Annotated in this window: 37 protein-coding genes; 17 read left to right on the forward strand and 20 right to left on the reverse strand. The window is 45.4% G+C overall.

The features are described 5' to 3' along the window. Positions 1 to 345 precede the first annotated feature (345 nt). The 4 genes from PseudUWO310_RS14675 (at position 346) to PseudUWO310_RS14690 (ending at position 5,299) form a co-directional block, all read left to right on the forward strand. Positions 346 to 1,410, forward strand: coding sequence for a hypothetical protein (locus tag PseudUWO310_RS14675; protein ID WP_223805679.1), 1,065 nt, complete (start codon positions 346 to 348; stop codon positions 1,408 to 1,410). 250 nt (positions 1,411 to 1,660) lie between these two features. Further along, complete coding sequence (recQ, locus tag PseudUWO310_RS14680; RefSeq protein WP_142602528.1) at positions 1,661 to 3,889, forward strand: DNA helicase RecQ; 2,229 nt, start codon at positions 1,661 to 1,663, stop codon at positions 3,887 to 3,889. Positions 3,890 to 4,021: 132 nt separating this feature from the next. After that, positions 4,022 to 4,459, forward strand: coding sequence for a DUF29 domain-containing protein (locus PseudUWO310_RS14685; RefSeq protein WP_142602530.1), 438 nt, complete (start codon positions 4,022 to 4,024; stop codon positions 4,457 to 4,459). Between the two features lie 3 nt (positions 4,460 to 4,462). After that, positions 4,463 to 5,299 (forward strand): M28 family peptidase, encoded by an 837-nt coding sequence (locus PseudUWO310_RS14690; protein WP_142602532.1) that lies wholly within the window; start codon positions 4,463 to 4,465, stop codon positions 5,297 to 5,299. A 70-nt stretch (positions 5,300 to 5,369) separates the two neighbouring features. On the opposite strand, the gene PseudUWO310_RS14695 is transcribed toward PseudUWO310_RS14690, so the two are convergent. Continuing rightward, complete coding sequence (locus PseudUWO310_RS14695; protein WP_190316040.1) at positions 5,370 to 5,915, reverse strand: hypothetical protein; 546 nt, start codon at positions 5,913 to 5,915, stop codon at positions 5,370 to 5,372. Between the two features lie 377 nt (positions 5,916 to 6,292). On the opposite strand from PseudUWO310_RS14695, the gene PseudUWO310_RS14700 reads away from it, so the two are divergent. The 3 genes from PseudUWO310_RS14700 to PseudUWO310_RS14710 all read left to right on the forward strand — a co-directional run bounded on the left by PseudUWO310_RS14700 (position 6,293) and on the right by PseudUWO310_RS14710 (position 11,082). Beyond that, complete coding sequence (locus PseudUWO310_RS14700) at positions 6,293 to 8,377, forward strand: M3 family metallopeptidase (RefSeq protein WP_142602536.1); 2,085 nt, start codon at positions 6,293 to 6,295, stop codon at positions 8,375 to 8,377. Positions 8,378 to 8,628: 251 nt separating this feature from the next. Beyond that, positions 8,629 to 9,096 carry a tetratricopeptide repeat protein gene (locus tag PseudUWO310_RS14705; RefSeq protein ID WP_142602538.1) on the forward strand — a complete coding sequence of 156 codons (468 nt, stop codon included), beginning with the start codon at positions 8,629 to 8,631 and terminating at the stop codon, positions 9,094 to 9,096. 246 nt (positions 9,097 to 9,342) lie between these two features. Further along, positions 9,343 to 11,082, forward strand: a complete 1,740-nt coding sequence (locus tag PseudUWO310_RS14710; RefSeq protein ID WP_142602540.1) for a hypothetical protein — start codon at positions 9,343 to 9,345, stop codon at positions 11,080 to 11,082. Between the two features lie 145 nt (positions 11,083 to 11,227). Here PseudUWO310_RS14710 and PseudUWO310_RS14715 read toward each other — a convergent pair whose 3' ends face one another. Next, positions 11,228 to 11,803 (reverse strand): Npun_F5749 family FMN-dependent PPOX-type flavoprotein, encoded by a 576-nt coding sequence (locus PseudUWO310_RS14715; RefSeq protein ID WP_142602542.1) that lies wholly within the window; start codon positions 11,801 to 11,803, stop codon positions 11,228 to 11,230. Between the two features lie 167 nt (positions 11,804 to 11,970). Here PseudUWO310_RS14715 and PseudUWO310_RS14720 point away from each other — a divergent pair, with 167 nt between their 5' ends. Next, positions 11,971 to 13,998 (forward strand): hypothetical protein, encoded by a 2,028-nt coding sequence (locus tag PseudUWO310_RS14720; RefSeq protein ID WP_142602544.1) that lies wholly within the window; start codon positions 11,971 to 11,973, stop codon positions 13,996 to 13,998. Here the strand turns inward: PseudUWO310_RS14720 and PseudUWO310_RS14725 are convergent. Then, positions 13,995 to 14,954 carry an asparaginase gene (locus tag PseudUWO310_RS14725; RefSeq protein ID WP_009626560.1) on the reverse strand — a complete coding sequence of 320 codons (960 nt, stop codon included), beginning with the start codon at positions 14,952 to 14,954 and terminating at the stop codon, positions 13,995 to 13,997. The two genes, PseudUWO310_RS14720 and PseudUWO310_RS14725, sit on opposite strands and share 4 nt — an antisense overlap. A 101-nt stretch (positions 14,955 to 15,055) precedes the next feature. Between PseudUWO310_RS14725 and PseudUWO310_RS14730 the strand changes: the two genes are divergently transcribed. Then, positions 15,056 to 15,955 carry an alpha/beta fold hydrolase gene (locus PseudUWO310_RS14730; protein WP_142602545.1) on the forward strand — a complete coding sequence of 300 codons (900 nt, stop codon included), beginning with the start codon at positions 15,056 to 15,058 and terminating at the stop codon, positions 15,953 to 15,955. Positions 15,956 to 16,408: 453 nt separating this feature from the next. Here the strand turns inward: PseudUWO310_RS14730 and sixA are convergent, their stop codons facing one another. The 6 genes from sixA to rpoB form a co-directional block, all read right to left on the reverse strand. Then, the gene (gene sixA, locus PseudUWO310_RS14735; RefSeq protein ID WP_142602547.1) at positions 16,409 to 16,918 is read right to left on the reverse strand and encodes a phosphohistidine phosphatase SixA; all 510 of its coding nucleotides are present in this window, start codon (positions 16,916 to 16,918) and stop codon (positions 16,409 to 16,411) included. Then, on the reverse strand, positions 16,911 to 17,618 hold the full coding sequence (purQ, locus tag PseudUWO310_RS14740) for a phosphoribosylformylglycinamidine synthase subunit PurQ (protein ID WP_142602549.1): 708 nt from the start codon (positions 17,616 to 17,618) through the stop codon (positions 16,911 to 16,913). Before purQ ends, sixA begins: the two co-directional genes overlap by 8 nt. Positions 17,619 to 17,620: 2 nt before the next feature. Next, positions 17,621 to 17,881: a phosphoribosylformylglycinamidine synthase subunit PurS gene (gene purS / locus PseudUWO310_RS14745; protein ID WP_055076126.1), complete on the reverse strand. Its 261-nt coding sequence runs from the start codon at positions 17,879 to 17,881 to the stop codon at positions 17,621 to 17,623. Positions 17,882 to 18,437: 556 nt separating this feature from the next. Then, positions 18,438 to 22,415, reverse strand: coding sequence for a DNA-directed RNA polymerase subunit beta' (locus PseudUWO310_RS14750; RefSeq protein WP_142602551.1), 3,978 nt, complete (start codon positions 22,413 to 22,415; stop codon positions 18,438 to 18,440). A 95-nt stretch (positions 22,416 to 22,510) separates the two neighbouring features. Beyond that, positions 22,511 to 24,547 (reverse strand): DNA-directed RNA polymerase subunit gamma, encoded by a 2,037-nt coding sequence (gene rpoC1 / locus PseudUWO310_RS14755; protein WP_009626554.1) that lies wholly within the window; start codon positions 24,545 to 24,547, stop codon positions 22,511 to 22,513. 229 nt (positions 24,548 to 24,776) lie between these two features. Further along, positions 24,777 to 28,079, reverse strand: a complete 3,303-nt coding sequence (rpoB, locus tag PseudUWO310_RS14760) for a DNA-directed RNA polymerase subunit beta (RefSeq protein WP_009626553.1) — start codon at positions 28,077 to 28,079, stop codon at positions 24,777 to 24,779. A gap of 586 nt (positions 28,080 to 28,665) precedes the next feature. On the opposite strand from rpoB, the gene PseudUWO310_RS14765 reads away from it, so the two are divergent. Genes PseudUWO310_RS14765 through PseudUWO310_RS14775 form a run of 4 tightly spaced genes read left to right on the forward strand, consistent with a single transcriptional unit; the run spans position 28,666 to position 31,152 of the window. Further along, positions 28,666 to 29,310 carry a MotA/TolQ/ExbB proton channel family protein gene (locus tag PseudUWO310_RS14765; protein ID WP_142602553.1) on the forward strand — a complete coding sequence of 215 codons (645 nt, stop codon included), beginning with the start codon at positions 28,666 to 28,668 and terminating at the stop codon, positions 29,308 to 29,310. Next, positions 29,303 to 29,731: an ExbD/TolR family protein gene (locus tag PseudUWO310_RS14770; RefSeq protein WP_142602555.1), complete on the forward strand. Its 429-nt coding sequence runs from the start codon at positions 29,303 to 29,305 to the stop codon at positions 29,729 to 29,731. Before PseudUWO310_RS14765 ends, PseudUWO310_RS14770 begins: the two co-directional genes overlap by 8 nt. Positions 29,732 to 29,773: 42 nt before the next feature. Further along, the gene (locus tag PseudUWO310_RS22985) at positions 29,774 to 29,941 is read left to right on the forward strand and encodes a hypothetical protein (RefSeq protein ID WP_190316041.1); all 168 of its coding nucleotides are present in this window, start codon (positions 29,774 to 29,776) and stop codon (positions 29,939 to 29,941) included. After that, on the forward strand, positions 29,938 to 31,152 hold the full coding sequence (locus PseudUWO310_RS14775; protein ID WP_142602557.1) for an energy transducer TonB: 1,215 nt from the start codon (positions 29,938 to 29,940) through the stop codon (positions 31,150 to 31,152). Before PseudUWO310_RS22985 ends, PseudUWO310_RS14775 begins: the two co-directional genes overlap by 4 nt. A gap of 265 nt (positions 31,153 to 31,417) precedes the next feature. Here the strand turns inward: PseudUWO310_RS14775 and PseudUWO310_RS14780 are convergent, their stop codons facing one another. Further along, the gene (locus PseudUWO310_RS14780; RefSeq protein WP_142602559.1) at positions 31,418 to 32,509 is read right to left on the reverse strand and encodes a Gfo/Idh/MocA family protein; all 1,092 of its coding nucleotides are present in this window, start codon (positions 32,507 to 32,509) and stop codon (positions 31,418 to 31,420) included. 225 nt (positions 32,510 to 32,734) lie between these two features. After that, positions 32,735 to 33,343: a cob(I)yrinic acid a,c-diamide adenosyltransferase gene (gene cobO, locus PseudUWO310_RS14785; RefSeq protein ID WP_055076334.1), complete on the reverse strand. Its 609-nt coding sequence runs from the start codon at positions 33,341 to 33,343 to the stop codon at positions 32,735 to 32,737. A gap of 128 nt (positions 33,344 to 33,471) precedes the next feature. Between cobO and cax the strand changes: the two genes are divergently transcribed. Beyond that, entirely contained in the window at positions 33,472 to 34,554 is a 1,083-nt protein-coding gene (cax, locus tag PseudUWO310_RS14790; protein ID WP_009627898.1) for a calcium/proton exchanger, read from the forward strand. A 257-nt stretch (positions 34,555 to 34,811) separates the two neighbouring features. Here the strand turns inward: cax and PseudUWO310_RS14795 are convergent, their stop codons facing one another. The 6 genes from PseudUWO310_RS14795 to PseudUWO310_RS14820 form a co-directional block, all read right to left on the reverse strand. Beyond that, complete coding sequence (locus tag PseudUWO310_RS14795) at positions 34,812 to 37,346, reverse strand: EAL domain-containing protein (RefSeq protein ID WP_142602561.1); 2,535 nt, start codon at positions 37,344 to 37,346, stop codon at positions 34,812 to 34,814. After that, positions 37,327 to 38,220 carry a FecR domain-containing protein gene (locus PseudUWO310_RS14800; protein WP_142602563.1) on the reverse strand — a complete coding sequence of 298 codons (894 nt, stop codon included), beginning with the start codon at positions 38,218 to 38,220 and terminating at the stop codon, positions 37,327 to 37,329. The genes PseudUWO310_RS14795 and PseudUWO310_RS14800 overlap by 20 nt, the downstream gene beginning before the upstream one ends. A 159-nt stretch (positions 38,221 to 38,379) precedes the next feature. Continuing rightward, entirely contained in the window at positions 38,380 to 39,453 is a 1,074-nt protein-coding gene (locus PseudUWO310_RS14805; protein ID WP_142602566.1) for a hypothetical protein, read from the reverse strand. Between the two features lie 65 nt (positions 39,454 to 39,518). Beyond that, positions 39,519 to 39,770, reverse strand: a complete 252-nt coding sequence (locus tag PseudUWO310_RS14810; RefSeq protein WP_009627902.1) for an HNH endonuclease — start codon at positions 39,768 to 39,770, stop codon at positions 39,519 to 39,521. Positions 39,771 to 39,806: 36 nt separating this feature from the next. Then, a complete protein-coding gene (locus tag PseudUWO310_RS14815; RefSeq protein WP_142602568.1) occupies positions 39,807 to 40,163 on the reverse strand; it encodes a KGK domain-containing protein in 357 nt (118 codons plus the stop codon). A 297-nt stretch (positions 40,164 to 40,460) separates the two neighbouring features. Beyond that, entirely contained in the window at positions 40,461 to 42,947 is a 2,487-nt protein-coding gene (locus PseudUWO310_RS14820; protein ID WP_190316042.1) for a dynamin family protein, read from the reverse strand. Positions 42,948 to 43,316: 369 nt separating this feature from the next. Between PseudUWO310_RS14820 and PseudUWO310_RS14825 the strand changes: the two genes are divergently transcribed. Together PseudUWO310_RS14825 and PseudUWO310_RS14830 are read left to right on the forward strand one after the other, a co-directional pair. Continuing rightward, on the forward strand, positions 43,317 to 43,829 hold the full coding sequence (locus PseudUWO310_RS14825; protein WP_223805680.1) for a hypothetical protein: 513 nt from the start codon (positions 43,317 to 43,319) through the stop codon (positions 43,827 to 43,829). 368 nt (positions 43,830 to 44,197) lie between these two features. Continuing rightward, positions 44,198 to 44,647, forward strand: coding sequence for an NAD(P)H-quinone oxidoreductase subunit N (locus tag PseudUWO310_RS14830; RefSeq protein WP_055075758.1), 450 nt, complete (start codon positions 44,198 to 44,200; stop codon positions 44,645 to 44,647). Between the two features lie 38 nt (positions 44,648 to 44,685). Here the strand turns inward: PseudUWO310_RS14830 and PseudUWO310_RS14835 are convergent, their stop codons facing one another. Continuing rightward, positions 44,686 to 46,029 carry an efflux RND transporter periplasmic adaptor subunit gene (locus PseudUWO310_RS14835; RefSeq protein ID WP_142602571.1) on the reverse strand — a complete coding sequence of 448 codons (1,344 nt, stop codon included), beginning with the start codon at positions 46,027 to 46,029 and terminating at the stop codon, positions 44,686 to 44,688. A gap of 221 nt (positions 46,030 to 46,250) precedes the next feature. Between PseudUWO310_RS14835 and PseudUWO310_RS14840 the strand changes: the two genes are divergently transcribed. Beyond that, positions 46,251 to 47,267: an adenylate/guanylate cyclase domain-containing protein gene (locus PseudUWO310_RS14840; RefSeq protein ID WP_142602573.1), complete on the forward strand. Its 1,017-nt coding sequence runs from the start codon at positions 46,251 to 46,253 to the stop codon at positions 47,265 to 47,267. 238 nt (positions 47,268 to 47,505) lie between these two features. On the opposite strand, the gene PseudUWO310_RS14845 is transcribed toward PseudUWO310_RS14840, so the two are convergent. Continuing rightward, positions 47,506 to 48,114, reverse strand: coding sequence for a hypothetical protein (locus PseudUWO310_RS14845; protein WP_142602576.1), 609 nt, complete (start codon positions 48,112 to 48,114; stop codon positions 47,506 to 47,508). 194 nt (positions 48,115 to 48,308) lie between these two features. Beyond that, positions 48,309 to 49,160, reverse strand: coding sequence for a 3'(2'),5'-bisphosphate nucleotidase CysQ (locus tag PseudUWO310_RS14850; protein WP_142602578.1), 852 nt, complete (start codon positions 49,158 to 49,160; stop codon positions 48,309 to 48,311). Positions 49,161 to 49,466 lie beyond the last annotated feature (306 nt).

Raw genomic sequence — 49,466 nt, forward strand, 5'->3', positions numbered from 1 at the left:
AGTAAGCTCCCTATAAATTCATTTTTTGTGATCACAGAAAATGAATTTTTTATGTCTATTTTTTGTGATCACAGAAAATGAGTTTTTTTAGTTTAATATCGTTTTTACTTTTTCTAGGGATTCATACCAAGTTAATAAATGGCTACGCCATTCCTTAACTTGGTATGAAAACTCAAAGATGAGTGGCGGCGCGAAGCGCCGCCACTCATCTTTGGGGCGGCAGCTATATATCAGGAGAAGTGGGGATGGAGGATCGTTTTCGGGTATCAGCTAATATGTAAGATGGGCAATCCTAATTGCCTGCATTACCAAGTTACGAAATCATTATTAAATCAAAGGTTGTCTGTGTCCGTGAGTGAATCTGTACTCGAATCTATTTCCGCTGCATCTATCTCCAGTGAAGCTTTAGCAAATCTTGACTTAGCTGATTTTTCGCTAGACTTGCCCGATCCCAATGATGAAGGCTTAGCGGAAGGGCAATTTTTAGCAGAGGTCGATCTAGCTTGGCAAGTATGCGATCGCTTTGACCTACAGACAGATATCTGGCGAGGGCGGATTTTACGGACGGTACGCGATCGCGAAAAAGCCAATGGTGAAGGACGTGGTACGGGTTTCCTCAAATGGCTCCAAGAGCGAGAAATCAGTAAATCTCAGGCCTACTCTTGGATGCAGCTTGCTAATAGTGCCGATACCTTGATGGCTGATGGTCAGTTAGATGCCGATGATATCCGACAATTTAGTAAGAGAGCATTTTTAGAAACCGCGCAAGCCGATCCTGAAGTACAACAGCTAATTGTCGATGCCGCCAGAAATGGCGAAAAGATTACCCGTCGCGAAGTGCGGCAACTTTCCGATGAATGGACTGCCATGAGTTCTGAGCATTTGCCTGACGAGCTGAAAGAGAAGGTCGCCGCCCATACCATTCCTACGCGCTACGTCGCCCCCCTAGTCCGCGAAATTGATAAGTTGCCTGAAGCCTATCAAACCCCGATCAAACAAGCGATCGCCGATGGTTCCGATCTCGATAACATTAGGCTTGTTACTGCTGACGCGCAGAGGTTAACTAAGTATTTATCCAATACCAATCAAGTACAAGCGATCGCCAACCGTTCTGTCAATATCGATCTTGCCCTTGAAGAAGCCCTAAGATTGGGATGCCTCAAACTTGCCTCCGATCTGGTCAGCCAAGCCTCACAACTCGAACAGTCGATCGCCAAACTCTACGGCACATGGAAACGAGTTGCGACTGCGGCCGATCAGTTGTATGTTGAAGCTGGAGCAAGCACTCCCAACCTGATCGATTTACTTAATTCTCTCGATTCCCTCGCCAGTCAAAATATCACCGTACAGATTGGCAACGATCGTTCGGGGCGCACGATTCGCTTGCAAATTACGGAAGAAGATCAATAGATTTGATGCAAGATTTTATGCGCATAAGTAACTGGGTGCAATTAAATATAAAATCCTGAAACCTTTAGCATACGCGCAGCCTATGCTAAAGGTTTTGGCTCTGTTTTTTAATTTTGCTCAGCTATTTACTAACTATTTACTAAAAGTAAAGATTATCAGCATTAAACATTGCTAATACTTACTTCTAGCAATATTTCCCTCAACCCAATTCACCTCTCTCCCCAAAAAAGAGGAACAAGAAAAAACAGTTATGTCAAACAGTGATTCTTTACAACAAGCGCTGAAGCAGTATTTTGGTTATGAGTCATTTCGGGCTGGTCAGCGCGAGATTATCGAAGCCCATCTTGCGGGACGTGACACTTTGGCGATTATGCCTACAGGCGGAGGGAAATCCATTTGCTTTCAATTGCCCGCCTTGCTCAAAACTGGCGTAACCATTGTGGTATCGCCTTTGATCGCTTTAATGCAGGATCAAGTTACGGCGCTTAAAGAGAATGGTATCGGGGCAACTTTTTTAAATAGCACTTTATCAGGGCGAGAAACCAATCAGCGATCACAAGCAATTTTAAATGGAACGATAAAATTAATCTATGTTGCGCCCGAACGCCTATTTGCCGAGCAGTTTATCGAATTTCTGAATATTGTTAAAAACAAAATTGGCATTGCAGGATTTGCGATCGATGAAGCCCATTGCGTATCGGAATGGGGACATGATTTTCGTCCTGAATATCGCCAACTTAGTCGTCTGCGTCAATTCTATCCCGATGTACCCGTTATTGGCTTGACCGCTACGGCGACCGAGCGAGTTAGGGAAGATATCATTCAACAATTGGATTTACAAAAGCCCTACGTCCATGTTGCCAGTTTCAATCGCAATAATCTCTATTATGAAGTCGTTCCCAAGCAAGGAACTGAACAATCCTACATTAATCTCTTGCAGCAAATTAAAAAAACGCAAGGCTCAGGAATTGTCTATTGCCTAAGCCGCAAGCGTGTCAATGAAATTGCGGAACGATTGCGGGAGGATGGCATCGAAGCTATTCCCTACCATGCGGGTTTGAGTGCAAAGGATCGGGAAGAAAATCAGACGCGATGGATTCGTGATGATGTGCAGGTGATGGTTGCCACGATCGCTTTCGGCATGGGTATCAACAAGCCCGATGTACGGTTTGTGATTCATTACGATCTACCCAAAAATATTGAGGGCTATTATCAAGAATCGGGTAGAGCGGGACGGGATGGAGAAGACTCGCACTGCACTTTATTTTTGGGCTATCAGGATTTAGAAACGATTAAATATCTCATTGCTCAAAAAGTCGATCCGCATACCAATGAGCCATTGGAAGCAGAACAAAGAATTGCCCAGCAGCAATTGCGCCAAGTCGTTGACTATGCCGAAGGTTTAGCCTGTCGTCGTACAATTCTTTTACGCTATTTTGGCGAACATTTTCAAGGCGATTGCGCCAATTGTGATAACTGCCTTACTCCAAAACCCATGGAAGATTGGACGGTAGAGGCACAAAAATTCTTATCCTGTGTGGCAAGGGTAAAAGAGCGATTTGGGGCAGGGCAGATCATTGATATTTTACGAGGTTCTCTTAACAAAAAGATTTTGCAGCATGGGCATGAAAATCTCTCTACTCATGGCATTGGTAAAGATCGCAGTCTGGATGAATGGCGACAACTTTCGCGATCGCTAATTCATCAAGGCTACCTAACTCAAACTACCGATGGCTATGCCATTCTCAAGCTCAATGATCGCAGTTGGGAAGTAATGCGCGGTCAGCGTCATGTACTATTACCCATAGAACGCGATACGGAACCTGCAAGGGTTGCGGAACGCGAAGGTGCGAGCGAAAGACCTGTTGATGTGGAAATTCTCTTTGAGAGATTGCGTCTACTCCGCAAAAATCTAGCGGATGAGCAGGAAGTGCCTCCCTATGTGATTTTTAGCAATGCCACGCTCAACCAAATGGCAGAGCAGCAACCGACATCACGTAAGGATTTTGCCAAGCTATCGGGCGTGGGCGCAAAAAAATTAGAGCAATATGCCGATAATTTTATCGCGATTATTCTCGAACATCATCTCCAATATCCACCTCCAGAACCTGAAGAATCAACAAATTCTAGGGTGAAGCAAGAAGCCGTTACGCCTAAATCGAAACTATCGAAGGCAAGCACGCAGCGCGAAACCCTAGCCATGTATGAGAATGGTCTAGATATCGATGAGATTGCTCGCGATCGCGGATTAAAACCTGCGACAGTCTGGACACATCTGGTGCAACTAATTGAGGCGGGCTATGCAATTAATTGCGATCGCCTTGTCACTCCCGAACGCCAAAATGTTATTTACGAAGCACTCGAAGCGATCGGTGGGGATTCTCTCCGCAATCTCTTCGATCATCTGCGGGAAGAATATACCTACGATGAAATCAAGATCGTTCGCGCCCTCTGGCAAAACGAAAAAGAACCTTTATAATTAAATTAAGTAGCTAGGCGTAAGTAAACTTAAAACCTAGAAAAGCATACCGCCCGCTGCGCGGGCGGTATGCTCTCTGGTTTTGGTTTTTAATTATAAGGATAAACTAATTTGGAACACATTACAAAAGCTATGATTGTTAATGTTCAAACTGATAAATTATACGATCGCGATTTTTCACTATGGGCAGAAATTACTGCTAAGTTGCTTGAAGAAAAGCGATTTGATGAAGTCGATTTAGAAAACTTGGTGGAAGAGGTTCAGGCTTTTAGTCGAAGTGATAAACGAGAAATTCGTAGTCGATTAATTAAATTACTCTCTCATTTACTAAAGTATGACTATCAGCCACAGAAGCGAACTGATAGCTGGATATCTACTATTTCAGAGCAACGCCGTCAAATTTTGCTCATTTTTGAAGATAGCCCTAGTTTGCAAAATTACTATAATGAGGTTTTTGATTCCTGTTACGATAAAGCGAGAATAGAAGCATCTCAAGAAACAAAATTAGATGTCGATACTTTTCCTGTAATTTGTCCCTTTGAAAAGCGTAGTATTCTGAATGCAAAATAAGTAATGGAAAACTTACAAGAGCGATTAGTTCAGTATTTAGAAAAAATTGTCATCGAGCGCAATCCCTACTATGCGTCGGCTGGACATTTATTTGTCCGTGAATATATCCGATCGCATTTGGCTAAGTTCGGCGAAGTGATTACCCATGAGTTTGAGGTAAATGGGAATAAACATCAAAACTTGATTTTAGAAATTGCGGCTAAGGATGGCAAACAGCGATCGCCAATAATTATTGGCGCACATTATGACTCCGTTGCGGGTTGTGTGGGTGCAGATGATAACGGTTCAGGCGTGGCGGTACTTTTAGAATTTGCCGAACACTTATCCACTCATCCTGTCAAATATCCGATTCGACTAGTTGCTTTTGATATGGAAGAGTACGGCTTGTTGGGAAGTGATGCCTATGCCAAAAAGCTCAAGGATGAGAAGCAAAAGCTACGTTTAATGATTTCCTTGGAAATGTTGGGCTATTGCGATCGCGACTCCCAGCAATATCCCGCAGGTTTAGGGAAGCTATATCCCAATACAGGGGACTTTATTGGATTGATTGGGAATATCTCCACGATTCCCGATCTCATTCATTTTCAACACCATCTTAAGCCGATCGTGCCCTGTGAATGGCTACCTGCTGGCTGGCGAGGTTTGGCAATCCCCTCAACGCGCCTTAGCGATCATGCTCCCTTTTGGGATGCTGGCTATAATGCTCTGATGGTCACGGATACAGCGTTTATGCGAAATCCTCACTATCACCAAAGTAGCGATCGCATCGAGACTCTCGATTTAGAATTCCTCACTAATGTTTGCCAAGGGCTAATCACGGGTATTACGAATCTGTCTTGATATTGAAATGTCTTGATGAGGCAATTCAATATCAAGACGGATTCTGCATTTTGACAACTTCCACAAGTCATCAAATTCTCATCACAATTTTATCGCCTACAATTTCCACAAGCGTAATTTTTTGAGCAACCTGCTCTATTTCCTTACTATTACCATTACATAGAATCGCAAAAGGTCTAAATCCATCCATGTGGGAAACACTTGGGAAACTACCTTCACTTGACAATGACTCGATGCAACAAAGATTCCCCGCAAACTCGATAATGCTTATGCTAATGTGATCTGGGTACCATAACGTTCTCTCAATCAGCCTTTGATCATCAATTTCGTAATAGATAGGACTTGGACGATTTCCTCCGCCTACCTTGACTTGGGTAATTCCACGGCGAATAATACAGTTGATTTGTTCGACCGTTAAGATTAGCTCGCTCCTTCCGTTTTCTAACCCATCTTGAAGAAATTCGTCAAACTTTTGTTTTAAAGAATCAAATTCTTCTGGAGTAGTCTCATAAATTGGAAAATCTACGACCGCTTGAGGCATCTTACCGTTAATGATAAACCGTCGCCTGATATAGGAAAAGGAAAAATCAATAGAAATATATAGAATTAGGATCACACTATAGTTAAACCACGGATTGGGAAACGTGGTTTGGAGCTGAACTAGAAATTCATCCATGTAAAATGAATTTTATGTAAATTATGTAAATATTGTTAGTTTGGGAACATAGTTATTCTAGCCTTTATTATTCATGGGAATCGATAACGATCCTCAAATAATGCGCTTTAATCATGCTACTGCGGTTACAACTGCAACCTGCAAGCGCAAATTCTTCCTTGATAAGTAGCTAGGCATAAGTAAACTTAAAACCTAGAAGAGCATACCGCCCGCGTAGTGGGCGGTATGCTCTTTGGTTTTGGGTTTTAATTCTGCCTAGCTACTTATATAATTAATATAGTCATTTACAAATCTTAAAGATTACTTGAAAAAAATTTATGAGTGAAGTTTCTAACCCTCTTTTAATTGGCAAAGGACTGCCGCCATTTCCAGATATCAAGCCCGAACATGTCATTCCTGCCATTACCCAATTACTCGAAGAAACTAGCAAGGGATTGACCGATCTTGAAGCCAATGTCCAGCCCACATGGTCGGGCTTAGTCGAACCATTGGAACGCCTCACGGAGCGGATCGGCTGGGCTTGGGGTGCGATCGAGCACTTGCTCAGCGTCAAAAATAATGCAGATTTACGCGAAGCTCACAAAGTTGTCCAGCCCAAGGTAATCGAATTCTTCAATCGGTTTAGCCAAAGTCAACCAGTTTATAAAGCCTATAAAGCAATATATGGTTCTTCGGATTGGGATAGCCTCGAACCAGCCCAGAAACGTATCGTGGACGCAGCCATCCGTGATGCCGAACTGTCGGGTGTGGGTTTAGAAGGGGAAGCAAAGGAGAAGTTCAATAAAATCCAAATGGAACTTGCCGAACTCTCTACTAACTTCTCCAATCACGTGCTGGATGCCACCAAAGCATTTAGCATGACCTTGACCTTGCCTGAAGAGATTGAAGGCTTGCCCCCCAGCCTGCTAGCCCAAGCAGCACAAGCTGCACGTTTGGATGGGGATGATAAAGCTACACCTGAGCATGGTTCTTGGTGCATTACCCTTGACTATCCCAGCTACGTTCCCTTTATGCAGCATAGCCGCCGTCGCGATCTGCGGGAAAAGCTCTATCGCGCTTTCGTCAGTCGTGCTGCTAGTGGTGAATTTGATAACTCTCCATTAATCGATCGCATTCTCGAATTGCGCCAACAAAAGGCAAATTTGCTCGGCTATGCCACCTATGCCGAATTGAGCCTTGCGCGGAAGATGGCTCCTAATGTCGAGGCTGTAGAGAAGTTGCTCGAAGAATTGCGCCAATCTAGCTACAATGCCGCAGTTGCGGAATTTGCAGAACTCAAGGCATTTGCAAAAGCTCAAGGTGAAACGGAAGAACTCAAGCATTGGGATACAGCCTATTGGGCAGAACGCCAGCGCGAAACCAAGTTTAACTTTACCGTTGAGGAATTGCGCCCTTACTTCCCATTACCCCAAGTTTTAGAAGGACTCTTTGCCCTTGTAAAGCGTTTGTTCGGTGTAACTGTAGTTCCTGCGGATGGTAAAGCTCCCATTTGGCATGAAAGCGTTCGCTTTTTTGAAATTCAAAACGAGAGCCATGAAGCGATCGCCTATTTCTATCTCGACCCCTACAGCCGTCCCGCCGAAAAGCGTGGTGGCGCATGGATGAATGACTGCATCGGACGCGCCAAAGTGATTGAAGATGGTACGCCGATTACCCGATTACCCGTTGCCTATCTCATCTGCAATCAGTCGCCCCCCGTCGATGATAAGCCTAGCCTGATGACCTTTGGCGAAGTGGAAACCCTCTTCCATGAGTTTGGACATGGCTTGCAGCATATGTTAACTAAGGTGGACTATGCGGGCGCTTCGGGTATTAATAATGTGGAATGGGATGCGGTGGAATTGCCCAGCCAGTTCATGGAAAACTGGTGCTACGATCGCGCCACCTTGTTTGGTATGGCAAAACACTACGAAACAGGCGAAACCCTACCAGAAAGCTATTTCCAAAAGCTCGTTGATTCCAAAAACTACATGAGTGGTTCGGGAATGTTGCGTCAGTTGCACTTTAGCCTTGTTGATATCGAACTCCATCATCGCTATCAAATCGGCGGCTCTGAAACTCCGCTCCAATTGCGATCGCGCCTTGCGGAAAAGACGATGGTCATCCCACCTTTGCCTGAAGATAATTTCCTTTGTTCCTTTGGTCATATCTTTGCTGGAGGCTATGCCGCAGGTTATTACAGCTACAAGTGGGCGGAAGTCCTCAGTGCCGATGCCTTTGCCGCCTTTGAGGAAGCGGGGCTGGAAAATGAAGAAGCGATCGCTTCAACTGGCAGACTCTATCGCGATACAGTGCTTGCCCTTGGCGGTAGTAAGCATCCAATGGAAGTCTTCAAGACCTTCCGAGGACGCGAGCCTAGCACTGCACCATTACTTCGTCATAGTGGCTTAGCGAAGGTTTAGCACATGTAGCGGGCAATGCATAAATTGCTCCTAAGTAGCTAGGCGCAATTTATAAAAACCCAAGACCTGTAGCGCACGCTGCGCGTGCGCTACAGATCTTGATTATGGGGTTTAATTATGCTCAGCTAATTACATCTCACATTCCGCTCGTAATGGAAGGGTAAAATAGGAGGCAGGTATTAATACAGAGACGAAAGTATCGAACCTAGACCATATTTACTTGTGACAATTATTATTCAGTGGAGAATTTAATGTCTAACCTTCAGAACGGACTTGCATTATTTCAATCAGGAGAATATTCTCAATCTTTTGATATGTTATTACCTTTGGCAGAGGAAGGAAATGCTGAAGCGCAGAGTGTAATTGGGTGTATATACGAGCTGGGACTTGGAAAAGATATAGATATGAACAAGGCAATATATTGGTATGAAAAATCTGCCGCGCAAGACCATATTATCGCTCTTAACAATCTAGCTAATATTTTTATGTATCTCTATCGAGAAGGTTTAATTGATACAAATAAAGCAGTAAACCTATACAGGAAAGCTGCTGAGCTTGGAATGGCTCCTTCACAATATATGATAGGCAAAATATATTTAGAGGGAATAGGATTAGATGTTAATGAAACTGAAGCTGTTAAATGGTTGAAACTTGCCTCTGCAAATGATTTTGAGCCAGCAAAAACTATGCTGTCTAGTATTTTAAGTAGTTCAGCATAATTAAAAACCAAAACCCAAGAGCATACCGCCCGCGTAGCGGGCGGTATGCTCTTCTGGTTTTTAAGTTTACTTATACCTAGCTACTTATCTTTTTCGCTCCAACCAAAAATCAATAATCGCTATTGTCGCAATCTGATTGCCAGATAGGTATAGCGCCCATGGCTAGCGACAAACCAATATTTCTCGCCGAAGATCAGTTTCAAAAAGAAAGATCCGATCGCACCTTTCTTTTTTATGATAGTAGCTATGCCTAGATTTCAAAGCCGACTTTTTAATTGGATCGATCGCTCGTGGCCAGTTCAGGCTGGACGAGGCGTTAGGCGATCGCTCGATCAAAAACTCAAACAGATGACGGGATTGCCTTTACAGGAATTGCCGCGACTGTTGGCTTATCAAGTTGCCAAGGCAGCCCTATATCCAGTGTATTTAGTCGCCTCGGCAGCCAAGAAAACATTCCCATTACTCGATCGTAGCCAAGTCGAAGCTAGGGAAAATTTGCGATCGCAACCCCATGCTACGGGACTTTTAGCGGAACCCTTGCCGATTAAGGAAGATTTAGATAATGCCATTCGCCAAACCGATGATTTGCCCTCTGATTTACAAACCAATGCCCCTGACGAAGCGCTAAAGTCCGAGATACCATTACTTTGGCGACCCTTGGTGAAGTTTTTTAACTGGATCGATCGCACTACAGTACGCATAGATCGAAACATTGCGACGTTGGTCAAGCGGGAGCCTGATGGGCTGGCAGATCGTTCTGAATTAGAGTCAAAATTGCTTGCCAATCGGATTTTTGCGGAAATCTGGCAACAGGTCGAGCAGGGACAGACCGACCCGAACAACTTGAAAACCAGTAGCGGATTGACTGAAAACGTGGCATTGGGAAGAAACCGACTCGAACAGTTGCGGCGGTTGATTGAGGCAGCGATCGCTTATTTCTTTGGAACTCAATCCCAATCTCCATCACAGATTCAAGACGAAAACATTATTGGGGATGGGGAGCGTCCAGAAATCGATAGTTCGGAGACATCGGACGAGCAGATATTGTCGGGGGAAGCACCATTAAAACAGCGGAGCGTTAACCCCTCGCAAGGAAGCGCTCGCCTGTTCGCCGCCAGAAAAGCAGCAGCCAAAAATTCGTTGCAAACCAATTCATCGCCAGCAGCCAACCCAACCGATGCAGGCGATCTCACAGCAAATGCAACGTTAGCGGAAAGTAACAACCTCGATCGCTTGCGCGATCTGATCGTGGCGGCGATCGATTATTTCATTGGCAAGCGATCGCTTGATGGTGATGGAAGCACAGCTTTTAGCAATGCGAATGATGATACAAATGGCTCTCCATCGGAATTGCTATCGGCAGAATTTATTGACAAATTGCAAACTATGGGAAGTTCGGTAAAAGGGAACCAACCCAGCCACAATTCTGGCTCCGCTCTTAAACCTGACAATCAACTCGAACGCTTACAAAAGCTGATCGAGCAAGCGATCGCCTATTTCTTTGGCAAGCAGAAACCAACTCTAGATGAAACCTCAGATATAAGTCCTAGGGAAGAAGCTTGGTTAACGATGGAAGAAGTGTTTGGAGATGATAATGGTCCTTGGCCGCTTCCTTTAGAATATGAATCGATCGCTTTTAGTAAATCGCCAGATCGACAGGCAATTCATTCATCGGGAGAGTTACAGAATTCAGAAACGACGACCACGCAGATTTCCCAAGATCGTTTAGGGGGAAATTTGGTCTTTGAAGAAGAACTTTTAGATCTCCAGCAATCGAACTCCGACCCAGAAAGCGATCGCCCTCTTAAGGCTTGGATTGAGGCAAATGCTAGCCTTTTAGGCTATGTCTATAATCCCGTTATGACGGTAATTTTCTGGGTCGATGCGATCGTTCTCAAAATTGAAAATCTGATTATTGGATTTTGGCGAGGATTGCTCAATTTTCCCAAGCGATTAATTCGTTTTATTCGTTATGGAAAAAGGTAGCCCATCCTGATCTATAGCTGCCGCCAGTCTTGTATTGTTGCCGCGCTCCGCGCGGCAACAATATTTTGGGGTTTATGCCCTGATACAGTTGACGGCAGCTATATTTATCTTCAAGAATGGCGGCGCGAAGCGCCGCTATTCTTCTTTATGGATTGACTTCCTGTTCAGCCCAATTCCCTTGTTCGTCAAGAAGGTAGAGCCAACGGTTTTGAGGATTACCGCGTAATTCTAGGCGATCGACTTCTATCGGTTCGATTAATAGCAGACAAAAGGAAGGAAGTGGCTGTTCGGGATCGGGAGGGGCGATATGGGCAAAATCAATCCTTGGCATCCGTGGATGTCCCCAAGCAAACTGCATTCTGGCTGGATCTGAGAGCGCTTTCCACGCATCCGATCGCGCTTTTTGAAATTGTAAGTCCGAGCATTCACTGTTAATCAAGATCGATTTGCCGAGAATCCGAAACTGCGATCGCGTTTTGGTGAAATACCAATTGATCTCTGCCCAAGGATTAGCATCAATTTGCGCAATTTTTTGACTGCGCTCATCCGTAACAATTTTGAGACAATCTTTAAGGCGATCGCAATTTTCCAAAAAACCACGAAATACAACTGTCCGATTGCGCGGACGCTGATCGCAACCCATCGTTGCTAGCTGTAAGAATCTTGATTCGGGTTGATTGCGATGTTGATGTAAACTTCGAGCTAGATGCGATCGCCACATAAAAACATTTAGAATAGGTCTGTGCTAAGTAGTTCGGCATAATTAAAAACCAAAACCAGAGAGCATACCGCCCGCTGCGCGGGCGGTATGCTCTTCTAGGTTTTAAGTTTACTTATGCCTAGCTACTTACTTCCTTTAACAAGCACAATTCTATTCTAAATGGTATTATGGCGAATTTGTGGATTGAAGGTGGTAGTCGCAGCGGCAAAACTGAGCTTTTGTGCCAGCAGTTTTGCCACTGGGTCGATCGAGATTTTGCCAACCAGTCCAACCCTCAAGCAGCTTCCCAAAAGGTTTTAGTTTTTACCGTTGATGCCCAACGCAGGGGCAAGCTTAACGAAGAACTGATGCTGGCAACCCACGGACAATACCCCGTCACTGTGGTCACACCTCTGAGCTTTTTTCGTGATGAAGTTCGCCTATTTTGGACATTGCTCGTCAAGCAATTGGGGATAAAAGCCCAGTTTCCGCTCCTATTAAGGGTTGAGAACGAGCAAGAATTAGCCCATACACTCTGGAAAGATCGCCTTGAAACAGGAACTCTCCAGATGGAGGGCATTGGGCGCGATCGCCTCGTGCGAAGACTGTTAGATCTCTTTCTCCTAGCTGCCTATGGCGGGCGCGATATCCGCGAAATCCCCAAGGTTTTAAATGCTGGGATCGAGACAATTCTCCCAGAAAATCATGAAGAGCTAGGGGAAAATATTGCCGAGCAATGGCAAGAGATCGGGGAGGCTTTACAGGAATGGCGGGGATATTGTTGGCAACGCGGTTTGCTGACCTATGGCATTATTACCGATCTATTCGGTCATTATTTATTGTCGAATTCGCAATATCAGCGCAAACTCCAACAGAGATTTCAATATGTCATTGTCGATCGCGCTGATGAGATGCCTGCGATCGCCTGCGATTTATGCAGATTGATCCTCGTTCAAGGCGCACAGGGCCTCTTTACCTTTAATCCCGATGGCTTAGTCAGATTAGGACTGGGAGCCGATCCTCAATATTGGCAAGAACTCAAAGCTGAATGTGAAAACATCCATTTACCGCATTCTCAAACCACCTTGGGGGCTGACATCGCCGCCTCGGCGATCCAGCTTGTGAGCGAACCAATTTTGCAGTTTATGGAACCCTACGCCACCCTACGTTCCATTGAATCGGTTTCTCGTGCCAAACTATTCCGTAACGTTGCCGAAACCATTGCCTCAGCGATCGCTTCTGGCGAAGTTAAGGCAAACGAGATCGCCATCATTGCCCCCGGTTTAGACAATATTGCCAACTATGCCTTGGTGGAAATCCTGCGTAAAAAAGAGATTAATGTCAATCCCCTAGACGATCAGCGCCCACTATCCTACTCGGCACAGGTGCGATCGCTTTTAACCTTGCTTACACTGGTCTATCCCAACCTTGGCAACCTTAGCAGCCGCGATCGCATTGCCGAAATGCTGGTGGTACTTACCGAAGCGATCGACCCCGTTCGGGCGGGAATGCTTGCCGACTATTGCTATGCGCCCCATCCCGAACATCCGCAACTCCTAGCCGCCGAAACCTATAACCAGTGGAACCGTCTCGGCTATGAAGCCACTCAAACCTATGAAAAATTGCGACAATGGATCGAGCAGCAATCACCTAAAGATACGCCACTTTTATTTATCGATCGCGCTATTCAGGCTTTCTTTAAACCTCGCAAACTGAATTACGAACATACCGCCACCCTACAGGAATTGATCGAAACCGCTCAATACTATTGGCAATTAGGCTATCGGCTCGATCTCGAAGATGCGGTCATTCTCGAAAAGTTTATTCAACTGATTCGGCAGGGTACGGTGACGGCAAATCCCTATGCTCCCGATCTGCCCCAAAATAGCATCGTGCTAGCGACGATTTTTCAATATCGGATGGCTCGGCTTTCCCATCGTTGGCAATTTTGGCTGGATGCTAGTTCCGACCTGTGGTTGCAGGGAGGAGCCGCCTCTCTCTATGGTGCGCCTCTTTTTCTTAAGAATTGGACTGGAGAGGTATGGACGATCGAACATCAGCGCAGTGCCGATCAGCAGCGGTTACAGCGGTTGATTAGGGATTTACTCGATCGCACTAGCGATCGCCTCTACCTCTGTCATAGCGAACTAAGTACCAACGGTCAGATCCAAAACGGAGTATTAAGTCCCTTAATCGAAATCAGCCAAGCGGTTTAGGCTAGGGATAGTTCGCCTACGGCTTCAAGGCGGCTATATTTACCGATCGAGAGAAAAGATTCTTCTAAACTCTGGGCGACGGTCGGACTAATCCAGCCCAACTGTTTGAGCAGGTGGATAGAAACCGCATTCTTGGCTCGTTTCGAGCCATCCATCACCTTAATCGCCAGCCCCAATCCTTCGCCAATGCGACCGATGCATTGCACGCCTTCCGCTCCCGATTTACTAACAATTTCGCCCCCAGTCAGCCGCATTAATTCCGTATCAAATTGACCATCCCCAGAAACCATATCAGGATGTCGGGTCATCGCGCGGGCAATGCGTTCTAAATGTAATTGATCGTGAGCTGATAGCTGGGCATACAGCCTTGCCAATTGACCGATTTCTAAGAGGTAGGTGGGCACACCACAGTCGTCATGGGCGCAAATAAATTCCGCAGCAGGCATATGCAGCAAATCTGCCATAGTATTCAAGGCAAGTTTCTGCACGGGATGATGTCGATCCATATAGGACGAAATTTGCCAACCCTGTTGCTTGCAGATCGCGATCATGCCTGCGTGCTTACCAGAGCAGTTATGTTGTAGGGGGCTTTTTTGACATTCTGGTACTGGGCATTGCAAAGCGCTCGGCTCGACATCGCAGCGCCACAGAATACTAAAAACCTGTCGGGCTTGGGCGATCGTCCCTTGGTGCGAACCACAAATTATGGCAAGGTCGGTTTCCGATAGGTTGAACTGCTCCTGTGCGCCACTAATCGAGACAGGCAGAGCTTGAATGGGCTTCAGACAAGAACGAGCAAAGGTTGTCGTCTGGGGATCGCCTGCTGCCGAGAGCACGCGACCTCTCGTATCAACGACAGCAGCTTGACAAGAGTGGCTTGATTCGACAATGCCCTCACGTAGCAATTGGACGGTAATTTTGTTAGCGGAGAAACGATTGCGCTTGCCAAGATTCATAATTTACTGCTTGAGGATCGCCATCATAATCCTACGGCAAGGTTAAGATATATATGAAGATATGTAACAATTGTAGATATTAATACATAAATAATTTCTCAATGATTTCTACAGGGACTGAACCGATCGCAGGTGAATATTGGCAGTGGCGCGACCAAAGGGTTTACTTTGTGAAGGCGGGGGCTAATCTTCAGCGTCCGCCCTTGCTCTTGGTGCATGGCTTTGGGGCTTCCACCGATCACTGGCGCAAAAATATTGCCGATCTCAGTCAAGAATTTGAGGTATATGCGATCGATCTGCTCGGTTTTGGGCGATCGCAGAAACCAGCTTGGGAATATAGCGGCGATCTCTGGCGCGATCAACTTGATGACTTTATTTCCACCCAGATCCAACGTCCCACGGTGATCGCGGGGAATTCCCTCGGTGGCTATGCTGCTCTATGTGTTGCAGCCGATCGCCCGCAATCCGTGGCAGGAGTTATCTTACTTAACAGTGCTGGTCCTTTTACCGATACCAATCCCCTCGGCTCACAAAAAGTAAATCCACTCCAAAAGGCAATCTCTAAAACCTTGCAGGGGGTTTTGCGGCAACCTTGGGCGAATCAATTGCTATTTGCCTTTGTCCGTCAAAAATCCCGCATTCGCAGTACCTTAAATAAAGTATATCTAGATCGCTCCGCCGTTACCGATCAACTGGTCGAAGAGATTTATCGTCCATCCTGCGATGAAGGAGCCGCACAGGTTTTTGCCTCAGTATTTAGCAGCCCTCAAGGTAAAAAGGTGGATGAATTATTAAAGGCGATCGCAGTTCCCCTATTAACAATCTGGGGCGAAGGCGATCCTTGGATGAATTCTCGGTCTAGGGGAGCTAAGTTTCGCGAGTTTTACCCAGCCTTGACCGAACATTACATTCATGCGGGACATTGTCCCCATGACGAGAGTCCTGCGATCGTCAACCAATTAATTCGCGATTGGTATGCGACTGCTTTATCCCAAAGCTAAAAATGGCTATGCCATTTTTAGCTTTGGGATTAGGACATATAGCTGCCGCCAACTGTATCAGGACATAAGGGACTTGCGATTTAATGAAGTACCAAATATAAAACCAGAATCGGTGGCGCGGCTCCGCCGCGCCACCGATTCTGGTAAATCTGGATTGGTATCTTATTTTCTCGCAAGTCCCTAATACCAATTTCCAAAATGGCGTTGCCATTTTGGAAATCTCAAAACCTTACTGGGTTTGGTGTTTAATTCCCAAAAGTGTTGTCACACTTTCGTGAATTGGTATAAAACCCCAAAGAGAGTTGCCGCTCGGAGCGCGGCAACTCTCTTTGGGGTTTTGATTTTGTCCTAACAAAACTGGCGGCAGCTATAAACCCCAAGAATTGAGTGGCGGCGCGAAGCGCCGCCACTCAATTCTTGGGGTTTGATTTGTCCTGAGTCAAGTGACTGTAGCTATATTAATAACTTAGGAGGAATCGACAAAAACAACACGCCATTCCCCAGCCAAGGTTGAGTTTCTGGTAAAGATAAACCAATCAGCCCAGCCTTTTTGAGAACCAATACCCCTCTAGACTCCCCCCAGATCAGCATCTCAGCCCAAGTCGTCAGGTCTGGCTCATGTCCGATCATGCCTAGCGAAGCTTTGGATGGTTGTGGATGTTGGGTGAGCCATGCCGAGATTCCCTGTAACCATCTATCAATATTCCCTTCGGGCGCGAGTTCTGTCTCTTGTGCCAAGGGGCAGTTACCAAAAACATCCGTAAAGATATCTGCGGTTTGTTGGGCGCGAACCAATGGACTGGTTTGCAAAAGGTCAAAGCGCAAACCCAGATCGTAGAGCCGCTTGGCGACCTGTTTAGTTTTTTTGCGCCCCTCATCGGTAAGAGGACGCTTGGTATCATCCTCAAGGTAGTTTTCCCGCTCCTCCGCAATGCCATGACGAATGAGATAGAGACTAGGCATTGACTAAAGAACCTCCTAATCCTTCCAGCAGACCTGCAAAAAGGGCTTTGCCATCGGTGCCACCGAGAATTCCTTCTACAGCTCGTTCGGGGTGGGGCATCATTCCGAGGACGTTACCTTGTTTATTGCAAATACCTGCAATGTTTGCCAAGGAGCCATTCGGATTACTCTCATCGGTAATGTTGCCGATCGCATCGCAATAGCGGAAAACGATTTGATTCTGGTCTTCTAGCTCCTTAAGGGTATCCGCATTAGCAAAGTAGCAACCTTCGCCATGGGCGATCGGCAAAGCAATGATTTGCTGTTGTTGATATTTTTCGGTAAATATTAAGTCATTGCGCTCAACCCTTAGCGGGACGCGATCGCAAATAAAATGTAAGTCGCGATTGCGAACTAATGCTCCTGGTAGTAGCCCCGACTCGGTCAAAATTTGAAATCCGTTACAAATGCCGATGATGTATTTACCCTTTGCCGCATGTTCCTGTAACGAACGCATTACTGGTGCAAATCTTGCGATCGCACCGCAGCGGAGGTAATCACCATAACTAAATCCCCCAGGCACGACGATCGTATCGCAATCGCTAATATCAGTTTCGGTATGCCAGATCAGCCTTGTGGGTTGCCGCAAAATACCACTAGTAACCGTAGCAACATCGCGATCGCAATTAGATCCAGGAAATACCAGAATGCCAAATTTCATCTCTATGACTCCTGAGCGATCGGGGTTAACTCAAAACGATAATTCTCAATGACAGGATTTGCCAGTAATTTATCGCAGGTTTCATCTAACTTTTGCGAAGCCTCCGCTTCATCGGCAGCATCAAGGATAATTTCGACATACTTGCCAATGCGAACAGAATCAACGTGATAATCCATTTGCTTAAGTGCCGACTGTACGGCAGTCCCTGCGGGATCGAGAACCGATGGACGTAAGGTAACAAATATACGGGCTTGATACTTCATGCGGGGTGTCAAATATTTAGATGCGATCGGTAGATACAGTATTTTTCAACAGTTAGATAGATAAATAGATCTACAGGATCTTGAATCACGATCATATAGCAAATTGAAAGCCTCTAATACCAATTCTCAAAATGGCGTTGCCATTTTGAGAATCTCAAAACCTTACTGGGTTTGGTGTTGAATTCACAAAAGTGTTGTCACACTTTCGTGAATTGGTATAAGTAGCTAGGTGCAATTAAATATAAAAGCCCAAAAGCTGTAGCGCACGCTGCAAGTGCGCTACAGCTTTTGGTTCTGGGTTTTGATTATGCCCAGCTACCTATAGCAACCTAAGGTTTACTTAGGACAAGTCAAAACCCAAGAATTAATTGGCGGCGCTTCGCGCCGCCAATTAATTCTTGGGTTTTATGTCCTAGTACAGCGATAGCTATACCAATAAGAGAATAGCGGCGCTTTGTGCCGCTATTCTCTTATTGGGTTGTGTTTCTTAGTAAGCGGCGCTTGTAAAAAGGCTTGAGTTTGATTGGTAATTACGACGAATTATCTAAGCTTAGGCTTAATCTTCATCGTCAAAATCATCATCTTCCTCTTCATCATCGTCTTCAAATTCCACATCATCATCCACTAGCTCATCGTCAAAATTACGACGAGTACGAGGCTTATCGACGACACGGATTGGCTCGATCCGAGGTTCAATGATTTGGTAATTTCGCGCCGTATTGTCATCAATAATGACATCATCCGCTTCTTCGTCGTAGCCAAGATCTGGCTCGTAGCCATTATCAACATCGACAATAGGCGTATCGTAAGCATTAAAGCCCGTACCCGCAGGAATCAAACGACCGATAATGACGTTTTCCTTCAAGCCGCGTAACCAGTCAGATTTACCCTCGATCGCTGCTTCCGTGAGAACGCGAGTGGTCTCTTGGAAACTAGCTGCCGAGATAAAGCTGTCGGTATTTAAACTTGCCTTGGTAATACCCATCAATACAGGCGTGTAGTCCGCAGGTGCGCCACCCGTAATGTCCATAGCCTCATTGATCTGCTCAACTTGGTGGAGTTCGACCAATTCCCCAGGAAGACGGGTAGTGTCGCCACCATCCTCGATCCTGACCTTGGAAGTCATCTGTTTGACGATTACCTCAATATGCTTGTCGGAAATATCCACACCTTGAGATTGGTATACGGACTGCACTTCGTTCATTAAGAACTCCTGTACTTTCTGTAGCCCGATCAGGGCAGCCTGTCTCACGCCAAGGGATTCTTTGTAAGTATGGAAGTAAATGTCAAGAATGTCATGGGGGTTGGCGGGACCGTCGGTGAGTGCTTCACCAGCCAAGATCTTCTGACCATCAGAAATAATTACACTCTGACCCGCGTTAAAGGAGTAGTCATCATCAAGAACTCCATCATCTCCGAGGATCTTCACTTCGGGATTGTCGTCAGAGTCATAGGTAACCTGAGCAGTACCCGATGTCCGCGCGAGCACGCACATTTCCTTGGGTTTACGAGCTTCAAGCAGTTCTTCAATCCGAGGTAGACCTTGGATAATGTCTCCTGTTTTTGCACGCTCGAACACCAATAAAGCAATGTTGTCGCCACGCTGAACGAGGTCAGCATCATGGATTTGCAACAAGGCTCCTGGAGATACTAGGTAAGGGCGACCGATCCGAAATACGACATTCCCGTCTTCTACCTTAAGAACCTGTCCCGATTCCTCGGTGATTACACCAGCACCGATCTCATCGCCCGATCGCAATAGATCTCCTGGAACCACGGTGGGGTTAGGGCAAGCTGTGGTAATGCAATCGGCATCGGTAACAACCAGTAGGCGGCGTACCACTTCCGAGCCCTTACGAATTCCGCGAATTTGTCCAGCTTTTTTGCAGAGAATTTCGGTACGAGCAACCACAGCCCCTGGATCAATGCGATCGCCATCATTTACCAATAGACGTGTCCGCGAATTGGTGTGGGTAGGATCGCCTGAATTGTCTTGGCGAATTACCAAGGATTCAAGAATTACCAACTGTAGGCGCAAGCTACCTGGATCGCTATCGTTGGGAATGAATTCAATGTCCGCAGCTAATTGAGGCGCATCGGTATCGACCTCTAATAGCAACTGGGTTTTGAGTAACTCCACACTATCGATCGCCTTTACGCGATCGCCATCCTTGTAAGGAATCCGCTGTACCGCTCTTAGCCCAATCGAACGACCTTCTTGATTCACCGACTCTTGGCTAGGAACCGTAGGTACATCGGGAACTTGGTATTCTTCGACAGGACGGAGCAATAAGGCAGGACCCTCCGTAGAATCCAAATATTCCACGTAGCGTAGTTCGGGGGAAACCAAACCTGGCATGATTTCGGTACCAGGATAGGCTAAAGACCCATTTTTTTGCATAGCGGTTTGGGGATCGTCGACCAAGTGCAAATCCCCTGGCTTAATCACGATTTCACGCAAAATGTCGTTCTTCTGGAATACCTCTACCACACCTGCGGTTTGGCTGAAGATATCCTTAACAACTTCTGTACCAGCCTCAATGAACTGGTTCTCTTCCACCATTAACAGCGAAGCATCTTTATTCACTTCATGGGTTTCTTCAGGAACCCAAAGCAATGTGCCGCCCTTAACAACTTCATAGCCCTGTTTACCCTTGCTGCGCTTCGCAACTTCTACCCCAGCGAATTTGATAATACCGCCGCTTTTGGTTTGATAAGTATCATCGATCAGCTCGGCAACAACTTGATTGTTAATCAATTTGCTACCTGGAGAAGCCTTCAGGGAGAAGCTCTGCCCACCCTGAGTTTCGAGGATGTAATGCTCTCGTCCCTGATAGCTTTCTTCCTTGACGATAGCCTGATCCAAAACTACCGAAGCGGTAATAATTTCCACCTCACGGTTGTGACGGCTGTCCTCTTCACTGAGACGCACGACACCGCCATGTTCGGTAATTAAGCGGGTTTCGGCAAGTACATCTCCCTCTTGGACATAGGCTTCATTTTTGACCGTAGGCTCGGCAGTGGGCGGTAGATCGTAGACCTCACCACCTAGTACCCAAACCCGACCTTTTTCTCCACGAGCAACATAGCTGGTATTGCCTTGGCGGTCTTTCTTCTCTTCGATCGCCAGATCGGAGAATAATACTTCACCAGCCAAACCAGTATTGAGGGCTTTAGTTGCTTTCTCTGTGGTTTTGCGCGAAGTTTTACCCGTTGCCGAAACCTCAGCCATCAATTGATTTTGACTGACCTTTTGTCCGTCACGCACCAATAGGGTTGAACCTTGGGTAACGGCATACACGCGCTTACCTTCAGAACTTTCTAGGGTAAAGTCACCATTTGATTCTACGATGAAGGCATCTTCACCATGACGGGTACGCATCGGGCGCACCTTCAACTTTTTGCTGTACTTAATTGTGCCGTCGTAGGGAGCGCGTTGCTGTTCCGCCACTTCCCCTGTAAATACACCACCCGTGTGGAAAGTACGCATGGTTAGCTGGGTACCTGGTTCACCGATAGACTGCGCGGCAATAATCCCCACAGCTTCACCGATATCTACTAATTCGGCATGAGCCAAGCTCCAGCCATAGCACATTTGACAAACTGATCGCGTCGATTCGCAAGTAAAGGCTGAACGGACACAGACCTCTTCCACCCCAGCCTTAGCCACAGCCAAAGATAAATCCTCAGAAATCTCTTGGTTCCGCATGACGATTACTTCGCCAGTTTTCGGATCGACAATATCTTCGGCAGCAACACGACCAAATAGGCGATCGGACAATTTGATGAGGGTCTTTTCCCCATCCCGCATTGCCTTGAGCTTAATACCGCGCGTAGTACCACAATCATTTTCACGCACGATTACATCTTGCGATACGTCAACCAGACGACGGGTGAGATAGCCAGAGTCTGCCGTCCGTAACGCCGTATCTACCAGCCCTTTACGGGCTCCATAGGATGAAATGATGTATTCTGTAACGGTTAATCCTTCACGGAAATTGGTCTTAATAGGTAAGTCAATGATTTCCCCTTGAGGATCAGCCATCAAGCCCCGCATACCCACTAACTGGCGCACCTGCGAGATATTTCCCCGCGCCCCAGAGAACGCCATCATATAAACAGAGTTAAGAGGATTATTGCTCTTGAAATTTTTTACCACCTCATCCTTGAGGTTTTCATTGGCGACGTTCCAAGTGTCAATTACTTTCTGGAAGCGCTCTACTTCAGTAATTTCTCCTCTCGTATAACGGCTTTCGGTTTCTTCGATTTCTAGCTCGGCCGCCGCTAGTAAGGCTTTTTTACTAGCAGGAACCTGCAAATCATCAATACTGATGGATACACCAGCTTGAGTTGCATAGCGAAATCCTAAGGATTTTAATTGGTCGGCAACATTAGCGGCGCTTGTAGTGCCATAGTGGGTAAAAGCCCAAGCAATCAACTTTTTTAGCTGTCCCTTATCAATCGTTCGATTGATAAAACGTTGGGGCTTGTTATCGTTAGGCGAATCCGTGCTGCTAGTCGTGAAATCTGCCATGGTATTAAGCTGTGTTAAATAATCTTCTGAGTAATTAATCCAAATGTTTGAGCTATCAAAACAGCACCAAGTGCTGTTTTGATAGCTTTTAGCTCTTAGCTAGCTAGAGATGCATAAATTGCTTGATTGAAAATCACGCGCCCAGGAGTGGTTTTGATATATTGAGAGATCAATCCACCTTCCGCATCTTCACGAATGCGGCGAAAATCAAATTCCTTGACTTTAGTGCCATCTTCCAACACTGTGACTTTTGGCTCCTCATTCTCCTTGGCTTCGCCTTGCCCTTCAACGATGCCCTCAAAGCGCACCCAAACATTGGCATGGATATCGATTTCGCGCTGTTCGTACGCCATCACGACATCGTTAAAATTAGCAAAATAACGTCCTTCGCCCTTCTGTTTGCTGGGGTTTTCAGTAGTTAGATAGTAACAACCCAAAACCATATCTTGGCTAGGAGTTACGATCGGACGACCCGTCGCAGGCGAGAGAATATTATTAGAAGCCAACATTAACAACCTTGCTTCCGCCTGAGCCTCGATCGACAGAGGAACGTGAACCGCCATCTGGTCGCCATCAAAGTCAGCGTTAAACGCGGGACAGACGAGGGGATGAAGTTGAATTGCACGACCACTAACGAGGAGTGGTTCAAAAGCTTGAATACCTAATCTATGGAGCGTTGGCGCACGGTTGAGCATGACGGGGTGCTCGCGAATTACATCTTCGAGGACATCCCACACGGCTGGATCGTTACGCTGAATTAGCTTCTTGGCAGCCTTGATGTTATTTACCAAACCTGTCTTAATCAGGCGATGAATTACAAAGGGCTGGAAGAGCTCGATCGCCATTTCCTTGGGCAACCCACACTGGTGAATCTTCAGGTTTGGTCCTACCACAATTACGGAACGACCAGAGTAGTCAACCCGTTTACCGAGTAAGTTTTGGCGGAATCGTCCCTGCTTACCTTCAATGATGTCGGAAAGGGACTTGAGGGGACGGTTATTTGCGCCTACCACTGTCCGTCCGCGACGACCATTGTCGATCAAGGCATCAACTGCTTCTTGCAACATCCGCTTTTCGTTACGGACGATAATTTCAGGGGCGAGAATTTCCTGCAAACGGGCAAGACGGTTGTTCCGATTGATCACACGACGATAGAGATCGTTTAAGTCGCTAGTGGCAAAGCGACCACCATCAAGCTGCACCATCGGACGCAGGTCGGGAGGAATGACAGGAATTACATCTAGTACCATCCAGTCGGGCTTAGAACCCGTCGCGACAAAGTTGTCAACCACACGCAACCGCTTAATTAATTTGGCGCGTTTTTGACCTTTGGAGTTCTCGATGTCCGTGCGCAAACGCTCAGCTTCTTTTTCCAGATTGATATTTTGCAATAACTGCTTGATTGCTTCCGCACCAATACCGACTTCAATACCATCTAGCACTGGGTCTTCGGCATAGATCTGATCCTCTAGATCGATCCATTGGTCTTCAGAGAGTAATTGCTTGTAAGAGAGGTTGTAGGCACTGGCGATCGCTTCTCCCTCTTCAACAAATTTCCCTTCCGTAGTGATGGGAAGATGTTTTGGATGCAGATGGTAAGCCCTTTCAATGCCATCTACCCCACGGATGCGAATTTCACGACTGTTAACCATCGTGACTTCCCCATCAACCTCTGACTGGATTCCGGGATTAAGGACAACGTAGGCATTGAAGTAAACAATTTGCTCGACATCGCGTAAGGGAATATCCAGTAAGGTCGCCATATAACTGGGGATACCCTTGAGATACCACACATGGGTAACTGAGGCTGCTAGCTTAATAAAGCCCATGCGATGACGACGAACCCGTGATTCGGTCACTTCTACGCCACAGCGTTCGCAAACAATACCGCGATGGCGCACACGCTTATATTTACCGCAATGGCATTCCCAGTCTTTAGCAGGGCCAAAAATCCGCTCGCAGAATAAGCCATCCATTTCTGGCTTTAATGTGCGGTAGTTAATTGTTTCAGGTTTTGTGACTTCGCCAACCAAACTGCCATTGGGTAGAACTCGTTCGCCCCACTTACGAATGCGATCGGGTGATGCCAAGCCAATCTTGACATAGTCAAATCGCTGTTCCACTTTCGCCATACGTTACAACGTCCTTAAATTAAGTTCTTTAGATTGAAAGCTATTAGCAGTTAGCCATTAGCTTTTAGCTTTTCTATGATTGAATTGCGATCGCTAGCGTTGCGTAGCAAATTGCTGAATTTCAGCACCAAACTTGAGTTAGTTATTAACGTTTAGCAGGTAGATATTAGCGTTTAGCTTGGATATTCCCAGAGCTAACAGCTAATAGCCAACCGCTAAACGCTAATGATTAGTCATCATCATCATCAAAGTTGATGTCGCCTCGATAGACTGACTCATAGGTTGGACGGTTTGGTGTGCGACGGGAGCCAGTGTCCACCATGAGATCCACCTCCGTATCTTGGTTACTGCCATCCTCAGAAAGCTTGTGAACCGAGACATCCAAACAGAGAGACTGAAGCTCGCGCACCAATACCTTGAATGATTCAGGTGTACCAGGACGAGGAATTGCGTGACCCTTAACGATCGCATTGAGGGCTTCGTTCCGACCAGTCATATCGTCAGACTTGACCGTGAGCAATTCTTGAAGAATATAGGCAGCTCCGAATGCCTCCAAGGCCCATACTTCCATTTCTCCAAATCGCTGACCACCCTGTTGCGCTTTACCGCCGAGAGGTTGCTGGGTAACCAGAGAGTAAGGTCCAGTCGAACGCGCATGGATCTTGTCATCGACAAGGTGAACTAGTTTCAGCATATAAGCCTTACCAACGGTTACAGGCTGGTCAAAGGGTTCACCCGTACGCCCGTCATACACAGTCAACTTGCCAGGAAATCCATCGTTAAAGATCCAGTCTTTACCCGTATGGTTTCTTGCATGTTCGAGCTGACCATGCACTAACTCGCGCGAAGCTTCTTCGCCGTACATTTCATCGAAAGGCACGATCTTAAAGCGGGCGTTTAAGTTCTCCGCAGCCCAACCGAGCAAGCATTCAAATACCTGACCGACATTCATCCGTGAAGGCACACCGAGAGGATTCAGCACAATGTCAAGGGGAGTACCGTCAGGCAAGAAAGGCATATCTTCCTTAGGTAAAATCCGAGAAATAATCCCCTTGTTACCGTGACGACCTGCCATCTTGTCGCCCACTTGAATCTTGCGTTTTTGAGCAACATAAACGCGGACGACCATATTTGCCCCAGGAGGCAACTCATCGCCTTGCTCGCGGGTAAATACGCGGACATCAACCACGCGACCCTTTTCACCGTTAGGAACACGTAAGGAGTTATCTCTCACATCGCGAGCCTTTTCGCCAAAGATTGCTCTTAATAGCTTTTCTTCAGGAGGCTGATCGGATTCACCCTTAGGGGTAACCTTACCCACAAGAATTTCTCCAGAGCTTACCCAAGCCCCAATGCGAATAATTCCCTGTTCGTCAAGGTTGCGCAGCGAATCTTCACCGACGTTAGGAATTTCGCGGGTGATTTCTTCAGGTCCTAGCTTAGTTTGACGCGCTTCGATTTCATATTTCTCAACGTGAATTGAAGTGTAAACATCATCAATTACGAGGCGCTCATTAATTAAAATTGCGTCTTCGTAGTTGTAACCTTCCCAAGGCATATAGGCGACGAGAATATTCTGACCAAGGGCAATCTCACCACCTTCCGTGGCGGAGCCATCGGCAAGAACCTGTCCTGCTACGACACTATCGCCAACCCAAACGAGAGGGCGTTGATTTAAGCAGGTGTCTTGGTTAGAGCGCTGATACTTTTGCAAGCGATAAATACTTTCTAGTCCAGTATCATCAGCCTTAACCCGAATTTCGTCAGCAGAAACATAGGAGACTTCACCAGTAACTCGCGAGACGATGACCATCCCTGAGTCGCGGGCAGCTTGAGCTTCTAGCCCCGTTCCTACAAGAGGACGTTCAGGGCGCAAGAGCGGAACTGCTTGACGTTGCATGTTCGATCCCATTAAAGCTCGGTTAGCATCGTCATGTTCGAGGAAAGGAATCAGCGATGTAGCAACCGAGATGATTTGAACGGGGGAAACCGCTACATAGTCAATCTCTTCAGGACTTGCTGTACCCCATTCTTGGCGATAGCGAATTGGCACGATCTCATTAAAGATATAGCCATCGTCGTTAGTGGCTACGTCTCCAGGAGCTACGCGAAATTCGTCTTCCTCATCCGCAGTCATGTATACGGGCTCTTCGTTCTTGAGCACCTTGCCATTTTCGACTGCGTAGTAAGGAGTCTCGATAAACCCATATTGATTTACCCTTGCGTGGGTTGCCAAGGAACCGATCAGACCAGCGTTAGGTCCTTCAGGCGTTTCAATAGGGCAGATCCGACCATAGTGGCTGGGGTGAATATCACGCACCGCAAAACCAGCACGCTCGCGGGTCAAACCGCCAGGACCTAGGGCACTAAGACGACGCTTATGGGTCAACTCAGCCAGAGGATTGGTTTGATCCATGAACTGGGACAGTTGGCTAGAACCAAAGAATTCCTTGATTGCGGCTACTAAAGGCTTAGGGTTAACTAAGGATGCAGGCGTGAGGGCATCGACATCAGAAACGGTCATCCGTTCACGAATGATTCTCTCTAGACGGTTAAGCCCAACACGCACTTGGTTTTGCAAGAGTTCACCAACCGAACGCACGCGACGGTTACCCAAGTGGTCGATGTCGTCGATTTCGCCGATATCAAACTTGAGGTTGATCAGATAGTTAATCGCAGTGAGAATATCCTTCTCTGTCAATACCCGCATGGTGTCAGGGGTATTTAAGCGCAATTTCTTATTGAGCTTATAACGTCCCACCTTCCCAAGGTCGTAACGTTTGGGGTCAAAGAAGCGCGATCGCAATAGTTCGCGACCACCTGACTCGGTAGGAGGCTCACCTGGACGTAATTTGCGATAAAGCTCTTTGAGAGCTTCGTCTTCGTCAAACTGACCTTCTTTGTCAATGGTTTTTTGGAAATACTCGCGATGGGTAAGCGCGTCAAGAATCTCGGCATCGCTGAGCCCGATCGCCTTGAGCAATACCTGAGCAGATAATTTACGAGTTTTATCAATACGCACCCAGACAAGATCGTTTTTGTCTGTCTCGAACTTCAGCCATGCACCTCGGTTAGGGATAAGGCTAGCGTTGTAGGTGCGACGACCGTTCTTGTCAATTTCTTGTTTGTAATAAACTCCAGGGCTACGGACAATCTGGTTGACGATGACTCGCTCAGCCCCGTTAATAATAAAGGTTCCACGATCTGTCATCAGAGGCAGATCGCCGATAAAAACTTCTTGCTCTTTTATTTCTCCTGTCTCTTTATTAATAAGCCGCGTGGGAACGTACATCTGTACGGCATAGGTGGCATCCCGACGTTTGGACTCATCAACACTATATTTTGGGCGCTTGAGTTTATAATCTTTGGCAATAAAATGGAGTTCCATTTTGCCCGTATAATCTGTAATCGGTGAGAAACTCTCAAGCTCTTCAATAAGTCCTTCTTCTAGGAACCATCGAAAACTCTCCCGCTGGATTTCTACAAGATCTGGTAGAACGAAGGCAGGAGTAACAAGAGTAGACTTATTCATGCACTAATGACTGCAGTTTTAGTGGGCGGAGTATATGTCAAGTTTTGAGTCAAGACATAAGCACATTATCCTAACCTAGCAACGATCTTATTGTCAAGCCATTCTCGGATTTTAGTTACAAGGCTTTCAGAGTAGGTTCAGAGATAAGTTCAGAGTAAATAGCAAACCCTTTTTCAAAGCCTAAGAGTAAAAGCCTTGCGACGCAAGGCTTTTACTCTTAGGCTTTGAAAATTTGCCAGCTTAACCCGAACTGCCGTTAAATATTTTTCTCAATAAGGCTCAATAAGATTTTTCAGCCCGTTAAGTAGTATGGCAATCAATGCGGCAATATTATCAATCCCTAGACATTGCCCAAAAGAAAGTCGCTATAGATTACGGACTAAGAGTTTTACGCTGATTATTGGCAGCTAAGGTAAAGTCTAGCCGTCGTTTCCAGTCGAATATTTGTCATTCCTATCCCCAAAGCAATAAAAAATCATGAAAAAAATAGCTGTTTATTTAAAAAAATGTCGGAAAAAATATATGCTAATTGATAATTAGTAGCATTAATATGCTGTAGAATTTGCATAATTTGATTTTTGTTGTCATGTCTAAATTGTTCGATACCCTAGTCGCAGGCGGAATTACGATGATTCCCCTGATGATTTGTTCTTTTGTTGTAGTTGCCTTGGCGATCGAGCGTACGATTTTTTGGTCGAGGATCAAAAAACAGCAGAAGCGAGTAGTGCGGAAAGCGCTACAAATTTATCAAGAAGATCCCAGCCAAGCCGAGGATTTTCTGCAAATGCATATTGATTTGCCGATCGCCCGTATTTACTTGGAAGCTCTATCAATTCCCGATGCTACGCCTACGGAATTTACCCTCGCTCTAGACTCACGTTTGCAAGCGGAAATGCCTAGTCTCAAACGTTTTAATAATATTTTTGAAATTGTTGTGGGCTTAGCTCCTTTGCTCGGACTGCTGGGGACTGTAACGGGGCTGATCGCGTCTTTTGGCTCACTGACCCTCGGCGATGTAGGTGGTTCTAAGGCTCTCAATGTTACAGGAGGCATCAGCGAAGCACTTATTTCTACGGCTACGGGATTAATTGTCGCCGTGTTGGCTCTGATTGCTGCAAGCATTTTTAGATCGCTCTATGCTCAACAAGTTGCCTACTTCGATCAATGCTGCACTCAATTAGAACTGCAACATTTGCGGGCGCATCGTCAGAAGGTAAGCGCCCATGTCTAGAAGAAACCGCCGTCGCCAAGATGCGGATTTGTCCGATCAGCCGATAGAAATTAAGAATGTTGTTCCGCTGTTGGATGTTCTGTTCGCTTTACTCACTTTTTTTGTACTGTCGTCTTTGTTTCTCAATCGGACTGAGGGTTTGCCCGTTAATCTACCTAAGGCTCAATCGGGAGCAATGCAAAAAACACCCGCTCGCGCCACAATTAGCGTGAATGAAAAGACGGAAGTATTTTTGAATAAGCAGAAAATAGGCATTACCGAAGTAAGCGATCGCGTTAAACAGTTGCTCGAACCAAACCAAGATCTTGTAGTGGTACTGAATGCCGATCGCACAGTCCAGCATGGAGATATCATTCAAATCATGGATCAACTAAAGCAAATCCCGCGTGTCAAGATGGCGATCGCTACCAAAAACAATTAGTCGATTCCACCATTTAATTTAATCCTTTAAATTAAATGGTAAATGGTAAAAATCAATGGTAAAAATCCTCGCCTGATATTAAATCTAAGTGAATCTGAGCGAACTGCCCCATCTGAAAATCAACTCGAAAATCAACTCGAATATCTCAAATATCTCAAATATCTCAAATATCTCAAATACAAGGTAACTAAGCAGGAGTCCAATCTATGAATATACCCGATCGCCCCGATCGTCATGATGTTCAATCACAGCGAGAAAATCGCGCTTTAGCATCCTTATTATTCATAGGTGTTTTTGGATCTGCCTGTATTCATGCTGCTGTGATGAATGCCCCAGTCCCTACATTGTGGAGACCTTCACCCCAAGCGTCAGATGACACGATGGAGGTTGTCGTCGATCCGACGAGAGCCCCTGATGATAAAGTCTCAGAAATTACGAAGGAACCCGAACCAGTTACCAAAACTGAGGAACCCCAGATTAATGAGACTCCAGCGATCGCCCTCGCACCTGAAACGACGATCTTAAAGGAGGGCAAAGATGCGGCTGCGCCAGATAATTTGAAACCATTGTTAACTAAAGGAAACAGTGATAGCCAGATCCAGCAAGGTGGGGGGTCAGTGATAGCTAAGGATGGAATTGGTAGTGGATTTGGGAATGCCAAAATTCCGACAGGATTTATCTTTGGCGGCAAAATTAATGGTAGCCCTAATGGCAAAAAAGATGGTGTAGTCGGCGGGAATGTTAATGGCAAGCCCAATGCTAATGCCAATCAAAATAATGTTTTGCCAACTATTCCAAATGCGCCTGCGGATACCAGACCCCAGAAACTTGAATGCTTGAGTTGCCCCAAGCCCCAATATCGCGGAAAAGAGGGCACGCCGAGGGTTACTTATGATATCGCTCCTGACGGTAGAGTGATCAATGTGCGTTTGCGCCAGACGAGTGGTGATGAGCAAACCGATCGCGAAACTATCGAAGCAATGAGTAAATGGCAATTCGATCCTAAAACAGTGCCTGAAGGCGGTAGAACTAACGTTAAAGTGCGCGTTACCTTTGAGGAAGAAGGTTCGCAATTTCAGCGCCAAAATGAGGAGCGTCGCCGTCGGGAGTCCGAACTAGCTGTACAGGAATCAGAACAAAGAAGGTTGGCAGAACAAGCCCGTCAACAAAGGGATGCAGCTTCCTCTAAATCGCCTGCACCGACAACAGAGCCTCTAGTTACGCCACCTTCGGCGATGTCAGAATCAGTGCCAACCAAGCCTGTTCCTGCCGCTACGGTAGATTCAGCACCTGTCACAACCCCAGTGACCGCGCCTGTGACTGCACCCACTGCTACCGATCCATTGCCACCGCCACCACCGCCACCCCTAGCCGAGCCAGTTGCACCCGCAGTGAGTGAACCTACAACTAAGTCTAAGTAACGTCAAACCCCAAAAGATGATTGGCGGCGCTCCGCGCCGCCAATCATCTTTTGGGGTTTGATTTGTAATAATAAGTAGTTCTGCATAAGTAAACTTAAATCCTAGAAGAGTGTACCGCCCGCTACGCGGGCGGTACACTCTATAGCTACAGTCATTTGAATGGGGACAAATCAAACCCCAAGAATTGACTGGCGGCGCAAAGCGCCGCCAGTCAATTCTTGGGGTTTATATCCTAATACACTTGGCGACAGCTATACTTACCAAGTTAAGAAAGTGATGTTGGGACATCAATCCAATTTCTTTGGATATGTGACTGTTGGGTTAGATCCATCAGCATCTGCGACCAAGCCCCTTCATAGAGACTAGGTGTCATGGGTTGACCAGTTTTGATTGCCTGTACCCAGCGATCGCATAGGGCGAGAACGGGCGCGAGACGACCATCGGTAAAGGGCTTCGGCAGGTCATATTCGGGCGGGATGGGGACGATTTCCATCTCTGGGCGATCGAGTTTGCCTTGTCGCAAGCTGAACCCATGAACATAATCGGCTTGATTGGAGCTTCCGAGTACTAGCATTCCCTTCTCGCCATATACCGAGAGCCAATGACCGCGACCGCGATAGGTGACAGTGCTGAGGGAAATATTGCAGGGAGTACCATCGACAAGTTCCAATAAAATGTTGCAAGTATCGTCAGCATCCACAGAACGCATAATCCCATTGGCATCGGGACGTTCGGTAATGCCCGTACTGAGTTGCCCAGAGAGGCTTTTAATATCGCCAAATAGCCAACGAACATAATCAAAGACATGGGAACCGATCGCCCCCAATGCGCCGCCACCATAAGCTTTTTGGCTATACCAATTCCACAAGCGCTGGGGATCGGCACGACCTTGCACCAGCCAATCGATCGCAATCATCCGTTTTTTGCCAACGCGATCGCTATCTAGCAAATGTTTAAAATATCGCCACTGCGGGACATAACGAAATTCAAAATCTGTGGCTGTGACCACTTGTTTCTCTTGAGCGAGGCGATATAGGGCGATCGCTTCCTGTGCGTTCATCGTTACGGGTTTTTCGAGCAAAATATGCTTACCTGCCTCGATCGCCATTTTTGCCTGCTCGTAGTGCAAACTTGGCGGCGTAGAGATGGTTACGGCTTGTAGTGACGGAAGTGCAAGTAAATCTTCTAGGCGATCGCAAGCATGGGGAATATCGAACTTGTCTGCTATTTGTTGCGCTTTAAGGCGATCGCGATGATAGACCGCCACAACCTCAGTGTCAGGATGCATTTGCAGCGCAGGAATATGAATAATCTGCCCGAAACCAGTTCCGATAATACCAACACCAATTTTTGTCATGCTTAATTATTTTTTATTTTTATTATTCTTATTCTTATTATTATTATTTCTGCTATGGCTGTCACCACTCGCGTTAGGAAAAAATCAAGAGCCAAGAAGAGAAGGTTGGCGCTTCGCGCCAACCTTCTCTTCTTGGCTCTTATAACAAGTTAAGAAATGGCTACGCCATTTCTTAACTTGTTATAAGAGCCAGCGGCTGTTTGCACAGCCGCTGGCTCTTAGATTTTAAAACTCTATACCCGCTTGAGCTTTAACGCCTTGTTCTCGAAAAGGATGCTTGACGAGTTCCATTCTAGTGACTAAATCCGCAACTTCGATTAATTCAGCAGGTGCGCCTCGCCCCGTGAGAATTACATGGGAATCAGCAGGCTTTTCCTTAAGCCCAGCAATTACAGTTTCAACATCGAGATAGCCGAGCTTTAAAGCAATATTTATCTCGTCAAGTAGGACAAGTTTGTATTCAGGATTTTTGATGTAGCTGAGTCCCACTTCCCATGCTTCTTGCGTTTTGGCAATATCGCGATCGCGGTCTTGAGTTTCCCACGTAAAGCCATCACCGAGAGCCTGAAAAACCAACTGCTCTTGCCACATAGAAAATACAAGTTTTTCCGCAGGTTCCCACGCGCCCTTGATAAATTGAACGATCGCCACTTTATACCCATGCCCTAGCGATCGCAATACCATCCCTAACGCAGCAGTGGTTTTGCCCTTGCCATCGCCTGTATTAATGATGATCAGCCCTTTTTCGAGGTTACGCTCGGCGACCCGCTGATGCTGAACTTCTTGACGACGTTGCATCTTGATACGGTGTTGTTCTGCGGTAAGTTCGGTCATAGGGTTCCTATAAAATTACGGCGCATATAGCACTTTTCATTTTACCTTGAGTGAGTAACCCAAAAGACGAGTGGTACATAGGCTAGCTAAGCAAGGTATATTTAGCCTTGACGCTAAAACGACTGATTATGTTTAAGAAAATCTTCTCCTTTGGTTTACTTGCGTTTGTGCCGATTTCCGTAATCGGTCATTTATTAGGATGGAATTCCACATTGATATTTGTGACTTCAGCGATCGCCATTTTGCCCTTGGCGGGTTGGCTCAGTACGGCAACCGAAGAAATATCAGTGGTTTTAGGTCCGTCATGGGGTGGCTTGTTAAATGCAACCTTTGGCAATGCCACGGAGTTAATTATTGCGATCGTGGCTTTAAATGCAGGCTTTACTAGCGTCGTGAAAGCGAGCATTACAGGTTCGATTATTGGGAATCTATTGTTAGTAATGGGGCTATCGATGTTTTTGGGGGGACTGCGCTATAAGGAGCAGGAATTTCAACCAACCATGGCGCGATTAAATGCATCAGTCATGAATTTAGCTGTGGTCGCCATCCTGTTACCGACAGCCGCAAATTTCACATCGGTGGGCATTAGCGAAGCAATTTTGCAGAAGCTATCGATCGCTGTGGCGATCGTGCTGATTGTGGTTTATTGCCTGACGCTTCTATTCTCAATGAAAACCCATGCCTACCTCTATGATGTCGGTAAATCGGAAGCCGATGACGCAGAGATATCGGAAGGACATCCCCAACAAATCAATTTAGGACTATGGATTGCGGTTCTTTTTGGGGTGACTTTGCTAGTGGCTCTAGAATCTGAACTACTGGTCGGAACCTTAGAAGAAGCAACGGCTCAGCTTGGTTTAACCGAGCTATTTACTGGGGTGATTTTGTTACCGATTATTGGCAATGCCGCCGAACATACAACGGCAATTACCGTAGCCATGAAGAACAAAATGGAACTTTCAGTATCAGTTGCCGTAGGATCAAGTATGCAGATCGCCCTATTTGTCGCGCCTTTACTGGTGATTGTGGGTTGGTTTATGGGCAAACCAATGGATTTAAATTTCAATCCCTTTGAGTTAGTGGCGGTTGCTGTAGCAGTACTGATTGCTAATTCGATTAGTTCCGATGGGCGATCGAATTGGCTGGAAGGTTCTTTATTAGTGGCTACCTATGCAATTTTAGGCTTTGCCTTTTACTTTCAACCGATCTAAGCATTAGCAACTAAAGCAACTAAAGCTGCGATCGCAAAATTAGTATAAGGGTTTGCAAAGCTGAAAATGGCTACGCTATTTTCAGCTTTGTTATTAAGAAGAGAATGGCAGCACAAAGCACCATTCTCTTCTTACAGCAATTACCAATCAAACTAACCACAAGGAAATTTTTGAAAGCGTTGCGAAGCAACGCTTTCAAAAATTTCCTTGGTTTGGGTTTTAGCACAAAGCGCTGTAAGGTTTGGGAATTAGAATTGCTATATAGATTGAAAGATGGCTTCGATCGCCTTAACATCAAGCGGTCTAAACAAAAAGAAACCCTGTCCATCCCCATCTTCACTGAGCAAATCTTGTAAATAATTTAACTGGGCTAAGCTTTCAATCCCTTCTGCCACGATATGTGCCTTAACACTCTTAGCTAAAGCAATAATTGCTTGGAGAATGCCCATCCCATTGGTATTGGTGTGGATATTATTAACGAAGGAACGGTCAATTTTTAAACCATCAAAAGGAAACTTATGTAGATAGGCAAGCGAGGAATAACCAGTACCAAAGTCATCAATATAAATCTTGATACCTGCTTGACGCATCTGATTGAGGATAGTTAGCGCCGAGTTAGGGTTTTCCATAATCGAGCTTTCCGTTAATTCGATCTTCAGGTGTTCTGGCGATAACTGGGTCTGCTGAAGAATATTGAGACATTTTTCGAGTACATCCTTCTGGGCTAACTGCTTAGGAGATAGATTGACACTGATGGTAATGTCTTTGGCTTTGGGAAATTTCTGATGCCAAGACTTGAGCTGTAAACAGGCATTTCGCATAATCCAATCACCAATAGGAACGATCAACCCCGTTTCCTCCGCCAGAGGAATAAACTGAGTAGGCGATATCAATCCGCGTTCGGGATGTTGCCACCGAATCAAGGCTTCTAAGCCTACGATCTGCATATTGCTGAGGGCGAGGATTGGTTGGTAATAGATGAGAAATTCTTGATGGGGTTGATTCTGAATGTCTTGACTGATGGCAACAGCTTTACGAAGATCTTTTTCGAGCTGTAGGCGCTTGAGCACTCGTTCACGCATGGAAATATGAAAGACCTGATTGCAGGAGATTCCTAATTTTTTGGCATAAAACATTGCGGTATCCGCATCCCTCAAAAGAATCTCAGGCGAGTTTATTTCTGAAGAATTACGATCTTCGATAGGATTAACTTGATGGAATTTAATACCAATATTTGCCGAAATATCAATCTGGTTTCCTGCGATTATAAAAGGAATTTTAAATTTGCTCTGGATCTCGTCGGCGATGGCGATCGCTTCCTGCTCATCGCTCAGACGCTCCAAAAGGATGACAAATTCGGCTCCTCCAAAACGAGCAATAGCTACTTGGGAAGGGACGGTACTCCGCAAGCATTGACTGACTTCCACAATGAGCAAATTGCCAATGGGATGTCCAAAGGTATCATTAATATTTTTAAATCGCGCAATATTAATCCAGAGAATCGCTAAAAGATGGGGGCGATCGCGTTTGGGAAAAGATGGAATATTTTGATAGAGCAGACTTTGTAAAATTCTCTCAAACTGCGAACGGTTGTACAATCCTGTCAAATGGTCGTGGGTTGATTCGTAGTCAAGCTGAATTTTGGCAGTTTGCAACGATCGCCTCACCTGCCAACGCTCCTGTAGCGCGATCGCGAATCCCGTTAACAGAACCATCAACATAGGAACGGCGATCGCTATCCAGTAATTAGCAGTAAAAGCAATAAAAGCCGTAATCACCCAGATTCCAGCCAAAGCGAAAGCGCTGATACTACCGATCCATAAATTCTTTCTGGGTGAGAGTAAACTAAGGATCAGGCTGCCCCCTAGAGCCAAAATCCAGATGTCATTGGCGTTGGTAACTACCAGCGAATTCTTTTGGAGTAAATTTTGTAAAACCATGGCATGTAAATGCACGCCACTGGCAGGCGGATTGCGGTCAAAGGGAGTGACTAAACTATCTATTCCTGAAGCAGTTGCACCGACTAAGATAATTTTATGATAGAAGACAGAGGCGGGAACCTGATCGTTAATAACATCGCTGAATGATACTTGAGGGATATCTTTAACTCGCTTTGTCCAATTAATAGTTAAGGTCTGGTTTAGTTGAGGTAATAGATTAACCGTGGCATTGGTCAGATCATAGGTCTGTAGCATGGCAACGCCAAGAGTCGGCACATCATGGACTTGTAAATCCATTTGGCGGACAATTCCATCAATATCTTCCCGTTTGAGAATATGCCCAACTGCTGCGCCTGCATCGCCAATCGGCTCTACGGGCAACAAGGGCTGACCCGACTTATCCCAAGCCATCGCGAGCACTACTCTTTGCGATCGCTCAATTGCGGCGGCTAGTTCCCGATCGTTGCCACTGGGCTCAGACCATAAAATATCAAACCCAATAACACTGGGTTCTGCGGGTTCGAGTTTTTGTAAAAGCTGGACATAGCGATCGCGCGTCCATGGAAATCGACCTAGTTTTTGGATACTCTCATCATCGATGCTAATCATTATCAAACGCTCGTCCCAAGGGCGATCGCCTCGCCAATGCGTAAAACTATTGTAGGCAAACAATTCGATAGGTGGTAAAAAGCCAGAATATAGCGCCAGTAATAAAGTAATGCCCGTGGCAAATAGGGTTGGGAAAACGCGCCAGATCGTTTGTAGCAATCGCGATCGCTTACTATTGATACGCTGATTCAGCAATAGTTTAGGAACTAATCGAGAAATAAACTTAGAGAATAGGGATCTCATAGACTTGGATTTTTCCCGTAGTGGTTTCCACCGTTACTGTGACCTTTAAACTGGAAGGAGCCGGCAATTGCAGATAAAACTTTCCACTGCGATCTAGAGCTTGCTCTTTTCCCTCTACCTTAACAGTGTTAAAAGGATTGGTGTAACCGATCAAAACAATAGACCGACCTGAACCCGATGCGCGGCGATCAATCACATATTTCAAACTCGCATCATTATTAATAGGAACAGGCGTTGAAGGTGGCTGTCCGATTACGGTCAGATTTTGAAATCCCCCATTGACCATTTTGGTCTGGTTTTGAGCTGTAGTAGCCACACTTCCTTGAAGAGTTGTAATCACCATATCGCCACTGTTTTTAGCTTGCACAATATATCTAGTTCCCCTGACTCCACTAATTCCCGCAGGGGTTTGAATATTAAGTTGAGAGCCGCGATTGGTAAATTTTCTTATTTGCAATCTTGCCTTGCCACGCGGTACAAATAAATTGGTAATCCGACCATTATCAGCGGCTATTTTAAAGGAATTAATTCTAATAGTTGTATTTTCAGAAACATAGATCGAACCTACCCCCGTATCGACGCTTAAAACCGCCGTGCCATTTGCTCCTGTAGAAATTTCATCGCTGGGAGTTTGCAAGCGATCGCCATTTTGGGCAGGACGATTCTCATAGTTATATAAATTACGATAGGTGACATTCCCCGATACTGTTTCAACTTTTAACCATTGATTAGTCCGAACTTGAATGCCATTTTGAGCAATAACTCCTTGTTTACTTTGTGGGAGTAAAATGGCTCCCGAGATATCAATACATAGCCCCAGAAAAGCAATAAAAATTAAATTTAATTTGGGATGGGGGGGGCGTTTTTGTAGCATTTGTAAATGCGTTGGGATATTTTCTAAAAATTTACTATAACAATCCTCTTACATATTCATAATACTCCCCTATGCCCATTCTCCTATCGCAAAGCCCCAGTTTGCCTATTAAATTGCTTGCATGAATTGCTGGCGGTTTTGACTGGGGGAATCGGAAATTTATAGGGAATTAATGGCAGATTTGGCGAGAAAGTCACGCAAACGGCGGGAAATTAATTCGCGACTGCCCATTCTCCGACCTAGCTCTTTTTCTAAAGCGCCAACGGGTGTTAAATTTTGTGGTGCGCGGGGATCGCGACTAGGATGGGATGCATATTGAGGAATTAAATAGGTGCTCTGATCGGCGATCGCTTTGGCATGGGCGAGATCTAGCCCTCCATCAAGATCGATCCGAATGATCCCATGTAAATCGTGGTAGCCCAATTTTTTATAATTGAGATCCTTACTCCCTGATCGCAAATACCAACTGAGATTCGAGCCATGCGTATTGGCAATCCGAAAAATCGGTGTGCGTTCTCCCACCTTAAGCGATCGCATGATTTGCGCGTTTTCTCCCTTGAGGTAAGCCTTGCCCATGGTTTTGACATAGCCAATGGTCGCGAAAGGAGTTTGATAAACGCGATAGAGCAAGGGACCATCGCGCACGATTAAGGTGTCTTCGTGAATTAAGTCCTTATTTAGCGATAGTTCGTTGGCAATCCGCAGTTCCTCATCAAGCATGGCACTCTGGACGATTTGCGAAGGGGTATCGGGTTCGTTGTTGCTATTGGTTAGGCAATAATCATATTTAAGATCGCCTCGACCACTAATGGGACAAGGAATTACGGTGGGTGGAGCGGTTAAGTTTCCCCCCATTGCGATAATCCGTTTGATTTCAGTAGCAATACATTTGGCTCGACTCTTAACCCGATCTACGAGCACTGCGCCGACAGCGATCGTCGCAAAAGCTCCATACAAAATCTCATCGTCACTCCGTCCCAAAAATCTAGCATCTAGACGCAAACGTCCATCAATAAATAAGATTTGATTGGGAAGCTCTGGGGCGATCGCTGCCCTAATGGGCTGCCACTGAGCATTACTTACTTCGACCTCGGTGTTTATCTTATCGTTAGTGGGAATCTCTTCAGGATTGATGCTGACTGGCGCATCGTAGCCAATACTCCAAGGCTCAAGGCGAATGTTGTATTCGTTCCAAAAACTTTCTACTGGCGGTTTTACAAGATTAGTAACCATAGAGAAATAAGCTATTTACATAGCTATGTAAATAGCTATGAATTATACATGAGAGAGCCTTTAATTCAATCACTAAATAATCTCCGAAAGCGCGGATCGATTTTATCTCTTTTTTGGCTATTGCATTTGGCGCAAAGAGTTTGCAAATTGCTAAGATCATTGCTTCCCCCTTCAGCTAACGGAATAATATGATCGATTTGTAATGTCTTGGCGCTCAGGTCAGTTTTATAGCAACTTTGACATTGATAGCTATTGCGATCGAAGACATATTTTCTGACTTCGGGTGGAATATTTATACGTGGTGTTTTATCTGCCATAGGTGCTTTTTTAGCTCGAAGTTTTCCTTCCCAATATTATGATTCCACAGTCTTACGAATTTCATCTAAAGGACTATCAAAATTTCTAACAATTCCTTCTGCAAATGATTCATCAGGAATAAATTGCAGTTCTATTTTGAGTCTGATTTTTCCCAACCGCCAACCCGTTTTTCTAGTTGTCATCACACGACATGGAATACCTTTTTTTAAAAGTTCTATTGCATCCGAAGAGATTCCTAAAACCCTTGATATACCATCTACAAAATCGCCAAATTCAAATAGTCGAGCAATATTAAATCTTTGCTCGATCTGATAAACAGGACTACCATATTCGTCATCTTCAGTCAAACAAACAACGTCATCTGGATTGAGAGCTTCTATTCTTTCACTCATGCTAGAAATTGATATAATGATCTTCTAATAATATATTAAGTAGATAGGCATAATTAAATATAAAACCCAAATATGAGTGGCGGCGCTTCGTGCCGCCACTCATATTTGGGTTTTATATCCTAAGCAAACCTTACGTTGCTATAGCAGTCCTAAATGATTTAGGACTGCTATATATAGGACAAAACCAAAACCCAAGAATAGAAGGTTGATGCAAAGCATCAACCTTCTATTCTTGGGTTTTAAGCACTAATCTTGACGATAGCTACTTAGTACGAAAAATATTTTAAAATTTTGTCATTATGCTTCTGAATCTTGTAACCCATCAACAACAAAAGAATCTGCATCAATTACATCAGCTATATCAACAATAACCGTTGGAACTGACAAATCAATTTCACTGATGATTGGCAACTTTTTACGCGATAAATCTAACGCTTCTAAACATTGATTGATACCCGAAATAGATGCATTGTAAATAGCAATATTTTTCTCTATAGCAACTTGTAAACTGCGGTTTTTATCGAGCTTGACTTGAGCTTCTTTTTCCAAGGTTTGGGCTAGATAATCGCGGGCGCGATCGTATTGCTGCAAAATGGCATCTGACTGCTTTTCGGCACTGGCTAGCAAATGCGTGCTGAAGGTTTGATTGATTGTCTGGCGAAAAGTACGCATAATTGTATCTTTCACCTTCAATTCAAAATCTAGTTTCAACAACTGCCGAATTGCTGGCTCCGACTCGATCATGCTCTGATAATCGTAGCCACGACAGGCTTGCTGTAGGGTCTGACGCAATTGATAAATGATATTAGTTTCCTCTGCATAAAACTCTGGTCGTTCCCGCACATAGCGATCGCATTCCGTTCTCGCTTCATTGACTATGGCAGCCGATGCGGTCTGGGCAAGGTTTTCTAAGCGCAGCTCAATGCCACCATCATTACCCAGCAAGCGATAGAGTTCGCGATAATAGGTCGTCTTCTTGATCCTCTCAATTAAATTCTGAAAGAAATTCACAGCAATTTTTTGAGAATTATCCACCAGCACTTCTTCCAGCTCATTGGCTAAAAAGTAAAAACCTTCGGCGAGAATCCCCATCAATGGGACAACGGAATTGCGCCGATGGCTAGCCTGAGCGCGTTGGTGGACATCAGCGACGGAGAAATTTTCTAGCAATTCATCCAATCGTCGCACCATATTTTCCTTGAGCTTCCGATAATCAGTCTCCAAGCCTTGATTCTTATTGCTTGCCACCGCATCATTTAGCTCTTGAGCAATATGCTCACGGAAGAGATCGCCAATCTGTTTGAGATCGTGACCGAGCTTCTGCAATTCCTGAGATTTGATCGCTTCAATGTCACGGGGTTGACTTTCCAGCCGATGCCATGTTTCCAAATAGGACTGGCGGAGCGCAATACAAATCGGTTGCAGATCGTCGGCAAGATCGGCAAAAAGCAATGGACGTTTCGCATAGGTGAGATAATTGGTAATTGCTGCCCGAAACTCTTCAATCCCGCTATCCTTAATCAATTGGTTAATCAGGTTTGTACCTAAACTACTCAGCAACCTGACGTATTTCTCATTCTTGGCATTGGTTTCTAAGACACTGTAGGGAATTGGAAATTTAGCAATATCCAGCTTGCCAGAAACCAGACAATAGCTGTTAAATTCATTGACAAATTGGGGTGTACCTTCTTCTCCACCCACCGACTTAACACTTTCGGCAAATATCGAATCTAAACCAAAGCGATCGCCAATGCTGGTATTTTTAATTTGACTACCATAGAAACCCAACAAGCCACTGGTCTTATAGATTTTCGAGCTATTGCGAAATTGACTGGCAACGATGTGGTTGAGGCGACTCCGTAGTTGCTCGTTGCGCCAAGTCTCATCAATCCGATTGAACACATAAAATACGCGATCGCGAATACCTGAATTGTTTTGAATCGTTTCGCTGAGTTCTGTCTCATCGGAAGTAAGCTCTCCCGTTGATGCCGTTTTCAGGACAAATACCACTGCTGAGGTATCGGGGTTCTGAATTTTCTCAAAGGTGAGTAGGGCATCTTTTTTGATCGGGGCATCGATTCCCGGGGTGTCTATGATAACGTTGCCATCCTGAAGCAATGGATGATGGCAATAGTATTCCACCCGTTTGAGTACGGCGCTATTAGCTCCACGCCTTGCGTAATCAGCAGCTTTCTTGAGATTTTCAAACCCAAATTGCTCCATCGAATAGGTGGCATTAGCTAGAGAACTAATGCGATCGCGGTTAATAATAAAACCTTCAATCAACAGATTCAGCGCATCAGCATCCTTAGCCCGTTTTGATTTGCTCTTGCCTCCTTCCTGCTCGATTATGGCAAGCGTCAGAGTTTGCAATTGCTTGAGAGATTCGATTTGATTAATATTAATTGGAGCGATCTGCCCAACGAGCTGGCATAGCGCTTGTATCTGCTCACGTACTTCCACTTCGCTGAGAAAGGTCAAGACCACCCTTTCTTCGCCCACTTTCGCAAAGGCAATTTTACATTCTGTCCCCGTGGCATGTCCCTCGGCGCTATAGAGCAATTCCCTTTCTAATAGCGCATTAATCAGCATGGACTTCCCCGCACTAAAGGTTCCCGCAAATACGATCTCAAAAGTTGGCGCGATCGCCTTCCTGAGGGAAGATTGGACAACACTCCCGTCATGCTGCGATCGTAGGCTTGGTTCCTGCTGTAAAAGCTGTAGAACCGCTTCAACCTGTGACTGTAAATCTTGACATTGAGGAAAAAGGTTTGGCAGAGTCATGAACGCAGTTCCTTAGAATTTAGAAAGTATTTAGAAAGAATTTAGAAAGAATCCATAAAAACGAGTATCGATTGAGCGTCAAATGAGACGGCAGGATTTCCAGCCCCTAGGCTTGGTAGCGCAAAGCGCTGTAAATCCAAGCCCCAAAAACATAAAAAAAAACCTAGAAAAACACGATGCCTATCGCAAATATATCATTTGTTTACCCTATAAAATCTCGAAACCGACGACTCATGAAAATTAAAATAACGCTGATTTCCATAACAATACCCAGTAGATGAGTGGTGCGCGTTGTATAGCTGTCGCCAAGTGTATTACTCCACCCAAAGATTAGCAGTGTCGCACCGCACTGCTAATCTTTGGGTTTTAATGCGTAGCTATACCAATTCCGAACAAGACTTTGCGGTTATCCATACACAAAGGGAAAGAGTAAGATTAAGTAAGAGTGTTACGATCGCTACAGGTAAATACAGGGACTCAAAACAGGGGCTCAAACTCATGAAATACTACACATTTGGCAATAACTTTCCCAGTGGTGGCGGCGGTGACGATCGCTGGTCAGGTGTGCGCTTTTGGCTAACGGCTTTACTAATTTTTTGGACATTAAGCACGATCGGTTTAGGCTGGCTCGTTAATTCTTTCTTTATCCTGATTGGTCTAGTTACCTTTGTTCCTGTAATTGCCTTTTTCGGTTTGCAATGGTGGATTAAACGTAGCATTGTCACTTCAGACTGTCCCGTCTGCGATGCGACTTTTAATGCTTCCCGCTCAAGTCAATTTCAATGCCCTAACTGTGGCGAACCTCTCCAAGAGCAACAAAATAAATTTGTACGACTTTCCCCACCAGGAACGATCGATATTGACGTTCAAGTTGTCGATTGAACATATTACGCGATCGAGTAGCCATAAACCCCAAGAATTGGCTGGCGGCGCGAAGCGCCGCCAGTCAATTCTTGGGGTTTGATTTGTCCTAAATCAAGTGAATATAAAACCCAGAAGAGTGTTGCGGCGCAAAGCGCCGCAACACTCTTCTGGGTTTTATGTCTTAACTTATATGGCTATAGCTATATTGCAACGTAAGGTTTTGAGATTCCCAAAATGGCGTTGCCATTTTGGGAATTGGGATTACAGTTTTAGTTAATGTCTCAAGTTTTTGATGGATACGATAAATATGCTGTGAGTATGCGTTTGCTTTCTAGGTATAAAATACTGTTAGCTCAATAATTTAGCGTTCAGCATAGGATGTCAACATGCCATTGATTGCAACCGATAAAATTGTCAAAGACCTCGAAAAAGCAGGGGCTTTAGCAATGCGTGTTCCCCCTGAAGGTGGTTATGAAGGTCGCTACCAACTTCGTCTAAAGAATGCAGGTTATGAAATTCTCTTTATCACCGCAAGGGGTTTAGGTGATGTGAATAGTTACCTGACCGATGTTCATGGTGTGCGTCCCTCCCACTTGGGCAAAACCGAAATTCGCACCTATTTTATTCCCCCTGCAATCCAGTTTCGCCTCAATGCTTTACCTGCGAAGTCCAAAGGCTTGGTAGTGTGGTTGATCGAGGGTAAATATCTCTCTAAGCAAGAATTAGAAACTCTGAGCCAAATTCCCGATCGCGATCCGCGTGTCAAAATCGTAATTGAAACTGGCAGCGATCGCGAAGTCACTTGGCAACCCCTCAAACAAGCTGTCGCCGCATAAAATAAAAAATTAGGGGGCGCTTAGCGCCCCCTAATTTTTTATTGAGGTTTGGCTTTGGTTTCGGGTAGCTTCACGAATACGCGATCGCCGATCTTTGCCCCACTCAGAATTTGCGTCTGGTTATCCACCGTCGTGCCGATGGTAACTTGGCGGAATTGGGGCTTACCCTTCTCATCGGCAATCAATAGCCCTGTTTTGCCCTCTTGGGTAACGATTGCCACCGTTGGCACGACCAGCGCGTTATCAATTTTTTGACCGATAAAGCGCAGATCGGCATTCATTCCCGATTGCAATTTATCCTTGCCAGTTTCTAGGGTGACGCGGACTTGAAAAGACGTAACATTTTGCTCAATAACCGCCTCAGGAGCAATCAGACGCACCTTGCCCTTAAAAACCTCTGAAGGGAAGGCATCCGCAATAATTTCTACTTCTTGTCCGATTTTAATTTGTGAAATATCTACTTCAGGAACTTTCGCAATAATTTCTAAGCCATTAGCGATCGCCACAATCGAAGTAGAGGTCGATGAGTTAGTAGAGGATGCGCTCGTAGTGGGCGTAACAAAGGCTCCTGCATTGGCATATTTTTGAGTAATGATGCCCGTAAAGGGAGCGCGAATCACCGTATCCTCAATCTGCACTTCGATGGTGCGAACGCCTGCGATCGCTTGGGCGAGTTGCGCCTCGGCTTGAGCAATATCTTCCGCACGACTACCATTGCGCGACGAATCTAAAAGGCGATTGGCTTCAACAAGATTGGCTTGAGCCGTGAGTAAATCAGCCTGAGCGCTGCGATCGTCGGTTAATACTTCATCAAAGCGATCGCTGGAAATTGCCCCTTCAGTTTGCAATCCCCGAAAGCGCGAAGTCTTCATGCTTGTTAAGGCTAACCGCGATTTTGCGGCCTCCAAACGCCCCCTTGCCGATTCAGCACGAGCTTGAGCGGCGGCAATATCCTCAGGACGGCTACCGTTGCGTAATTTGACTAGATTGGCTTCACTAGCGGCGGCATTAGCCTGCGCCTGATAAAGCTGAGGAACTAGATTGCTACTGTCCATTCTGGCAATTACTTGTCCTCGATTGACCCGCGCCCCTTGCTCAACCAATAGCTCAACCAATTGCCCCGCTTGCTTCGGGCTGAGGTTAACCGTTTCAATGGGAACAACGGAACCACTAGACTTAATTTTGATCGACAAGGATTTAGACTCAACCAGTTCAGTTTTATCATTGACTGTTGTCGAACTTTGGCTAAGCCCAGTCAGGGCACGAAAAGCGACAAAGCCACCACCTAGCAAAACAACGAGTAAAACTACAACTAGCCAAGGCTTTTTCCAAAGGGTTTTAAGCCGATTATTTTCTTGTTTTGGGGAAATAGTAGTTTGCATCGAGTTTAAATTTAACCGAAGCCGGCAGGGCAGAAAATTATATTTGTGATAATAACCTATGATACATCGGTTAATTTCACATCACTCCCCAGAATCATTGCTCTGGCTTTTGGCTATATTCGCGAGCATCAAAAAAACGCTATATTAACTAAAGCCAAGACTCAAAGAGACGCAGAATATTTGTATACCTATAAATTTATATTTTGGGGGTTATTAACCTTGTGAGTCAGCCTGCCACAAATTGGGATGAGCAACCACATATCGTACTTCACGGATCTCAAAGTACGATACAGATTCCTCTTGTGAATGCGTATTCTTGGACATTAGGAAGGGGATCGGAAAATGATATTCCTCTGTCTGACAAATGTGCGTCACGCAACCATGCTATGTTCCAAATTGTTGGAGACAGTAACTATTTTCTCATCGATCTCGGCAGTCGCAACGGTTCCTTTGTAAATGGACGGCGTGTAACTATTCCTGTGAGCTTAAGGAGTGGCGATCGCATTACCCTAGGCGAAACAAATTTAGAATTTTATTGTCCTGAAATTACCACTACGCCCGATAATGGAGCGGCTCAAACTGAAGAAACAACTGATGCGGTGGCGACTGCCATGTTGCACAAGCGTCAATTAATTACAGTTTTGGTAGTCGATATTCGTGACTTTACGAAACTTACCCAACAAATGGACGAGCATGTTCTCTCGGAAGCGATCGGGACATGGTTCCGTCGTGCGGGTGAGATCATCGATCGCCATGGTAGTTGGGTTGATAAGTACATCGGTGATGCGGTGATGACCGTTTGGATCCATGAAGCAGCCAAAGGGTCGGATACCGTCACGACCCAAGATATGCTTAAGGTTTACCGCGCTCTCTACGAACTCTATGAAATGAGTAACGAACTCAACCGCCAGTTTGAATTTCCCTTTCAACTGCGCGTGGGTGCGGGAGTAAATACGGGCTACGCTATGGTCGGACAGATGGGAACTAGCGAACATCCAGACTATACGGCTCTCGGCGATACCGTCAATGCAGCCTTCCGTCTAGAGTCATCAACCAAGCAATTAGGGTTGGATGTTGCGATCGGCTCTACTACCTACAGCCATACCCCCTACGCTGCGGTTTTACTGTCCCTAAGACAATATTCCGTAGAACTAAAGGGATACACCACGCCGACTATTACCTATGCGGGAACTTTTAACGAATTAGGAACCTATATCAAAAAACTGGATGCCGAGTGAAATAATAGCAAGTTAAGAAATGGCTACACCATTCAAACCCCAAGAATTGACTGGCGGCGCTTCGCGCCGCCAGTCAATTCTTGGGGTTTATGTCCTAGTACAATTGGCGAAATCAAACCCAATAGAGAGTTGCGGCGTGAAGCGCCGCAACTCTCTATTGGGTTTGATTTCCTAACTTAAAAGATGAGTGGCGGCGCATCGCGCCGCCACTCATCTTTTCACTTTGCGTTAGCTGTAATTATTTTGCTACGCGACTGTCAAAATCTTGATCCATGCAATTTATTAAGAAATCTGAAATAATCTGCGACACCTCTTCAAAACGCTTTACCGATAGATTTGATGAATGCGCCGTCAGCACTCCATGGGCAAAAATATGTCTCGTACATCTGGCTAAAAAACTAATATTGACATCTTTGCCCTCGATAAAATCGCGCATCATTCTTTTTAAAGCAACCCCCTCTAAATGTTCTTCTAAAAAGCTAGAGAAAGTATGTTTGGGATCTAATCTACGGATCTCTTGGATGATCGTGGTTTGAGACTGCTCATTTTGCCAAGCTTCTAATTGGGCTTCCTGACTGGGATTTAAGCCAATGATGCGACAGTATGTTTCAAAGGCTGTATAGGTAAGAAAGATTCTCGTAATCGCTGAATAGAGTTGGGGTGTAAGCGGACTAGCGTAATGATCGCCTAAATCCAGTTTCTTAAAACTCTTGGCTAGGCGAAAGCGAGCAGCCCATCTTGCTAAGCGATCGAATTTATTTCCTAGTTCTACCGAAACTTGATGATCGGATTGATTGACTTGTGTAGCGAAACGTCTCCATGCTTTAGGATAGTTTTTCTTGGACATAGATATAGCCAAATACAGGCTTTTTGCGAAGTTATTGGAATTTATTAATTAATATAGCGCCATATCACTTCTAAAATACATATTGCTGATGTAGGCATGAAACAAGCGGCTTTCAAGAACTAAGTAGCTCAAGAGAGAGTACAGTCCGCTACGCGGGCGGTACTCTCTCTAATTTTGGTTTTTAATTATGCCGACTACATGCAGTTGGAGAGGTTTTGATGAATCGAATCCAGAAATTCATCGATAAATTTTGACCAGCCAATCACAATAACTTGGTTATGGGTGAGTTTCGCAGGATCGATATCATCATAGCCAAATCCGATTTCACGACCTGTCAGATCGCAACAAACTAACCCAGCGGCTTTGGCGATCGCTAGAGGACCAACGGTATCCCAGAGCTTCACGCGCCGATTGAGATAGATATAAGCGTTTGCACGACCTTGAACCACTTCCATTACCTTTAAGCCAAAGCTACCGAGACTATAAAACTCCACATTGGGAACAGCCGTGCGAATCGCCTCACCATAGGCAAGATCGTCTTTTTTGCTGACAATTACGCGATCGCTACTTGCTCCCTTGGGTGGACTAGAAGGCAAAACTTCAGGGACATGCCCATTGGTAACCGTGAATAATCCATTAACAGCAGTTCCGCCAAAATATAGGCGATCGCTCTTTGGGGCATAGATCCAGCCGAGAACTGGCTGAGATTGTTCTAAAACCCCTACCATCACCGAATAGAATTCCCGCCCATGAATAAAATCATCAGTACCATCAATCGGATCGATGAACCAATATTTCTGACTAGATGCTTGTTTTTCTTGCCATAGTTCTGGCGATTTTTGGTTTTCTTCGCTAATTACCACATCATCGGGAAACCATGCCTGAAACCTTTGCCTCAATAACAAATCGAGTTCGCGATCGACATTAGTTACATAATCATCAAAACCTTTTTCATCAACTTGAAAACCTCTCTCTCTCAGATGAATCGCTTTTTGACCGATCTCGCGGATAAAATGACAGATTTCAGTTTGCAGTATGGGATTCATAATCACTAAAAAGAATAGGTAAAACCCGATAATTTACAAAAATCTTTGCTAAGCAAGTTTTTTATAAGTAGCTAGGCGCAATTAAAGATAAAACCCCAAGCCCTGTAGCGCACGCACAGCGTGCGCTACAGGGCTTGATTCTGGGTTTTAATTATGCCCAGATACTTACCAATTCACAAAAGTGTTGTCACACTTTTGTGAATTAGAGCTATATTCACTTAAGTCAGGACATCAAACCCAATAGAGAGTTGCGGCGCGAAGCGCCGCAACTCTCTATTGGGTTTGATTTTTGTCCTAACATTACTA

This window comes from Pseudanabaena sp. UWO310 (assembly GCF_006861605.1).
Lineage (GTDB): Bacteria > Cyanobacteriota > Cyanobacteriia > Pseudanabaenales > Pseudanabaenaceae > Pseudanabaena.

Excerpts from the sequence above, each read along its gene's own strand:
- recQ (WP_142602528.1), top strand. The coding sequence starts at position 1,661 with ATGTCAAACAGTGATTCTTTACAACAAGCGCTGAAGCAGTATTTTGGT.
- PseudUWO310_RS14685 (WP_142602530.1), top strand. The coding sequence starts at position 4,022 with ATGATTGTTAATGTTCAAACTGATAAATTATACGATCGCGATTTTTCA.
- PseudUWO310_RS14690 (WP_142602532.1), top strand. The coding sequence starts at position 4,463 with ATGGAAAACTTACAAGAGCGATTAGTTCAGTATTTAGAAAAAATTGTC.
- PseudUWO310_RS14700 (WP_142602536.1), top strand. The coding sequence starts at position 6,293 with ATGAGTGAAGTTTCTAACCCTCTTTTAATTGGCAAAGGACTGCCGCCA.
- PseudUWO310_RS14705 (WP_142602538.1), top strand. The coding sequence starts at position 8,629 with ATGTCTAACCTTCAGAACGGACTTGCATTATTTCAATCAGGAGAATAT.
- PseudUWO310_RS14710 (WP_142602540.1), top strand. The coding sequence starts at position 9,343 with ATGCCTAGATTTCAAAGCCGACTTTTTAATTGGATCGATCGCTCGTGG.
- PseudUWO310_RS14715 (WP_142602542.1), bottom strand. The coding sequence starts at position 11,803 with ATGTGGCGATCGCATCTAGCTCGAAGTTTACATCAACATCGCAATCAA.
- PseudUWO310_RS14720 (WP_142602544.1), top strand. The coding sequence starts at position 11,971 with ATGGCGAATTTGTGGATTGAAGGTGGTAGTCGCAGCGGCAAAACTGAG.
- PseudUWO310_RS14725 (WP_009626560.1), bottom strand. The coding sequence starts at position 14,954 with ATGAATCTTGGCAAGCGCAATCGTTTCTCCGCTAACAAAATTACCGTC.
- PseudUWO310_RS14730 (WP_142602545.1), top strand. The coding sequence starts at position 15,056 with ATGATTTCTACAGGGACTGAACCGATCGCAGGTGAATATTGGCAGTGG.
- sixA (WP_142602547.1), bottom strand. The coding sequence starts at position 16,918 with ATGCCTAGTCTCTATCTCATTCGTCATGGCATTGCGGAGGAGCGGGAA.
- purQ (WP_142602549.1), bottom strand. The coding sequence starts at position 17,618 with ATGAAATTTGGCATTCTGGTATTTCCTGGATCTAATTGCGATCGCGAT.
- purS (WP_055076126.1), bottom strand. The coding sequence starts at position 17,881 with ATGAAGTATCAAGCCCGTATATTTGTTACCTTACGTCCATCGGTTCTC.
- PseudUWO310_RS14750 (WP_142602551.1), bottom strand. The coding sequence starts at position 22,415 with ATGGCAGATTTCACGACTAGCAGCACGGATTCGCCTAACGATAACAAG.
- rpoC1 (WP_009626554.1), bottom strand. The coding sequence starts at position 24,547 with ATGGCGAAAGTGGAACAGCGATTTGACTATGTCAAGATTGGCTTGGCA.
- rpoB (WP_009626553.1), bottom strand. The coding sequence starts at position 28,079 with ATGAATAAGTCTACTCTTGTTACTCCTGCCTTCGTTCTACCAGATCTT.
- PseudUWO310_RS14765 (WP_142602553.1), top strand. The coding sequence starts at position 28,666 with ATGTCTAAATTGTTCGATACCCTAGTCGCAGGCGGAATTACGATGATT.
- PseudUWO310_RS14770 (WP_142602555.1), top strand. The coding sequence starts at position 29,303 with ATGTCTAGAAGAAACCGCCGTCGCCAAGATGCGGATTTGTCCGATCAG.
- PseudUWO310_RS22985 (WP_190316041.1), top strand. The coding sequence starts at position 29,774 with ATGGTAAAAATCAATGGTAAAAATCCTCGCCTGATATTAAATCTAAGT.
- PseudUWO310_RS14775 (WP_142602557.1), top strand. The coding sequence starts at position 29,938 with ATGAATATACCCGATCGCCCCGATCGTCATGATGTTCAATCACAGCGA.
- PseudUWO310_RS14780 (WP_142602559.1), bottom strand. The coding sequence starts at position 32,509 with ATGACAAAAATTGGTGTTGGTATTATCGGAACTGGTTTCGGGCAGATT.
- cobO (WP_055076334.1), bottom strand. The coding sequence starts at position 33,343 with ATGACCGAACTTACCGCAGAACAACACCGTATCAAGATGCAACGTCGT.
- cax (WP_009627898.1), top strand. The coding sequence starts at position 33,472 with ATGTTTAAGAAAATCTTCTCCTTTGGTTTACTTGCGTTTGTGCCGATT.
- PseudUWO310_RS14795 (WP_142602561.1), bottom strand. The coding sequence starts at position 37,346 with ATGAGATCCCTATTCTCTAAGTTTATTTCTCGATTAGTTCCTAAACTA.
- PseudUWO310_RS14800 (WP_142602563.1), bottom strand. The coding sequence starts at position 38,220 with ATGCTACAAAAACGCCCCCCCCATCCCAAATTAAATTTAATTTTTATT.
- PseudUWO310_RS14805 (WP_142602566.1), bottom strand. The coding sequence starts at position 39,453 with ATGGTTACTAATCTTGTAAAACCGCCAGTAGAAAGTTTTTGGAACGAA.
- PseudUWO310_RS14810 (WP_009627902.1), bottom strand. The coding sequence starts at position 39,770 with ATGGCAGATAAAACACCACGTATAAATATTCCACCCGAAGTCAGAAAA.
- PseudUWO310_RS14815 (WP_142602568.1), bottom strand. The coding sequence starts at position 40,163 with ATGAGTGAAAGAATAGAAGCTCTCAATCCAGATGACGTTGTTTGTTTG.
- PseudUWO310_RS14820 (WP_190316042.1), bottom strand. The coding sequence starts at position 42,947 with ATGACTCTGCCAAACCTTTTTCCTCAATGTCAAGATTTACAGTCACAG.
- PseudUWO310_RS14825 (WP_223805680.1), top strand. The coding sequence starts at position 43,317 with ATGCGTAGCTATACCAATTCCGAACAAGACTTTGCGGTTATCCATACA.
- PseudUWO310_RS14830 (WP_055075758.1), top strand. The coding sequence starts at position 44,198 with ATGCCATTGATTGCAACCGATAAAATTGTCAAAGACCTCGAAAAAGCA.
- PseudUWO310_RS14835 (WP_142602571.1), bottom strand. The coding sequence starts at position 46,029 with ATGCAAACTACTATTTCCCCAAAACAAGAAAATAATCGGCTTAAAACC.
- PseudUWO310_RS14845 (WP_142602576.1), bottom strand. The coding sequence starts at position 48,114 with ATGTCCAAGAAAAACTATCCTAAAGCATGGAGACGTTTCGCTACACAA.
- PseudUWO310_RS14850 (WP_142602578.1), bottom strand. The coding sequence starts at position 49,160 with ATGAATCCCATACTGCAAACTGAAATCTGTCATTTTATCCGCGAGATC.